The organism is Mesorhizobium sp. WSM3224 (genome assembly GCF_000427725.1).
Classification (GTDB): domain Bacteria; phylum Pseudomonadota; class Alphaproteobacteria; order Rhizobiales; family Rhizobiaceae; genus Mesorhizobium.
The window spans coordinates 57672-115342 of sequence record NZ_ATYO01000016.1 but is presented as its reverse complement, the minus strand read 5'-3'; the positions used below and the strand labels follow the sequence as shown (position 1 = coordinate 115342).

General features: G+C 59.3%; 50 protein-coding genes, 1 tRNA gene and 1 pseudogene (2 of these 52 cut by a window edge). 30 read left to right on the top strand and 22 right to left on the bottom strand.

Annotated features, from left to right (window positions below):
• Positions 1–1978, bottom strand: the 5' portion of a protein-coding gene (locus tag YU3_RS0122500) for a PAS domain S-box protein (RefSeq protein ID WP_027168350.1). Its footprint begins 1871 nt before the window's first position; only the first 1978 of its 3849 coding nucleotides appear in the window; it begins with the start codon at positions 1976–1978; its stop codon lies beyond the left edge, outside the window.
• Between the two features lie 258 nt (positions 1979–2236).
• On the opposite strand from YU3_RS0122500, the gene YU3_RS0122495 reads away from it, so the two are divergent.
• From YU3_RS0122495 to YU3_RS40735, 7 genes are all read left to right on the top strand, one after another.
• Positions 2237–2701 carry a phasin gene (locus YU3_RS0122495; RefSeq protein ID WP_027168349.1) on the top strand — a complete coding sequence of 155 codons (465 nt, stop codon included), beginning with the start codon at positions 2237–2239 and terminating at the stop codon, positions 2699–2701.
• Between the two features lie 342 nt (positions 2702–3043).
• Positions 3044–3120, top strand: a tRNA-His gene (locus tag YU3_RS0122490).
• Positions 3121–3248: 128 nt separating this feature from the next.
• Complete coding sequence (locus tag YU3_RS0122485) at positions 3249–4610, top strand: DUF6538 domain-containing protein (RefSeq protein ID WP_027168348.1); 1362 nt, start codon at positions 3249–3251, stop codon at positions 4608–4610.
• A gap of 559 nt (positions 4611–5169) precedes the next feature.
• Complete coding sequence (hemN, locus tag YU3_RS0122480; RefSeq protein WP_027168347.1) at positions 5170–6489, top strand: oxygen-independent coproporphyrinogen III oxidase; 1320 nt, start codon at positions 5170–5172, stop codon at positions 6487–6489.
• A 743-nt stretch (positions 6490–7232) separates the two neighbouring features.
• Positions 7233–7706 (top strand): hypothetical protein, encoded by a 474-nt coding sequence (locus YU3_RS0122470; protein ID WP_156913564.1) that lies wholly within the window; start codon positions 7233–7235, stop codon positions 7704–7706.
• The gene (locus YU3_RS0122465; RefSeq protein WP_027168345.1) at positions 7706–8116 is read left to right on the top strand and encodes a helix-turn-helix transcriptional regulator; all 411 of its coding nucleotides are present in this window, start codon (positions 7706–7708) and stop codon (positions 8114–8116) included. The genes YU3_RS0122470 and YU3_RS0122465 overlap by 1 nt, the downstream gene beginning before the upstream one ends.
• A 1-nt stretch (position 8117) precedes the next feature.
• Positions 8118–8636 (top strand): hypothetical protein, encoded by a 519-nt coding sequence (locus YU3_RS40735; RefSeq protein ID WP_027168344.1) that lies wholly within the window; start codon positions 8118–8120, stop codon positions 8634–8636.
• 338 nt (positions 8637–8974) lie between these two features.
• Here YU3_RS40735 and YU3_RS38755 read toward each other — a convergent pair whose 3' ends face one another.
• The 9 genes from YU3_RS38755 to YU3_RS0122415 all read right to left on the bottom strand — a co-directional run bounded on the left by YU3_RS38755 (position 8975) and on the right by YU3_RS0122415 (position 19410).
• Entirely contained in the window at positions 8975–9190 is a 216-nt protein-coding gene (locus YU3_RS38755; protein ID WP_027168343.1) for a hypothetical protein, read from the bottom strand.
• A gap of 225 nt (positions 9191–9415) precedes the next feature.
• Positions 9416–10438 (bottom strand): type 2 isopentenyl-diphosphate Delta-isomerase, encoded by a 1023-nt coding sequence (gene fni / locus YU3_RS0122450; protein ID WP_036259257.1) that lies wholly within the window; start codon positions 10436–10438, stop codon positions 9416–9418.
• Between the two features lie 115 nt (positions 10439–10553).
• Complete coding sequence (locus tag YU3_RS0122445) at positions 10554–11441, bottom strand: hypothetical protein (RefSeq protein WP_027168341.1); 888 nt, start codon at positions 11439–11441, stop codon at positions 10554–10556.
• Positions 11438–12988, bottom strand: coding sequence for a hypothetical protein (locus YU3_RS0122440; protein WP_027168340.1), 1551 nt, complete (start codon positions 12986–12988; stop codon positions 11438–11440). Before YU3_RS0122440 ends, YU3_RS0122445 begins: the two co-directional genes overlap by 4 nt.
• Before the next feature lie 207 nt (positions 12989–13195).
• Entirely contained in the window at positions 13196–14194 is a 999-nt protein-coding gene (locus tag YU3_RS0122435) for a polyprenyl synthetase family protein (RefSeq protein WP_027168339.1), read from the bottom strand.
• 154 nt (positions 14195–14348) lie between these two features.
• Positions 14349–15692 (bottom strand): cytochrome P450, encoded by a 1344-nt coding sequence (locus YU3_RS0122430; protein WP_027168338.1) that lies wholly within the window; start codon positions 15690–15692, stop codon positions 14349–14351.
• Complete coding sequence (locus tag YU3_RS0122425) at positions 15692–16528, bottom strand: SDR family oxidoreductase (protein WP_027168337.1); 837 nt, start codon at positions 16526–16528, stop codon at positions 15692–15694. The genes YU3_RS0122430 and YU3_RS0122425 overlap by 1 nt, the downstream gene beginning before the upstream one ends.
• Complete coding sequence (locus YU3_RS0122420; protein WP_027168336.1) at positions 16515–18113, bottom strand: cytochrome P450; 1599 nt, start codon at positions 18111–18113, stop codon at positions 16515–16517. The genes YU3_RS0122425 and YU3_RS0122420 overlap by 14 nt, the downstream gene beginning before the upstream one ends.
• A 94-nt stretch (positions 18114–18207) precedes the next feature.
• Positions 18208–19410, bottom strand: coding sequence for a cytochrome P450 (locus YU3_RS0122415; RefSeq protein WP_027168335.1), 1203 nt, complete (start codon positions 19408–19410; stop codon positions 18208–18210).
• 661 nt (positions 19411–20071) lie between these two features.
• Between YU3_RS0122415 and YU3_RS42265 the strand changes: the two genes are divergently transcribed.
• The 9 genes and pseudogenes from YU3_RS42265 (at position 20072) to YU3_RS0122345 (ending at position 29363) form a co-directional block, all read left to right on the top strand.
• Entirely contained in the window at positions 20072–20269 is a 198-nt protein-coding gene (locus YU3_RS42265) for a hypothetical protein (protein WP_027168334.1), read from the top strand.
• Complete coding sequence (locus YU3_RS37190) at positions 20200–20730, top strand: DUF1403 family protein (protein ID WP_348631183.1); 531 nt, start codon at positions 20200–20202, stop codon at positions 20728–20730. Before YU3_RS42265 ends, YU3_RS37190 begins: the two co-directional genes overlap by 70 nt.
• A 2-nt stretch (positions 20731–20732) precedes the next feature.
• Positions 20733–21442 (top strand): annotated as a pseudogene (locus YU3_RS37185) (SMC-Scp complex subunit ScpB).
• A gap of 98 nt (positions 21443–21540) precedes the next feature.
• The gene (locus tag YU3_RS37180) at positions 21541–23535 is read left to right on the top strand and encodes an ATP-binding protein (RefSeq protein ID WP_245273607.1); all 1995 of its coding nucleotides are present in this window, start codon (positions 21541–21543) and stop codon (positions 23533–23535) included.
• Positions 23483–24235 (top strand): hypothetical protein, encoded by a 753-nt coding sequence (locus tag YU3_RS40730; protein WP_156913563.1) that lies wholly within the window; start codon positions 23483–23485, stop codon positions 24233–24235. The genes YU3_RS37180 and YU3_RS40730 overlap by 53 nt, the downstream gene beginning before the upstream one ends.
• A gap of 206 nt (positions 24236–24441) precedes the next feature.
• Positions 24442–25263: a hypothetical protein gene (locus tag YU3_RS0122370; RefSeq protein WP_156913562.1), complete on the top strand. Its 822-nt coding sequence runs from the start codon at positions 24442–24444 to the stop codon at positions 25261–25263.
• Positions 25264–25895: 632 nt separating this feature from the next.
• Positions 25896–26372, top strand: a complete 477-nt coding sequence (locus YU3_RS0122355) for a hypothetical protein (RefSeq protein ID WP_156913561.1) — start codon at positions 25896–25898, stop codon at positions 26370–26372.
• 845 nt (positions 26373–27217) lie between these two features.
• Positions 27218–28960 (top strand): peroxidase family protein, encoded by a 1743-nt coding sequence (locus tag YU3_RS0122350; RefSeq protein WP_027168326.1) that lies wholly within the window; start codon positions 27218–27220, stop codon positions 28958–28960.
• A gap of 1 nt (position 28961) precedes the next feature.
• Positions 28962–29363, top strand: a complete 402-nt coding sequence (locus tag YU3_RS0122345) for a hypothetical protein (RefSeq protein ID WP_027168325.1) — start codon at positions 28962–28964, stop codon at positions 29361–29363.
• On the opposite strand, the gene YU3_RS0122340 is transcribed toward YU3_RS0122345, so the two are convergent.
• A complete protein-coding gene (locus YU3_RS0122340) occupies positions 29325–31391 on the bottom strand; it encodes a BTAD domain-containing putative transcriptional regulator (RefSeq protein WP_027168324.1) in 2067 nt (688 codons plus the stop codon). The two genes, YU3_RS0122345 and YU3_RS0122340, sit on opposite strands and share 39 nt — an antisense overlap.
• Before the next feature lie 26 nt (positions 31392–31417).
• Positions 31418–32731 (bottom strand): YcaO-like family protein, encoded by a 1314-nt coding sequence (locus tag YU3_RS0122335; protein WP_245273606.1) that lies wholly within the window; start codon positions 32729–32731, stop codon positions 31418–31420.
• A gap of 392 nt (positions 32732–33123) precedes the next feature.
• Between YU3_RS0122335 and YU3_RS0122330 the strand changes: the two genes are divergently transcribed.
• The 12 genes from YU3_RS0122330 (at position 33124) to YU3_RS39530 (ending at position 45259) form a co-directional block, all read left to right on the top strand.
• Positions 33124–34677 (top strand): heme peroxidase family protein, encoded by a 1554-nt coding sequence (locus YU3_RS0122330; RefSeq protein WP_036259205.1) that lies wholly within the window; start codon positions 33124–33126, stop codon positions 34675–34677.
• A 115-nt stretch (positions 34678–34792) separates the two neighbouring features.
• Positions 34793–35911: an alpha/beta fold hydrolase gene (locus YU3_RS0122325; protein ID WP_027168321.1), complete on the top strand. Its 1119-nt coding sequence runs from the start codon at positions 34793–34795 to the stop codon at positions 35909–35911.
• Between the two features lie 128 nt (positions 35912–36039).
• Positions 36040–36798 carry a hypothetical protein gene (locus tag YU3_RS0122320; RefSeq protein WP_027168320.1) on the top strand — a complete coding sequence of 253 codons (759 nt, stop codon included), beginning with the start codon at positions 36040–36042 and terminating at the stop codon, positions 36796–36798.
• 51 nt (positions 36799–36849) lie between these two features.
• Positions 36850–37650 carry a peptidoglycan-binding protein gene (locus YU3_RS0122315; RefSeq protein WP_051334040.1) on the top strand — a complete coding sequence of 267 codons (801 nt, stop codon included), beginning with the start codon at positions 36850–36852 and terminating at the stop codon, positions 37648–37650.
• Between the two features lie 113 nt (positions 37651–37763).
• Positions 37764–38633, top strand: coding sequence for a hypothetical protein (locus YU3_RS0122310; RefSeq protein ID WP_156913559.1), 870 nt, complete (start codon positions 37764–37766; stop codon positions 38631–38633).
• A 10-nt stretch (positions 38634–38643) separates the two neighbouring features.
• Positions 38644–38988, top strand: a complete 345-nt coding sequence (locus YU3_RS0122305; protein ID WP_198021697.1) for a hypothetical protein — start codon at positions 38644–38646, stop codon at positions 38986–38988.
• A gap of 100 nt (positions 38989–39088) precedes the next feature.
• Entirely contained in the window at positions 39089–39859 is a 771-nt protein-coding gene (locus tag YU3_RS37175) for an alkaline phosphatase family protein (protein WP_051334039.1), read from the top strand.
• Positions 39860–39998: 139 nt separating this feature from the next.
• On the top strand, positions 39999–40619 hold the full coding sequence (locus YU3_RS41780) for an AAA family ATPase (protein WP_027168316.1): 621 nt from the start codon (positions 39999–40001) through the stop codon (positions 40617–40619).
• Positions 40510–41064, top strand: a complete 555-nt coding sequence (locus tag YU3_RS39540) for an AAA family ATPase (protein WP_348631182.1) — start codon at positions 40510–40512, stop codon at positions 41062–41064. The genes YU3_RS41780 and YU3_RS39540 overlap by 110 nt, the downstream gene beginning before the upstream one ends.
• A gap of 1129 nt (positions 41065–42193) precedes the next feature.
• The gene (locus YU3_RS0122275) at positions 42194–42976 is read left to right on the top strand and encodes a class I SAM-dependent methyltransferase (RefSeq protein ID WP_084508222.1); all 783 of its coding nucleotides are present in this window, start codon (positions 42194–42196) and stop codon (positions 42974–42976) included.
• A gap of 36 nt (positions 42977–43012) precedes the next feature.
• On the top strand, positions 43013–44134 hold the full coding sequence (locus YU3_RS39535) for a PLP-dependent aminotransferase family protein (RefSeq protein WP_084508220.1): 1122 nt from the start codon (positions 43013–43015) through the stop codon (positions 44132–44134).
• Between the two features lie 48 nt (positions 44135–44182).
• Positions 44183–45259 carry an AbrB family transcriptional regulator gene (locus YU3_RS39530; protein WP_084508218.1) on the top strand — a complete coding sequence of 359 codons (1077 nt, stop codon included), beginning with the start codon at positions 44183–44185 and terminating at the stop codon, positions 45257–45259.
• Here the strand turns inward: YU3_RS39530 and YU3_RS40725 are convergent.
• The 6 genes from YU3_RS40725 to YU3_RS0122230 form a co-directional block, all read right to left on the bottom strand.
• Positions 45195–46574: a metallophosphoesterase gene (locus YU3_RS40725; RefSeq protein WP_156913557.1), complete on the bottom strand. Its 1380-nt coding sequence runs from the start codon at positions 46572–46574 to the stop codon at positions 45195–45197. The two genes, YU3_RS39530 and YU3_RS40725, sit on opposite strands and share 65 nt — an antisense overlap.
• Before the next feature lie 7 nt (positions 46575–46581).
• On the bottom strand, positions 46582–47721 hold the full coding sequence (locus YU3_RS39525; protein ID WP_084508216.1) for a PLP-dependent aminotransferase family protein: 1140 nt from the start codon (positions 47719–47721) through the stop codon (positions 46582–46584).
• A 760-nt stretch (positions 47722–48481) separates the two neighbouring features.
• Positions 48482–49744, bottom strand: coding sequence for an extracellular solute-binding protein (locus YU3_RS37155; protein WP_198021696.1), 1263 nt, complete (start codon positions 49742–49744; stop codon positions 48482–48484).
• Positions 49745–49761: 17 nt separating this feature from the next.
• A complete protein-coding gene (locus YU3_RS0122240) occupies positions 49762–50598 on the bottom strand; it encodes a carbohydrate ABC transporter permease (RefSeq protein WP_027168310.1) in 837 nt (278 codons plus the stop codon).
• Positions 50595–51515, bottom strand: a complete 921-nt coding sequence (locus YU3_RS0122235; RefSeq protein ID WP_348631181.1) for a sugar ABC transporter permease — start codon at positions 51513–51515, stop codon at positions 50595–50597. Before YU3_RS0122235 ends, YU3_RS0122240 begins: the two co-directional genes overlap by 4 nt.
• A complete protein-coding gene (locus YU3_RS0122230) occupies positions 51515–52675 on the bottom strand; it encodes an ABC transporter ATP-binding protein (protein WP_027168308.1) in 1161 nt (386 codons plus the stop codon). The genes YU3_RS0122235 and YU3_RS0122230 overlap by 1 nt, the downstream gene beginning before the upstream one ends.
• 104 nt (positions 52676–52779) lie before the next feature.
• Here YU3_RS0122230 and phnF point away from each other — a divergent pair, with 104 nt between their 5' ends.
• Both phnF and YU3_RS0122220 read left to right on the top strand, forming a co-directional pair.
• Positions 52780–53514, top strand: coding sequence for a phosphonate metabolism transcriptional regulator PhnF (gene phnF, locus YU3_RS0122225; protein ID WP_027168307.1), 735 nt, complete (start codon positions 52780–52782; stop codon positions 53512–53514).
• Between the two features lie 20 nt (positions 53515–53534).
• Complete coding sequence (locus YU3_RS0122220; protein ID WP_051334035.1) at positions 53535–54407, top strand: isocitrate lyase/phosphoenolpyruvate mutase family protein; 873 nt, start codon at positions 53535–53537, stop codon at positions 54405–54407.
• A 447-nt stretch (positions 54408–54854) separates the two neighbouring features.
• Here YU3_RS0122220 and YU3_RS37150 read toward each other — a convergent pair whose 3' ends face one another.
• The 4 genes in view from YU3_RS37150 to aepX are tightly spaced (at most 42 nt apart) and all read right to left on the bottom strand, a layout consistent with a single transcriptional unit that may run on beyond the window.
• Entirely contained in the window at positions 54855–55544 is a 690-nt protein-coding gene (locus tag YU3_RS37150; protein ID WP_084508212.1) for a CDP-alcohol phosphatidyltransferase family protein, read from the bottom strand.
• 27 nt (positions 55545–55571) lie between these two features.
• A complete protein-coding gene (locus tag YU3_RS0122210) occupies positions 55572–56348 on the bottom strand; it encodes a phosphocholine cytidylyltransferase family protein (RefSeq protein ID WP_027168305.1) in 777 nt (258 codons plus the stop codon).
• Positions 56349–56384: 36 nt separating this feature from the next.
• Positions 56385–57575 carry an aminotransferase class I/II-fold pyridoxal phosphate-dependent enzyme gene (locus YU3_RS0122205; protein ID WP_027168304.1) on the bottom strand — a complete coding sequence of 397 codons (1191 nt, stop codon included), beginning with the start codon at positions 57573–57575 and terminating at the stop codon, positions 56385–56387.
• Positions 57576–57617: 42 nt separating this feature from the next.
• On the bottom strand, positions 57618–57671 hold the 3' end of the coding sequence (gene aepX, locus YU3_RS0122200; RefSeq protein ID WP_051334043.1) for a phosphoenolpyruvate mutase. Its footprint extends 855 nt past the window's final position; 54 of the gene's 909 nt are visible here — the last part of the coding sequence; its start codon lies off the right edge, out of view; it ends in the stop codon at positions 57618–57620.

Below are 57671 nucleotides of genomic sequence, written 5' to 3'. Positions count from 1 at the left end.
CGGTGTCGCTCGTCTCGGCGGCCTCATTGATGCCGTCGAGCCGCGCCAGGTCTTCCTGGTCTTCAGCCTCGGTCTCCGCCTCCGCGGTCTCCGCATCGGCCTTCGCGTCAGCAGTTTCCGAGGCTTCCGGCGTGGCGCCTGGCTCGGCAGGGATGGAACTGTCCCTGCGCAGCCGCTCGCCGATCTCGCGGAAGGCGCTGCGCTCGAGGATCGACAAACCCCTCTGATTTGCTGGCGTGTCGCTTCCCGGCTGCTTGTCATTGGCTGGCTGGCGATGCTCGGCCAGCCTTATCACCTTGTCGGCGAAGCGCCGCTCCGGCTTCGGCTCTATGGCCAATGCCGGCACTTCACCCTGGAAGGGATCTTCGGGCTTTGTCTGTTCGGGTGACGTCTGCTCCGCTGCCGGCTGCTCGACGGATGGCTCGGCCCCGCCGGGGGCGGCCGTGGTTAGTGCGGCATTCGGCACCAGAGCCATGCCAAGCGCTTCGGGATCGATCACGGCGTCGGCGCTGCGCGCGACGCCGAAACCACGGAAACCCTCGAAGGCGCGGCTGCGGCCATAGACGGGCAGCGCCGCAAGGTCGACCGGGATCTTCAGGCCGGTTCCAGCCACCGGCCACAGCACCGAGCGGCCGGACCAGGTGTCGCGCCGTTCGAGCAGACCGGCGATCTCGCCCGAGGCATCGAGGCCGAAAGTGGTGGCGACGTCCTTGAAGCGGCGGCCGATCACATCGGCGGCCGGCTGGCCGACGATATCGGCGAATTCGGGCGACAGCGCGCTGAACTTGCCTTCGGCGTCGGTGCGCCAGACGAAGCGCAGCGGCGGCGCGGAGCGGTCGATGTCGCGGGGCGCAGCCGGCCGCGCCGGCGCGACGGGTTTGCCGGCATCCTGGCGCTGGCCTTCGGCTGCTCTCGGCCCATCCTTTGCCGGCGCTACCGGTTGAGCTTGCCCGGCATCGTCGTCGCCGGCGTTGAAGTACCAATGGTCGTGCTGGCCGGCGCCGGCTTCCGCGGCTTGTTGGCTGGACCCGGTGGCGCTCGCCTGATGCTTGCTTCGGGTAGGCTCCTGGTCGGTCCCGGCCCGGTTTTCCGCATCAGGCTGTGCACCGCCTTCAGGAGCCTCCGGGACCGGTTCAACCTGTTCGCCAGCCGGCACGGCCGGCGCGGGACTGTTGTCTTGGAAAGGCTCGGACTCGGGCTCGACGGCCGGGCTTTCACCCGACGGTCTGGCCGCAACGGTCTCCGGCGCCGCAACCTGCTGACCGTCGGGCTGATCGCCTTGGCCGGCGGCCGGCTGGTCGCCTTGGTCGTCGTCGAGTTGGTCCTCATCGATCACCACCAGCAGATGGCGCGTGTCGGTGAGCCGCGCAAAACCGGCCGGGTAGGAGGTTTTGGTACCCGGCACAAGTCGCTTGACGATGCGGTCGCCGCTGCTTGCGACATCCGCAACCAGGGCAGCCAGTGTTCGCGGCTCGATGCCGAGCGCCGCAAAGCCGTCCGAGGCCGCCTCGACATCGCCTTGCGCGTCGACGAAGGCGATGAAATGCCCTGCCTCGGTGAAACCGCCGATGGCGCGGCTGGCGATTTCGCCGGCGCTGCGCGAGCTTGTCTGCGCCGCCGGCAACGCCAGCATAATTGCCCTCTCGCCGTCCGGCATCGTCACAGCGCTGGCCAGGAAACCGACGGCGCGGCTCACCATGCCGGTGGCCAGTCTCACCGTGATGGCGCGGTCGCTGCCGATGTCGGGAAAGCCGCTGGTCGCCATGATCTGCCGCCGGGCAACCAGCGGCAGCCGCGCCGAGGCGCCGATAATGGCCTCGATATCCGGATAGCCGAACACCGATGCCCCTGGGCCGTTCGCCCAGATCACCTGTTCGAGGTCGGCCGACAATATGGCCAAAGCGTCGCCGGCGGCAAAGCGCTGGCGCACCGCGTCGAGGACGGCGACGTCGAGGAAGGAGTAGTTTTCAGGCGGCATGCGCTGGCCAACCCTCCGGAGCGGGCATTTCAGTTAACACTTTGTTAATAAAAGCCCGCGGCCCGAAGGTCCACAAGCCCTGGCTTGCAATGGTCGAAATCTCTGGGCTCTTGGTTAATGGCCATATGGCTGACGCGGGGGAAGATTTTATGGTGCAGTGCAACAAAGATATTGCAACGCACAAAAAATCCTTTATATTGCCATCATACATGAACGAGACGGCTTTCTGTCAAAGCCGCTATCCCGAAAGGTTGGAAAATGTCCAAGACCACTGCCAAGACTGCCGAGACCATCGAAAACGTCGAATTCCCGAGCTTCGACGCTTCCAAGGCCACCGACCAGATCCGCGCCTTCGCCGAGAAGGGCGTCGAGCAGTCGAAGGAAGCCTATGCCAAGCTGAAGACCGGCGCCGAGGAGACCCAGAAGGTTCTGGAGTCGACCTACGAGACCGCCAAGACCGTTTCCAGCGACGTTTCGCTCAAGGCGATCGCCGCGCTGCGCGCCAATGCCGAGGCCAGCTTCTCGCACCTCGAGGCCCTGGTCGGCGCCAAGACCCTTTCGGAAGTCGTCGAGCTGCAGACCGCTTTCCTGCGCAAGCGCGTCGAAATGGTCGTCGAGCAGGCCAAGGAGTTCCAGACCGTTGCCACCAAGGCGGTCGAGGATGTCTCCAAGCCGGTCAAGAGCGCCTTCGAGAAGGCGATGAAGGACGCCAAGGTCGCCTAATTTTCGCGCACAATTGTGCGCTGCATCAACACGTCGCATTTCGTCAGACAAATGATCGTGCGATAGTTTGAGCAACCAGATACCCGGGAATGGAACCTCCTCCCTCCGTTTCCGGGGTGACCAGCCAGCACCTCCTCCCGCTGGCTCGTAACAGGAAAAGGCCGGCACCTCCTCCCGCCGGCCTTTTCTTTTGCCTTGACGAAAGGCGGATGAGGAAACCAATCCTTTACCTTATCAAGGCCCTTGAATTAGAGTCCGATAGCCCGTATTTGACGCATCGCCGAACGACAGAGCGGATCACGGAGAATGAAGCTTTCACCTCGATCTAGCTCAGGCAGGCATGCCGTTGTAGCTCAGATGGTTAGAGCGCCGGATTGTGGATCCGGAGGTCGCTGGTTCGATCCCAGCCAACGGTACCATTGGCCTCTCAGCCAATTCTTTGAAATTATTGCTAAATTTTTGGTCTTGCGCGAGCGCAGTTGCACCAAATCGGCATTTTGTGCTACATATTGTGACACATTTTGTGACACAAATGGTACCTACGCTCATGGGAAGACGACGCGAAGAGCACGATCCCGACCGGTTCCTCCAGCTGCGCGGTGGTCGTTTTCACTACCGTCGCCGCGTGCCGAAAGAGGTCAAGGACTTGGCTGGTCAGGGAGAATCCATCCGCCGAGCGCTCACCACGACCGACAGGGCAAAGGCCCGTACGGTCCGCGACTTGTACGAGGCAGCCGACAATGCGTTGTGGGCATCCCTGATGATCGGCGGCAGTCCGCAGTTTGCACGAGTACGATACAAATCGGCGATCAAGCGCGCCGAATCTCTCGGTTTCGTCTACCGGCCTTTGGCCGAGATCCTAACAGCCGAGCCGCTGGAAACCATTTTGCAACGCGTCGAGAGCACGATCAGCGAGCCTCCGAAGTCTCCAACCTTGGACGCCGTGGGGGGCATGGTGCAGCGCCCGGACGACAAAATATCCGATGCTTTGAACCTATATTTCTCGGAGATCGCGCGGGACGAGTTACGGACCAAAAGTCCCGATCAGCGAAAGCGCTGGAAGGCCAAGCGGCAGATGAGTGTAGCGTTGTTCATCGAGTTGGTCGAAGACAAGCCAATGACTCTCATAACACGGGACGACGCCCGAAAAGTCCACAAGTACTGGCTGGACCGCGTTGCACCGGAGCAAGGTCCCGGCGACCGCTCGGCATCCACCGGCAACCGGAATATGGGTAATCTTCGCACACTCTACGCCGCCTATTTCCGTCACTTTGGCTTCCCCGAGCAAAAGAACCCGTTCGCCGACTTATCCTTCAGCGACAAATCCAAACGAAGCCGAGCTCCGTTCCCGACCGAATGGATCCGGGACAAAATTCTCGCTCCTGGTGGGTTGGCCAAGCTGAACGATCAGGCACGAGGCATCGTACTGGCGTTCGTGGAGACCGGTTGCCGACCAAGCGAGCTTGCCAACCTCCATGCCGACGTCATTCATCTCGACCACGAAGTTCCGCACATCTCGGTAGAGCCACGCGAGGATCCAGAAGACCCGCGCGAGATCAAGACTGAATCCTCCGTTCGCAAGGTCCCCCTGGTCGGCGTTGCGCTGGAAGTTTTCAAGAAGCACCCGGAGGGGTTTCCTCGCTACAAGGATCGCGAGGCTCAGCTGTCGGCAACCGTCAACAAACATTTCAAGAAACAAATGCTGTTTCCGACCAACAGGCACACAGTGTACTCACTTCGCCATTCGTTCGAGGACCGGATGAAGAATGCTAGATTCGACGAGGAACTGCGTCGCATGCTGATGGGCCACGCGATCCATCGGCCGAAGTATGGTGAGGGCGGTGATATGAAGATGTGGCGGGAAGAACTCATGAAGATCGCGCTGCCATTCGATCCTGCAATCGTATGACACGCTGGCGCACAAGGTTGAGCCGATCTTCCTTTGCCCGATGATCTTGAAGAGCCCCTTCCAGATGGTCGTAGAGCGGCAACCATGCCTCGCCCTGCTCGCCGCGGGCCACAATAATTTCGGCTACGCGATCGAGCGCACGCTCAATTCGCTCCGTTGTGATCGGCTGAGGTCTTGTGGAGTAAGGCTTCACTGCTCTTCAAGTCTCGAATTGAGCACGAATTCTTGCTGTAGACCGAACTTAGATCTCTTTGGAATGCTCAGCTTCCGCCGAGCCAGTAAACGGCGGTTGCGGCCTGCGAATAGGCCTGCCACTGTGGTCTGCGCCTTCGACGGAGATCGGAGTGTCCACATCGATGGGTGTATTGGGCTAAAGAGCCGCGGTCACTCCTCGAGGATATCAAGCTGAGGATCTGGGGTAGCGACTGCTCCACGGTCAGCGGCTAGCGCCGAGATCGGCATCAAATTTCCGGCTAAAGCGGACCGATTGACCTAGCGCAAAGACGCCGTGGAGCGCAGCGGTCAGGATAATGCTGATCTGAGGAAGGAACAGCGACCATTGCAGAGCTCAATCCTGACGAAATACGCCGAAGCTGGCCCGCCCTGGTACACGATTTATCCGGCTGCTCCGCAGTTCTCCACTGCGGTCGGCGCCGAGGCTTGTAAGGAATGGCTGAGGGACCTGCCGGCTGACGAGCCTGTGTCGCTCTATCTCCATATTCCGTTCTGCCGCTCAATGTGCTGGTATTGCGGGTTCCCCACCACCGGCACTCGCGGGGATGCCCCGATCCTCGATTATCTGACGGTTCTGCGTGAGGAGATCCGATTGGTCGCGGAGCAAGCACCACAAGCTCTGCCCGTGAGCGACGTGCACTTCGGCGGCGGAACGCCGACACTCATCGGACCTGCGGAGTTCCTCGCTTTAATGGAACTCCTGCGCCACCGTTTCGCGTTCACCAAGACGGCGATGCTCGCCATTGAGATCGACCCGCGCACCTTCAGGGCCGACATGGCAGAAGCCCTGGGGGGAGCCGGCGTGACCCGCGCGAGCCTCGGCGTGCAGAGCTTCGATCCTATTGTTCAAAAAGCGATCAATCGGCTCCAGAGTGAGGAGCAGACCGCAACTGTTGTCGAAAACCTGCGCCGCCACGGAGTGAGCCGCATCAATTTCGACCTTGTCTACGGCCTTCCCAATCAGACAGTGCACTCCTGCATCCAGACCGCGGCGGCGGCGGTCGCAATGCGCCCCGACCGGCTTGCGGTGTTCGGCTACTCGCACATTCCGTCGTTCCAGAAAAACCAGCGCCTGATCGACGAAGCGGCGCTGCCGGACATCGCTGCCCGCGCGGAACAGGCAGCGGCTGTAGCTGAGACGCTGGTTGCCGCCGGCTACCGTCAGATCGGGCTTGACCATTTCGCCTTGCCGGACGACCAACTCACGCTCGTGCATGAAGCTGGTGGCTTGCGGCGTAACTCCATGGGCTATTCGGCCGACACCCGCAAAACCCTGATAGGCTTCGGCGCGTCGGCCTTGGGCCGTCTCGGCGATGGTTATGTGCAGAACGAAGTTGCAACCAGCTCTTACAGCCGTCACATCAGAGCTGGCCGCCTGGCAACGTCAAAGGGCTGCCGTCTCACCGACGAAGACCGCGTCCGAGCCGCAATCATCGAGCGGCTGATGTGCGATTTGGAGGCCGACGTGCCGGCAATCTGTGCCGCCCTCGGATATGATCCGATCCCTATTCTCAATTCAGCTGGACGATTGGCGATGCTCGCCAACGACGGGATAGTAGACATCGAAAATGGTTGCATCCGCGTGAGGCAGGAGCACCGTTTTGTGGTTCGTGCTGTTGCTGCCTCATTCGACGCCTATTGTTAGGGCTATGCAATCCACCACGTCGTTTTGTTCGGAGGCGCGACAGTGGCGGTGGAATGGACGATCACGGTCGAGGGGAAGAACGAGTTCGGCCACTTTTGTCGTCGCGACGTTCGGATCGACAAGAGCTGGGGGCGCAGCTCGCAGCTCATGACCTATCAGTTCGAACCGCAGTGCGACCGTCAACTATGGAAACGCGGTCTTATGTAGCAAACGCACCAACTTCCTGCTCTCCCTTTTGGGTGGGGCCCATAGAATCCGGGGATGCCAAGAGTTGCCCCGATAGTCCGCTCCACCCGCTACCAGCACGCAATCAACACACTTGTCACCAAGCGTGCCGAGATCCGGCATGGTCCGCTTCACGGAGGGCTGATTTGGCTGGCGACCTCCAGCACATAGACGCGGTGCTGGTTCTGATTTAGGTTACAAGGGTGATCCATCCGACATCGTGCCGCGACGGCGCACGCCAAGCCGCTTCCGTAAGGGCGAGCTTTACCGGCTGATCTTGAAGCATGAGGCAGAAGGTAGCGCGTCAAACCGCGAAACGGCAACGCGCATTGCACGGGCAAAGGGATGGGATGCTGCGCTGGAGAAGCCGCTCATGAACAATATCAAGACGGCGAAGGGGTGGCGGGCGAGACGAAGCACGCTTGCAAAGGGGACCGCATTGCAAAATAGTTAGGCTGTTGCCGTTGCGCTACCCCCTTGATTCGTGTTTAGGCATAACTTAACTTTTGTAGAGAAATATGGATCGACGAAATCGCGATCGAGGCAAGAAGCGCACGCCGCCGGCAAGGCCGACAAAGCCGACCCGCGCAGTCGTGCCTGAAACAAGCGGCGGGATTCTGGTCGCTTGCGGAGATTATGCCGATGTGTGGCTGTTCGGTGAAGCCCGAGAGGAATATGAAGCCCTGCTGGCGCGAAAAGATGAGAAAAGTATCGTCTCCGCCACGCAACTTCCCCGCTATTTTGAAAGATACGCCTCAGATCAGCCGCTTGGCGACCAGATGTTTAAGCCGGTTGGGCGTTTTGGTCCGAAGGGGAACGAGGCGCAGGTTTATGAATTTAAGTCTTGGAAGTTCCGCATCTACGGCGTGGTCAAGCAATTCCGTGGGAAGCGGTGCTTTGTTGGAACGGCCTGTGATCCTTACAAAAAGCAGAACAAAGCCGACCAGACTAAACTGAAAAACGCGGCTGCGATAGCAGAGGAAATAAATTAATGAAAAAAGAGAGCAAAACCGCAATGGGTTTCATTGGCGTCGAAGAGAACGCATTGATGGACTTTCAGTTTGCTCTGTTGGATGCGATGAAAGAGAAGGGCATTTCGCAAGTTGAACTTGCCGGACGGCTCGGGGTAACCCGTGCGAGAGTCAGCCAGCTTCTTTCTTCGGAGGCGAATCCGACGATCAAATTGGTCGGCCGCGCCCTTTCGGTCCTCGACCTCAAGACCGACTATTGTCCGGTCAAAAAGTCGGAAATCAAGCGACCTGTTATGGCTGGGAAATCGGGGAGCGACCGAGGTTTTGCCATGATGGCATGCCAAGTTCGTGAAGCGACCCGCGCGTGGGGCAGGAGTACCGGCCCTGCGAACGAAAATTATGCCGAATGTCTCGAATACGTAGCAGCTTAGTATGGCGAACAAAGTTTCAGCCGTGGATGAGAAGGTCGCTCGGAAGCGTGATCGCCTCGAAAAATACGGGGACGTAGTTGAGCTAGCGCAGCTGAACGCAGTTCAGATGACGAGCGTGAAATTTAGCGTAAAACCTGAATTTTTTGCGGATGAAGACCACAGGAACCTTTCTTATACAATTGACAAAGGCACCAGGGAATATCTGCGAGACGATGAGGTCGGAATGGCCTTTCTGTCCTTGAAGGTTGAGGCCAAGAACGGTCGCAAACGAACCCTCTACTGTGAAGCAGAATATCTGGTCACCTACGGCAATTTGATTGATTTGAATGAGGAGGCCGTGGTGGCATTCCTGGATCGGGTTGCGCCGTTTGCTTGCTATCCCTATTTCCGCAGCCTTTTTGCCAATCTCGATTGGGCTGCAACCACGGGTTTGCCGCCACTCCCCGTGCATAAGGAACCTGCTAGACCGCGTGCTTCTAACTTGCAGTCCGCTGCCAATACCCCGCCCAAACGCGGCTGACAGGATGCGCACCGCCAAGGATGGCGAAGGCGTTGCCGCCATTTGACCGGCGACGGTGATCTTCAAGCCAAGCGGCATGGTTGGCGTACTGGTAGAGGTACTTGTGCGAGACGTGATGGTGCTGGCCGACGACCCGGCGGCGCAGGCGGCTGAAATAGCTTTCCACCATGTTGGTATGCGTGCCGTCGCTGTAGCTTCCGAGTGGTTGATGCGGTCGAAGCGTAATCGGCCTCCAGCACGTCCCAACGGGTTGCCTTCGTCCGCGAACAGCTTGGAGCCGGCCAGCATGCGGGCGCGGGCAATCTCGACGCCTTCGGCTTCACGATGACGAATGAACGTCAAGGCGCGGCCAGCGCGCTCACGCAGAGCGATGACGACGCGACGGCGGTCTGACGGTTTTCCTTCGTGCGACGGTCCTTGCGGTCCTCTACGCGGTTCATAGGGCGCACCACGCCGGGGAAGTACGCGCCGTCAATCTCGATCTCGCCTTCAAGCATTTCGTTCTTGGTTTCAGCAAACAGGGCTTCGCGCAGCTTGTGCGACGGCAGCGGCAATGGTCAAGAAGCAACAAATGCGTTAGTCGCTACACGGCGCCCATATGTCGATGCAAGTCCGCACCGCTGAACTGAACGGTAAGCTTCCCGATCGCATGCGAGCACCGTTACGACAGCCCGAGCCGAACGTGCCCCCCTTTGTTCAGCCCCAAACCTTCCCTCCTGCAGGCCGCCGCATAACCCGGAATGATTACCGGTCTCCGCCACGTGCGGGCGACGCCGGCATCAATGCGCCGAGGGCAACAAGCGCGCCTGACGTAACGCCGCCAGATCGGCCGAACCGGTGCAGAAGCAGGCGACTGCCAACTGGCGGATGACGATCTCGAAATGCTCGACAACCGCCTCGGTGGACACCGTCGCCGCGCGCAGCACGCCCGCCGCCTGCCCGGCGAGGTCAGCGCCCAGGCGGATGGCCTTGGCCACGTCGACGCCGTCGCGAATCCCGCCCGACGCGATCAGCTTCACCGTTGGCAGCGCCCGACGGACCGCCTGCACGCTGGCCGCGGTCGGAATTCCCCAATCGGCGAACGCCATAGCCACTGCACGGTCGGCGGCATCGCGGGCGCGCTCGGCCTCTACCGCGGCCCAACTGGTGCCGCCAGCGCCGGCGACATCGATCACCCCCACGCCCGCCTCGACGAGCGCACAGGCCACCGAGGCGGACAGGCCGGCCCCGACTTCCTTGGCCACGATCGGCACGCCCACACTGTGCGCGGCGCGAGCGATCTGCGCCATGACGCCGCGCCAGTCGCGGTCGCCCTCCGGCTGCCCCGCTTCCTGCAGCGGATTGAGATGGACGATGAGTCCGTCGGCCTCCAGCGCATCCACCGCCCGGCGCGCCAGGTCCAGGCCACTAGCCTCGCGCAGTTGCGCGGCGCCGATATTGGCCAGCAAGGGAATGTCTGGGGCCAGGCGGCGCAACGCGCGCGTCAGCCCCTGGGAGTTGCGGGATTGCAGGCTCACGCGCTGCGAACCGACGCACATGGCGATCCCCAGGGCTTGCGCTGCCTCGCTCAGATGCCGGTTGATGGCCTCGGCGCGTGGCATGCCGCCGGTCATGGAGCTGATCAGTAGCGGCGCGCGCATCGTCTTGCCCAGCAGCGAGGCGCGCAGATCGATCTGCATCAGGTCCAACTCGGGCAATGCGCAGTGTTCGAAACGGATGTACTCCCAGCCGGCGGCGACCGTGGCCGGCGCCGTTCGCCGATCCAGCACGATATCCAGATGGTCGTCCTTGCGCCGGCTCAGGGCGGTATCGCTCTTGCTCGCTTCATCCGTCGCATCGGGCGACGGCGTTGCGTCGGACCGGACCGACGGCAGCACGCGTACGCCGCCCCCTCCCGCGCGCTTAGGCCGGCGCACGCTAGCCACCCCCCGCAGCGTCGCTGCGGTAGCGGCTGGTCGAGGTCTGGTAGAACTGCGCGCGGATGACCGTCATGGCCTCGATCAACGGTCCCCACGGCCCGGGAAAGCGTTCTTCCGCCATCACCCGGTGCAGCATGCGCGTATGTCCGGCCAGCTCGTCGTTGAGGAATTCCACCGCAGGCATAGCCGGATAGCGCTGCAGCAGCAGCATCGCCGCGTTGTCGGCCTCGCCGGCCGACCTGTCCTTGTCGCGTCCATGCAGATCGTTCTGCAGGCGCCCTATCGCACAGATGAGCCGCAGGACCTGGCGAAACGCTGGGCGCACACGCAAGGTCGCCATATCCAGCCCCCACAGCAACGACAGGCAACAGAACACGTTCGCGTAGGCGATCGAATCGATGCCGTTGTGCAGGTACTCGGCGTAGGACCAGCGTTCCGCTCCTGCCGCCTGCGCGTGTCCTGCGCGCAGCGCCGCGCAGTAGCGCCGGGTATCGTCGAGAAGCTGAGCGTAGTCGCGACGATCGTATGCGAGCGCGGCTAGCGAAGCGCCCAGCACAGCGCAGCCCTCGAATCCGGGGAGCGCGCACGGCACGCCCTGTCCCAGCGCCTGCTCCACCGCGGCGAGCTGCTCCGGCGCGATCAGGCCACGGTCGTTGCAATCGTCAAGCCAGAACAGCAGCGCCAGTTCGCGATAGAACGCTATGATCAGCGTTTCGTCCTGCGGATCGCGGCCGGTGCGGGCGCTGGTGTCGCACAAGCCCGGGTGGATGCGCTGTAGGATGTACTGGCCGCCCCTGACCGCTTCCACGGCATGCTCGTCGGCGAACCCGGTCAGGGAATGCCCCCACTCCAGCACCTGCTGCAGCGCGCGTTCGGTCTGGATCATGGCGCCGCTCCTGCTCCCTCGGCCAGGACGTGCCGCCCCCAACCAAGCGCCAGCCACAACCCGGCGAGTTCGGCCACGCGCACGACCCGGGTGGGGCAATACAGTCCCTTGCCGATCCACAGCGGCCTCTGCGGCAATGCATGCGCCGCATGGTGGGCGAGCATCCACTTCAGCGCACGCGCCACCGCCTGCGCGATGCGCCGGCGCCCTGTCGGCTCTTCGCCTCCGTCCATCACGTGCAACGCGAACAGCGCATAGGCGGTTTCCTCGAATGTGGCCGCGCGACCCGCGCCCCAGCCGCCGTCCTCGCGCTGCGCCTGCAGCAGTGCCGCCAGCGCGCGCTCGTCGCGCCACTGGGGCTTGCCTTGCGCAAGCGCAGCGACCGCGTGCGCGGTGGGATATAGCCATGAAACGTGCCATTTTTCGTTGTCCCATATACCGTGCAGGTTGCGATTGGCCTCGACATAGGCGCTGGTGCCATCGGCGGGCCTTCCCAACAGTCGCAACGCATGCAGGGCATGGATGTTGGTCGACACCGAGGCATTGCGTTCGCCGGGGAAGGTGACGAACAGCTCGCCGATTTCGAAATGGCGCAACGCATCGACCGCCGGCTCGCGGCCTGCAAGGCGCAGGACGCACAACGCAACGGCAGTGTCGTCCGCGTCGGCCGCGAAGTGCAAAGCCGGGCCCAGACCGCGCACGCCCAGGCGGGCGTCGAGCCGCGCGACGATCACGCGCACCGCCTCGGCGAGCGCGGGATGCGCGAACAGCCCGGCCAGATGCAGGGTGTAGAGCGACCAGCATGGCTCGAACACGTTAATCGGCCAGACGTTGGGAACGACACCTTCGATGCCGCTGCGCGTCGCCCGCGATGCCGTCTGCAGATATGCGTCGGCGCGCTCGACCTGCGGCGTGCTCCCCTGCGTCACGGCGTGCGCACGCCACGCGGCGGTGGCCGCCGGACTGATGCCGATGCTGCCGTCGTCATCCGGGCATGCGCTGCTCGGCGACGTCCCCCAAGCTTCCCAGGAGTGCAGCAACGGATGGCCGCTTGGCAACGTCGCCACCGCTCCTAGCTTGGCCATACAGGCCTGCCGCAGCGGCAATAGCGCCGGGTGGCGCGGAAACGCCTCGCCGCCCGGCAAGGATGCGGCCTCGCCGCACAACTGCGGCAGGATCAGCTCCGCGCCGATCGGCGCGTCTTCCGGTACCGCATGCGCGTAGGGATCGGGCTGACGCTCGAGGAATCGGCTTGCAGCCTGGACTGCGTCGGCAGCGCCGGGAAGAGGATCGGCACGCTGCAATGCCAGCAACGCCGCCCACGTGGGTGCATGGCGGAACAGCGGGAAGTCCGCGCTTCCCCATCCGCCATCGGCCTGTTGCTGCGCGATGAGCCACGCGTATGCATCCTGCCGACCGGTGACGTTGCCGCGGAACTGCAGAGCTCGCGCCGTGTCGTAGACCGACGGACCGACGCTGCCGCCGTCGTTCATCTCGCTCAGCAGGTGGCGCAATTCGGAAAGGATCTGTTCGAGCAGCGCGTTCACGCGGGACGTTCCTTCTGCAGACGGTTGAGCAGGGTCGGGCAGACGCCGGTCCGCCGGATAGGCTTGCGGTGTAGCGCGCCGCTTGCGCCGCGGCCGTGCTGGCCACTGCTGCAATCTGGTGCCGCGGACTCGGACACAGTGCGAGATGCACCGCTGCCGCCGGCCGATCACAGCGGCCCAAGCGCGGCTCCCTGCGGACGGGCGCGCTCATGCAGATGGCGCGTGCTTGAACAGATAGGCGTTGGCCCGCTTCAGCATCTGCGCCAAACGTTCGGCACGCGGCCCCAGCGGGGCGATGGCCTCCCCGGCGTCGCGCAACAGATCCAGCGCGAACTGGCGCGCCGCCTGCGGCCCCATGATCGACGCGCAGGTCGGCTTCTGCGCCGCCGCGTCCTTGCCGGGGGTCTTTCCCAGCGTCGCGGTATCCGCTGTCGCGTCGAGAATGTCGTCGAGCACCTGCAACGCCAGGCCGAAACAGGCGCCGTAGCGATCGAGCGCACGATACAGCGCCGCGTGCGCGGCATCCTCCGCGATGGCGCATAGCGCACCCATGCGAACGGACGCGCCCACTAGCGCTCCGGTCTTCATCCGGTGCATCGCCACGATCCTGTCCAGTTCGACGTGCTTTCCGACCAGCGACAGATCCATCGCCTGCCCGCCTGCGGCACCCTCGGCGGACACCGCCTGCGCCAATTCGCGCACGAGCGCGATACGGTTTTCGCCCGGCGCATCCATGCTCGCCAGGGTCAGGAAGGCGTGCGCCTGCAGCGCATCGCCGACCAGGATCGCAGTGGCTTCGCCGAACTTTGCGTGCACGGTCGGAAGGCCGCGGCGAAGCACGTCGTCGTCCATCGCGGGCAGGTCGTCGTGGACCAGGGTACAGGCGTGCATCATCTCGATTGCGGCGCCGATGTCGTCGAGCATGTGGACCGGCGTGTCAGTCAATGCGCCAGCAGCCAGACAGAGCAAGGCGCGGGTGCGCTTCCCGCCATGCAAGGTGGCGTAGCGCATCGCCGCCACTAGCTCGGTCTCACCGTCGTCTTCGGCGCAGAGAAGACGCGCCAGCGCCTGTTCGACCCGCGTTGCGCCGTCCTTCATCCAGATCTCCGGCAGCAGCCCGTCGGATGCGCCGCGCGCCTGCGCGCCCAATCCTCCGAGGGCGGAAACGCCAGTTCTGTCGTCGTGTAGCGTGGAACCGGTCAGCATGTTGTTTATGTCCTTGTGCCTGACGGGAGATTGCCACGGCGTGTGGAGGGCCGCCGCGGTGTTGCCGGTGTCTCAGCGAGCGCGCGCGGCGAGTGCAGCAACGCCGCGCGTCGCCGGCGCCGCTGCCTCGCCACATAGGGGATGCCATGCCAGCTCATGAGAATCGGATGCGGATTGTCATGGACGGATGTGCGGTCGGGTAGTAGCGCCGGCCTTTTTCGACGTCACTCAGCAACCGCGGCCGCACCCCGGCCTTGTGCATGGTCAGCGCCAAGGCGATGCAGAACTGCACCATTTCCAGCCATACCAGGTGGTAGCCGATGCAGACGTGTGGGCCGGTACCGAACTGCAGCATGTCCACCGGCCGGATCGGCTCCGTGCGTTGCAGCCACCGCGCCAGGCGGAACTGATCAGGCGCCTCATGCAGCAGCGCCGAGGTCGAGAAATGCAGCAGCGGGATGCACAGATGGGTGCCCGCGGGAATGCGCCGTTGGCCGAGTTGCAATTCCTGCAGCGTGCGGCGCGGCAGGAGCGTGGTCGCCGGATGCATGCGCAGCGTCTCGCGGAACAGCGCCTCCGCGACCGGACACTGTGCCAGGTCCGCGTGCCGGGTCGGCACCGCGCCCACGCGTTGCGCCTCCTCGACCAGGGCGTCCCACAGCACAGGCTGCCGCGCCAGCTCAATCACGATCCAAGCCATTGTCGAGGCCGTGGTGTCGTGACCGCCAAGCAGCAGCAAGCGGATATTGGCGACGAGGACGTCATCGGAGAGCGCATCGTCGCTGCGATCGAAGGCGCTCACCATGTCGTTGATCAACCCGGTGCGCGCCGCATGCGCGCGCGCGTCGCGGATGAACTGGCGCAAGTGGGCGTCGATCCAGTCGCGGGCGGCGCGGCCCCGCCGCAAGCGCAGTCCGGGCAGGTCGACCCGGGGCGCGACGATCAACTGCAGCAGTTGCCGGTACTTGCGATACCATCCCGGAAGGTCTTGCGCCGGGATTCCCATGAGGCTGAAGATCAGCTTGAGCATCAGGTCGCCGGTTTCGCGCAGGATGGTTATGTCGCCGCGGTCGCGCCACGCCTGCACCCGCGCCCGGATGAGGGGCGCGAACAGGTCGCCGATGCCGGCCTGGGTCAGCCCCTTGGGCAGGAATGCCGCCTTGATCGGATCGCGCGCCTGCCGGTGCGCGCCGCCGTCCTGGGCAACCAACGTTCCGCCAAGCAATTCGGGCGCTATCTCTTCCATCAGCGCCGAGGACACGTCCTTGTGCCGGAGCAGTGCGAACGCATCCGGATCCAAGCAGGTCATCATGTGTCCGGCAGGGCCGAAATCCAGCCAGAAGTGGCTGCCCAGCGTCTGTTCCGCGCGCTGCAGCAGGCGCGGCAGGTCGCAGACGATGGCCGGAAGATGGCCGACCAGGGGAAAAGCGCCGGGCACGACCGGGATGTCGTACCGCAGCCGGTGTCCACGGTTCAGCGGGTTGAGCAGCATGTCCATCAGCAGCGCGCCGCTTCGGCGGTGTCGCCGGCAGCCCGCGCGGCGCGGATATTGCCACCGTCGGCGTAGGTCGGCACATGCGCCAGCATGCCGCCGTCGATGCACATGACCTGGCCGGTGATGAACGCAGCATCGTCGGAGAGCAGGAACGCCACTAGCGCGGCGACGTCCTCAGGGCGGCCGACGCGCGGCAGGAGCTGGTGCCGGCGCAGATGCCGTTGCATGCACTCGTCCAGCTTGGCGAGGAGACGCTCGGTCATGATGAGACCCGGCGCAACCGCATTGCAGCGGATCTGCGCATGACCGTACTGGGTAGCGAGCGAGGCCGAAAGCATGTTCATCGCCGCCTTTGACGCAGCATAGGACGTCTGCGCGGTGTCACCGCTGAGCCCCTGACACGACGACATGTTGACGATCGCGCCACCGCCGCGGGCGATCATCCGTGGGATGGCCTGGCGGCAGCAGAGCAGCGTGCCGCGCAGATTGGTCGCCATGGTCTGGTCCCAGACCGCCAGGTCCAGCTCGAGGATCGCGCCGTCGCGCGGGGTCAGATGCATGGCGCTCGCGTTGTTCACCAAAAGATCGACCCCACCGAAGTGCCGCTCCGTCGCCTCGAGCAGCGCTGCCACCGCTTGCGCATCGGCGATGTCCATGGCCAGGGCCAGCGCGTGGCCCGCTTCGGCGGCGATCTGCGCCGTGCAGGCGATGGCCGCCGAGCCATCAATGTCGGCCACCACCACTCTGCCGCCCTCGCGCGCGATGGCGAGGGCGCATGCCTTGCCAATGCCGGCGCCGGCGCCGGTCACCACGGCCACCTTGCCTTCAAACCGTCCCATCGTGTCCTTCTGGATTGCGTTGGTCTTTCGCGGCATGCCGCTCGGCCTCCACCGGAGAAGACGTAAGGTCGGCGCTGGCGCGCTCGTCATCGCCAGCGTTTTCAATGACCCGAATGGCGGCGACCGGGCACTGGCTGGCCGCGAGCCGCACGGTGGCGTGCAGCGCCTGCGGGACCGTCGCCACGCACACTTCGGCCACGCCATCCGGTTCGCGCTGGCGAAAGGTCCCCGGTAGCGTCAGCACGCACTGCCCAGTGGTTCCGCACAGATCCTGGTCGACCACAACGCGCATCTCAGCCCCACCTTGCGCACGCAGCCGCACTGGGAGCGCGCGGAACGTCCTAAGGAACGCGGAGGGCTCCCGGGTTGGCTGCTCGGCCAATGCCAGCGTGGGGAAACGCGCCTGGATCCGCGGCAGGCTCTCGGCCAACTGCACCCGGGCCAGTTGCGCACCGAGGCAGAAGTGGATGCCGTGGCCGAAGCTCAGCATGATCTTCCCGTCGATCGACATGCCAGGACTGGTGCCGTAGAACCGCGCGGGATCGAAGCGGTCGGGGTCGGCGAAGGCATCCGGGTCGCGATTGCCGGCCGCGATCAGCACGCGCACGTCCGCGTTCTTCGGGATCACCACGCCGCCCAGTTCGATGTCGCGCTGGGCGATACGCGGAATGGAGCTGAACATGGCGGGCGCGTCGCAGCGCAGGACTTCTTCGACGAATGCCTCCACCCCCGCGGCGTCTCCCTGCAGCCAGTGCCGCTGTTCGGGATACGCCAGCATCGCCAGGACCGCATGGTTGATGGTCGCAGCAGTGGTGGCGAAGCCGCCCAGCAGCATGCCCCATAGCATGCTGACCAACTCCGCATCCGACAGCATGTCGGCATCGTCGTCGTGTGCGCCGACCAGCATCGACACGATGTCGTGTCGGGGATCGGTGCGTTTGCGCTGCATGAGGTCGCCGAGGTAGGCTTGGGCCGTCGCGCTGGCCGCGTCCGCCGCGGCGAGCTGGGGATCGCTGGCGTGCGGGCTCAGGCCTTCCAGAATGGCACCGATGCCGGCGGCGAGCCCGAACATGTCGTCTTGGGGCATGCCGAGCAGTTCGGCGAAGACCAGCATGGGCAAGGCCAGCGCGAATTCCCGGTTCAGGTCCACCGCCTCCCCGCGTTCCAGCGCGGGCGCCATGCCGTCCAGGCGCGCAGCGATGATGCGCGCGATGCTCGGCCGCAGGTTGTCAATCTGGCGCATGGTGAAATCGCGCGAGATCAGCCGGCGCAGACGCGTATGCGTCGGTGCGTCCTTCATCGCTAGCGTGGACGCCAGCAGATTGAGCGACAGGCTGGTCGCCCCACGCGGGAAATAGCGCGCCAGTTCGCCCGGCGCCGGTCCTCGAAACGCATCGCCCGTGGCCTTGAGCGCCCAGGAAATGTCGGCGTGTCGGCTCAACAGAAAGAGGCCCGACGCGGAACGATGTACCGGATCGTGCTCGCGCAACCACCGCATGAACGGATACGGGTCGTGGATGCACGCGGGCGACGCCAGTTCGGCGAAGGCGTCCCGGCATGCTGCCGTGGTTTCTTGCACGTCCATCCTGGTTACCTGTTGGCTGGCTGATCTGACCGGCACGCGCCAGGCGCGCCGGCAAATTGCGGAGAAGATCGCGATCCCCGGCGGCGTCCGCGCATCACCAGAGCACCGGGAGCTCCTCGAACCCGCCCGTGATGATCTCCTTGCGCAACATCAGTTCTTCGGGTGCCACGGCCAGGCGCAGCGCGGGAAAGCGCTGGAAGATCGAACCGAACACCACCTTAAGTTCCAGCCTCGCCAGCGCCAGGCCGATGCAGTAATGCGGCCCGTAGGAGAACGTCAGGTGCGGGTTTTCGTCGCGTCCGATGTCGAAGATTTCCGGGTCGTCGAAATGGCGCGGATCGAACGACGTCGCCGGCAGGCCGACCAGCACTTTGCTCTCCGCGGGAATATGCACGCCCGCGATGGTCACGTCGGTCCTCGGATAGCGCATGATGCCGTCCCAGCCCGCGCCCGGCGGGTACATGCGCAGGATTTCCTCCACCGCCTTGTCCACCAGGGATGGATCGCCGATGAGGCGTTCGCGCTGTTGCGGATGGCCGAACATGGCCAGCAGGCCGAATTCGATCTGCGCGACCGTGCTCTCGTGCCCCGCCACCAGTATGCCCGCCGCTAGGCCGATCGCCTCTTCCTCGGACGCCTTCCCCTGGTCAACCGCGGCGAGCAAATCCGTGAGCAGGTTGTCGCCCGGATCCTGACGCTTGTCCCGCATCTTGTCGCGAATGTAGGCGCGCAGTTCTTCCCAAGCCAAGCGCGACGCGCTACGGGGGCCGCTTTCATGCTGGTGCGTCATCACCTCGTCGGACAGCCCGGCGAAAAAGGCGTGATCCTCATAGAGCACGCCAATCAGCATGCTGATGACCATGGCCGGAAGCGGAAAGGAGAGGTGGCGCCGCAGGTCGGCGGGTTGGGGCTGGGCCGCAAGCGTCTCGAACAACTGCGCGGCGATCGCCTCGACCTGCTGCGCGAGCAGCTTCACCCTGTCGTTGGTGAAGGCCAGCGCCACGATCGTGCGTAACCGGGCATGCTCGCCCCCCTCGTGCGAGACCAGCCACCCCGGCGAACCGAGAATCACCGAATCCGGGGTGAATGCCGCCGGCGGCATTCCCGCGGGCCGGAACACCGCATCGGACAGCACCGCCTTGGCCTCGTCGTAGCCCGTCACCCACCAGCCTTCGTGCCCAGATGGGAAGCGCACGCGGTGGATCGGACCGTTGGCGCGTAGCGCCAACATCTCGGGCGAGGGCTCGATATGATTGACGCGCCACATCGGCAGCGTCGGCAAGGCATGTTCGGACATTGGTGGCACTTCACTCTCTAAGCGATGGAGGGCGGAAGGTGACCGGCAGACGCTGCGGGCAGCGAAAGATGTCTGGTGACCGTAGGGGCTCGCAAAAGGGCTGGCAGGCTGGATCACGCCGATCGGCTCGGCACCCCAGCTCGCGAAAAGGCGTAAAATCGAGGGCGTGATGGAGGCAGAACACTATGAGGCGTGCTGTTAATTCCGGCGCACCGCGAGACAAACTTCCCCGGCGCTAGTGTCCACGCGATCCGCCGCCTGACCGGTCAGCACTTCGGCGACTACATTTTCGGCAAGAGTGATCATGGTACGATGTCTCCTTCGTTCCTGACGGGTTTGCGGATGACGCAGCATCTACCGTGCCAAACGGAGAACCATTCCAAACAATATGTTAGCACCGCGATCGCGGTGCCGATGTCCAACATCGTGTCGAACATCGGACAACGCGGAACACGTTCGGAGCGAATTGTGAATTCCTGCCGCGCTGGGTCTTGATCGCCTACTGCGCTCCATCAGCAGATCGCGCGACCGCCAGAGGGAATCGCGGAAGGTTGAAGCGACTGATATTGCAATTATCATTCGTTTCGTGCCGCCGACAGGATGTGCGTTTTGGCGCGAAACCGATGGCACAAAGCGCACGCGCGCTTTACCCTCCAGAACCATGATTCGCCTCGATCCCGCGACCGCCAGTCCCGCCGCGCCGCCGACCGTTCCGACCTGGGCGCTCGTCGGAGGTGCGGCGCTCAACGATGCCGACGCCGCCTTCCGTGCCGGCGCTGTCTTTGGCGCCTGGCGGCAACTGGCCGTGCAGCCGCCCGCCGCCAGCGCCGATCGGCTCCAAAAATCGTCGACCAGCTAGGCTTCCAATGGGACGGCGCGGCGCTCGCCGATCTCTGCACGGAGATCGAAAACGTAGCGCGGTCGCCACGGCCGGCACCATTCGCCGCTGCGGCGATCGCCGCCTACGTCGTCGCCCTGCGGCCTGATGCCGAGCTTTTCGCCTGGTGGCTTGCCGACTTGGTGCTGGCGCAAAGCCTGCGCTGGCCGGGGCCGTTGCCGCTGCTTATGGCGCAGGCATGCCGGCTGGCCGCCGAGCTGTCGCGCCGCGCAGAAAAGCTGCTGGCGGTGGCGCCGAAACTGCGCGCCAAGGGCGCCGGCGACGTAATCTTTCTGCTGCTCAACGAAGACGCCGTCTCGGGCTCGTTGACGACCAGAAATTTGTCGCGTTTCGCGGCGCGGCGCCTGTTCGACCGGCTGCAGCGATTGGATGCCGTGCGCGAGCTGTCGGGCCGCCCCAGCTTCCGGCTTTTTGGACTTTAGCGATGAGCGAATCGTCCGCCCGCCGCAAGCCGAACACCCAGCCGGCCTTGCTTGACACCGAACTCGATCACCTGCCGCTTGACCTGCGCTGGCGCGAGTGGATGAGCCGCGTCGAAGCGGTGATCTTTGCAGCCAGCGAGCCGGTGCCGCGCGAGGTGCTGGCGCGGGTGGTCGGCAAAAAACTGCAATCTTTACCTGATGATCGACGACTTCCGACGCCGAGCTCGCCGGCCGGCCCTATGAGCTGGTCGCGGTCGCCGGTGGCTGGCAGCACGGCACGAAAAAAGCCTTTGGCGACATCATCCACGCAGCATTCGGGACGGCTGCGGGGCAGGGGACAAAAAAACTGTCGCAGTCGAAGGCGCTCGTTCTGATGTGCATCGCCTATTTCCAGCCGATCACGCGTGGCGAGCGGTCGTCCTTCTTCGGCAAGGAGGTGTCGCGCGACCTGATCGGTGTGCTGCGCGCGCAGGAGCTGATCGCTTCGGGGCCGCGCAGCCCGTAGCCGGGCGCGCCTTGCACCTATGTGACGACCAAAAACTTCCTGTCGCAGTTTGGGCTCGACACGCTGCGCCAGCTGCCGGATTTTGAGGGGATGGAGGACGCCGGGCTGCCATCGAAAGAAAGGCTGCTGGCCGGCGACATCATGACCGAGTTTTTCGGTAGCCAAGGAGAAGCTGCCGAGACTGAGGACAAGAGGCCCGCCTTTTAATCAACCAAAAATGGGTCGGGGAAGCCTGAAAGGCTGTCATTGACAGCTGTCATTGACAGCCCCTCGGCTTATCTGCTTGGTGCTCTCAACTAGGGGGGATGATGTCGACGATTACGCTCAAGGCAAAGCACGACCATCTGGAGAAGGTCGCCAGCACCCGCGATCCGGTCAAGGCTATCGCCGAGTTCGTTTGGAATGCGCTGGACGCGGACGCGACGAACGTTTCAGTCGATTTCCCGCGAAATCCGCTTGGCGGCGTTCAGTCCATCGTCATTTCCGACAACGGGCTCGGGATATCGAGAGATCGCGCGGAGCATGATTTCGATAGTCTGGGTGAATCCTGGAAGCGTCAGACCCGGCAAACGAAGGTTCACGCGCGGGCCATTCATGGGAAGGAAGGGCAAGGTCGTCTAAAGTTCTTCTCGCTGGCCCAAAAGGCAAGCTGGAACACGGTTTATGAGAGCGATGGCACGCGCTTTTCCCTGTCGATCTCGGTCGATTCCAACAGACTCCATACAGGGACAGTATCGGAGCCCCTCGAAGTGGTGGCGAAGGAAACCGGTACCGTCGTCGAGCTTACAAATCTGAAAGAAGGCTTTGACTGGCTAACGGGGGAGGAGGCCCGGGCCGATTTCAATGCAACCTTTGCACCCTACGTGCTTCAGTACCCGGGTATCGAGATCCGCTACGATGGCATGCCGGTCGACCCCAAGGCATCTATCGAGCGGTCGCATGACTTCAAGACCAAGTCAGTTGTCGGCGCTACCCGCGTTATCAGCGACCTCTCTTTGAAGGTCATAGAATGGAAGTCGAAAGTTTCCGCCCGGCGAATCCACTTTGGTGGAGAAACCGGAGTGGTCCTGGGTACGCTTCCTGCAAATGTCACGGCGCCGGACTACTCGTTCTCCGTATATGCCTATTCGCCCTTCTTTCAGGAGGTCGCCAACGCCAACCTGCTTGAACTTGATGGCCTCGGCGATCCTGACTTCACCCGCGTGGTCGACTATATCCGCGATGAGGTCGGCGATTACTTCAGGGAGCGTGCTGCCGAAAAATCAAGCGAATTGATCCAGTCGTTGAAGGAAGCCGGCGTCTATCCCTATGAGGGCGATCCAAAAGATGAGATCGAGAGGCGTGAACGACAAGTGTTCGATATCGCCACCCATGCGGTCCAGTCCTATTCGCGCGACTTCAAGAAAGCCGAAAATGCTCTCAAGAAGATAGCCCTGGGCCTACTCAAGGAAGCCTTGGCACACAATCCGGAATCGGTAACGCGGATCCTGCGGGCGGTCTTCAACCTACCTAAGAGCAAACAGGACGACTTTTCCGACCTTCTGGAACGGACGCAACTGTCTCATATCATCTCGGCGTCGAGCCTGATTGCCGAGCGTGTCGTCACATTGCAGGTGCTTTGCCAGATGGTCTTCGACCCCAAGCATCGGTCGACCATCAAGGAGCGCGGCGAACTCGATGTTCTCGTCGGCGAGAACACCTGGATCTTTGGTGAAAATTTCCATTTCACGATGCAGGAATCGGGCCTGACGAAAATTATGTCGCGTGTTTCGGAGGAGCTCGGCCAAGCTCGGTCCCGGAACAGCAGGGGCCGTAAGCCCGATGGCAAGATTGGCCGCATCGATTCCTTTATGGGCAGGATGGTGCCCCATGCCCAACCCGGTCACCGCGAGTTTATCCTCATCGAGCTGAAACGACCGTCACTGAAAGTTACCCGCAAGGAACTGGATCAGCTCGAGGACTATGTCCGCGCTTTAGTCGAACAACCCGACTTTTCGACAACGTCCACCGTCTGGAATTTTTACCTGGTGACGACGGAATACGACGACTATGTGAAGGACCGGGTCACGCAGACGGCCAGACCAATTGGTCTCTTCCTCGACAAGGAGAACCACAGGGTCTGGGTGAGAACCTGGGCCGAAATCGTCCGAGATTGTGAGGGTCGGCTGAACTTCATTCAGGAGCGCCTACGGGTCGAGGTATCGGCAGAAGAAATCGAGCAGAAGATCGCGCTTCTGAAGACGTCCATTGTCAAAGCCGGCAAGGAAAAAATCGTTACCCAAGGCGATCCTGGCGAATGAATCCGGGGTTATTTGCCTGGCCTTCGTCTTTGCCAGCAGGGTGGTGAATGGCGTTAGGCGACTTGATCTGGAAGCAAGCCTTTGCGAAGCGGATCAAAATCGAGAGGCTTCCCCACGTTTTGAACTCCCCAATGATGGGGACAAGGCGCCCGTGGCCTATCTGCTCGTGCCAGACTTGCGGGCGGTGCGACAAATCGAATCACTACGGCGCATGTGGGTGGCAGGCCGGGTGTTGCCAAAGGGCCTGACGCCGTGGCGGGATGTCTTTGCTTGTCTTCGTGACCTTCGTGTTTGGGGGCCAGCCGACCGAGTCCAACCACTGGACGCGGATATTCTGGCTGAGGAGATCGAGGGCCTGGTGGATAACGAGCTCGTTCCTCTTGAGATCGAACTTGTGTTTCGCTCTTCTCCGGAGGCCGGGGCGATCAGTAAAGCTGCGGTAACGGCTCTGATCATTCAGAGCGGCGGCCTACGTATCGGCGGCTGCCGGCCGGGCCAACCACATTCGCAAGTTCTGGGCTCCAAGGTCTTGTTCCTTTACGGTGACAACGACATATTGCGCATTCGCATTTTCTGGAATATCGCGTTTTCGCGTGCGATTGCGCCTTCCATCCGGCTTACAGCGACCGGCGCAAAGTGCGGTGACTTGAACGCAGTCAGCAAGCCGAGGCGTGAGGAAAAAAGCGCCGCGTGTCTCTGATATTCAACTAGCACCAAGTAACCGCAGAGCTTTTCTTTTACTCACGAAGCCGGAGCGAGAAATGCAGGCGGCGTTTCGTACTCGAAACAGATGGCCGACCATCGCGGCCGCGTTTTGGCCGGTTTTCAGTCGTGTTGGATTTTCGTCTACTCAGCTGCAAGTATAGGCGCAGCTGGAATCATGCGGCCAGACAAATGGAGGAGGACATGGTGGGGGAAGTTAAGACGGAACCGGAAGAGGAAGAAGGCTCTAGTCTTCCGGGAGTTGCCGGTGCCTTGGTCAACGTCGCCAACAGCAAGCCTTTCACAGCACTGCTCGGCCCTGCCTTCGGCGTGCTGGGGGATTACTGGGGCGAGCGCATGAAGCAATGGGTCGACGCTAAACGTGCAAAGAACGTTGCTGAGCACGTCGAGAAGGTCAAAACCATCGAGCACATCGCAACCGAGATAATCGAACCGACAGAACGCCAGGCCGCCGCAATGCTCGATTGGGCGGAGGAGGCTCAGAAGATCGATCCAGAACGCGAAGACGATCTAGCTGCCCTTTGGCAGGGGATTTTGGGGCGGATCTACAACGACGAGGATACCGAAGAGCTGGTCGCCACATTGAAGCAGATGAACAGGGGGGACGCCAAAGCCCTCCTTGAAATGTCGACCGAGTGGTTCCCGGGCGAGACTCTTGACCCCATACGATCGGCAAGGTTTCAGAGACTTGGTTTGCTTGTTCTCTTCGATTGGCGCCCTGAGGTTCGTGATAGGCTACCCAGCTCAATTTTGTTCGTCGTAGCGGCCGTCATGGCGGGCTTCGTCATTCCACCTTTCCTAACGGTACAGATCGGCGAAGGAGGCGCATCAGGAATGAGTAGGCTGATCGCAGCATTGAGCGTGCCGTTGGCAGTCACCTTAGCGCTTGCGTCCGCAATGGCCTTTTTTGGACCGATAATGAGACGTATCAGCAACGTCCGGCTGTCACGCCTTGGGCAACAGTTGCTAGAGAGTGGCAGTCGGTACTACCAACCCGAACGTTAAGTAGGGCCTGGGGCGCTGCCCACCGCACTGCAAGCTGCCTTCCGCCCAGCTTCACTACGTTGCAGCCGGTTCCCCGCGAAGGAGCTTGCAGCTTGACACCCGCTGTTCGCCACGAGGCCGGTTGCATGGCTGACATCCGTAGGTAGTGTGCTGAGAGTTCTGCAAATTCGCTGAGAGAGGGCGGTTATGGCCGGCTGGTGATTGTTCACGTCACGTGATTCCCGCGAAGGAACGCCACCATGACCAAGGCTGAGAGTAAGACCGCCAGCGCTGCCGTCAAAGACATTCTGCTTTCGAACCCGGATGGGTTGCGCGAAGTGATCCGTGGATAGTGGTTACGATAATCATTGCCGGGGTTGCGGTTAAGGTGATGAATCGCCAGCCTTCCTTTTGGATCTTCGGATCGGCAGTGGCAAGCATTACCATCCTTTTGGCAAACGCGTTTCTCGTTCTCGAACGTGCGCCACTCGGGCAGAAGCCTCGACCGCCCTCGCCCCCACTGGTCCTGTCGACCTGTGAGCAATTTCAACTCCTTAATCTACCGCCCTTTCCGGACAAAATTCCTGCCCCTTCTGCGATCGCTAATATCGACTGGGGCCCAGAATTCAGAAGAGATATCACGGTGGGAATGATTGCCAGGCATCTCCAGTCCGATTTGGTCGATCGGCTATTTCTCCAAATCTTTTTTTCGACTTGATTGCGGTTTTGCCATCGTGACTCAGATGGAACACATAAATGATGACGGCAGTCCCGCAACCGATCGATGCAACACTGCGGTTGCTATCCATCTCGATTCTTTCTCTTTAGTTGCCTATCTCCGGGCCTTGATCACCATGCCGCGGGGACGGTTTCGGGTGATTGTTTTTTTCGTGGACGGTAGGTTTGTGCCGCCCAGTGAATCGACAGCCAACATGTCCATGACGCAAGCGTGGATACGGGAGGGTGCCCCAGACATGGTTGATCTGCCGGAGATATCCTACTTTCCAGTGTTTAGAACATTTGCTTACGTCTACGAGTTCCAGAAAACCCCGGGAATCGCCGTCTTCGTTGCTGACAGCCATCTGCTCGGCGCCGAGCATCTCGCACGAGCCGGACTCAGACTCCAATGATCTAGCAGGAGGAGGCGAATGAACAAGTTGATATCCCTAGAACAAGTCAGATGGAACCTTGCCATAATATGGTTCGTCGGTTCAGGGTTTTTGGTGCTTGTTCTCATTGCGCAGTCTTTTGGAGGAGCTTACGCACTCAAACTCAAGCTGCTTGGAGTTGGGCGCTCCCGAACTTTCTGCCCACCTTGGCACTGATCCTCAGTGTATTCGCAAAAGAGGCTTTGGAGGATTATGAAGCCAAGCAGCCCGTGGTGCGTCTCACGTATTTCAAGCTTTCGCGCGGAGTGTCTTGTTTCTATATGACTGTATTGATTCTTACTGTATTGGTTAAACCATTCCTTCCCGATCAAATAGGAGGAGAGGCGCCTTCTCGAGTTGCGGCATTGTAAGTCTCTGACCTGTGGATTGGCCCATTGCAGAGCATGGTGGTCTATGCGCTTGGAGTTTTGTTCTTTCTCAAACAGGGGGAGCCGCACCAATGCCTACGCCGGAGGTCCCCAATGATATTGCAAAGGGGTCGGAACCCAAGAAAAACTAGCCGAGGGGGTCAGTGCATTTACCTAGACGTTAGCCTTCAGAAGGTTGTCCCTTCCTTTGGCTATCTCATGATTATCTGTGTCTTCTATACAGAATGCCTTCTTTCCGCGAAATCTCAGGCCTGCAGCAACTTGAAGAACCGGGATGCGGAACACGCTGACGGGCCCTTGCCTCTCTAGCCCGCCCGACATTAAGTGGTCGCTGACACGCGGCGAACGAACTGCGTGGCGGCGCCGCGAAATCAGTAGCATTTCACGCTGGCTTCACGGCGGGTATGAAAGAAGAGCCCGAGGGTTGGGGAGAAAAGCATGAATGCTCATCGCGGGACCGACACCGCCGGGCCGACTCTGACGGGCGGACTTCAAAGCATCGCCGGCGCTATCGATCCGCGGCAGGTCCAGTTCCGCAACTTTGGCTCTGCGGGCGGCGCGGAAATAGCTAAGCTCTATCATGGCCTGGAGACGCCTTGGGTCACTCAGTGCCTGCTTGCCAAGCTGCTGCGCCGAATGAGCGCGCCACCGGCCGCAGGTGCCGACACAACCAACGAACATATTCCAGCCGGGTATACCTATCTCGCCCAATTGGCCGCACACGACATCATCCGCAATTCCTCGCTCAATCCTCTGCTTGCCGCCAACGAGACGGGTCGTCGCAACGAGCGCGAGCAGGCACTCCTGCTCGACGTGCTTTACGGCGAAGGACCATCATCGAATCCCAGTTTGTATGCCTTGCCGAAGGTTGGCGACGTCGTCAGGTCGATAATGCGGACCGGGCCGATGGCACCGCCTTCGCCGAGTGCCATGGCGATGCCCGCGGGCGCCTGTCCCTTTACCTTGCGCGACTTGCCGCGATTCCAACCGGCCGATCTTAGCGACGGTTTCGAAAATGGACGAACGGATGTCTTGGTCGGAGATCAGCGCAGCGACGACAATGCCAACATTGCGCAGATGACGGCACTTTTCCTACACCTGCACAATGCAGTGGCGGCCGCACTTAGCGCGAGTGGACTGCCTAGACAGGACATTGAACTACCGGCCGGTGCATTTCTTTTCGACCGGGCACGGCGCGTGACGACGGCGGTTTACCGCAGCGTACTGCAAAATGACCTGCTGCCGCGCCTCATCGCCAAGCCAATATGGGACCTCTACCAGGCAAGTGGATTCAGGCCGCTGGTCGACATGCAGCCGCAGGGCGTCCCCATCGAGTTTTCCCACGCGGCATTTCGCCTGGGCCACGCCATGATCAGGCTTTCTTATGTGTTTAACGACCAACATCCAGAAGGGGAGGGGCTAGAGAATGTGCTACTCAATCGCTCCTCATCGCGTCCGCACAAGTTCCCGGTCTCTGAACATTGGGTCGCCGACTGGTCGCATTTCTTCGAAATTGCGGGGTCCACACCGCAGTTCAGTCGACGTATCGGGCCGACCGTCAACGAAGTTCTGCTCAGCGCGTACACCATGCCGATCCTTAGCGTTGGCCCCGATTCCAAAGCACTCGACGCCACTGCGGCGGGTCTGCTCAATGAAGTCGACAGGGGGGCTCTGCCTGATCCAAATGCTTCCGGACTTTTGTTCAGCGATTTGGTACGAGGCACAATTGGCGGCCTTCTCAGGCTTGATGCCTTGATCGAAAAGCTGCCGCAGGCCGTGCTTGCAACCGCACCGCTGCTCAGCGAGGCGAAAAAACGGAGCCAGGCGATTCAATCGTGGCTCCAAGGTTCGACCGTTACCTTCACAGCGGCTGAGTTGGCTGAATTGGCCGAAAATCCTCCGCTGTTGTTCTGGTTGCTGTTTGAGGCCGCGATCGAGCAGAGCGGGCTCTGTTTCGGTACTACGGGGTCGGTAATTGTCGGCGATGTCTTCATGGCAAGGTTTGCCGCCTCGCGCGCCACAGTCGAAGACGACCCGATCACGCAGGACCTCGTTTCCCGGCTGTTTCCCGCAGGCATTCCGCGAACGATGCCCGATCTAATCCTGTTCGTCGCCAATACACTCAATTTGAGCAATGCTTGGCCCCGCTTTATCAGCCCGTCCACAACTCCTGGAGCTTAACATGGCCGACCCTGTCGACAATTTGGACGCCTTTCCCGAACCGATCCAAACCCTTAACTTCGAGGCAACCGGCCGCAAGGTGGTGCAATGGGCACAGGATCCGAGCACCCGCCCGCGCGACTTGGCCGAGTTCAAGGCGCAACTGGATGGACTCGTCGTCGTGCCCGAGCGCTACAAGGAAATTCAGATTGTTCAGGGATACGACCACGTGTTCTTCCTGCGATTGCCGCCTAATAACCAGGTGACGCAATCGCAAAAGAAGCTCCAGACCGAACAAGGCGGCATGGGCGACTACGGCATTCCCGAATTCTATTTCGATGCCATTCTCGAAAAGGTGCCGTTCAACCGCGACAGCTTCTTTTATTCACGCATCGCCGACTACACCATTCGGGGCTGCCGATAGAGCATCCCCCGGCAACAGAACATGGCTGATGACAATGCCGGCCCCGGCCAGCCCTCGGCGCAGTGTCTCGAGCGCCTCTGGACTGGAGATCGGAAAGCTGTCCAAGAGCCACGTGCCGACGTTGCTTGGCTCTGGAGGCGCATACCCAAACCACTCTGTCTTCAGGTGTGCCAAAAATCGGTCGGCTTCTTCGTGCGCGGCCCTCTCGTCCCCCAGCAGGGCGAGAGCCGCAGCCTTCCAGCCGCCGATATAGGACACGCTGTCGGCGGCACGCTCGGCCGCTTCGACGCAACCGGCATAGTCGCCAAGCAGGAACCGCACGCCTGCCTGATAACTCCATTGCAGCCGCGAAACGCCGAGCCCGGTCTGCAACGCCAAATTCGCTATGCGGTGGGCGTTCTCGCGATCATCGCAATAAGCAAGTCCTAGAGACGCAGAGACCAGTGTCCAAGGGTCATTGCTATTGAGTTCGCAGGCCAGAAGGAAGCTGATGGCCGCCTGCTGCGGGATGCCATTCATGGCGTACGACCACGCCAGATGCAGCTGGCTTCGAGAGTCTATCGGATCGATCTTGGTCGCTTGCTTGGCAAACCTCAGCGCTTCCGCATGGCGTTCGCGCCGACGGCCGATGCCAGGGAAAATCAGATGCCGCGAATTGATGATGCCGGCCAAGCCGGCGTGAGCGGCAGCGAACTGTGGCGACTCTGCAATGATTGATCTGAACAGCGCCTCGGCCCGTTCCTCTGACTCGGGGCGCCACTGAAAGATCAGTTCCTGCGCTCTCAGCCAGCGGTCGAACTGCTCCAGCGACAGGTCCGGGATGCTGGCGATCTGAACCAGCCGTTCTGACGACATGCTTACACCCAGCGCGACCGAGATGCGGCGGATGAGTCTCTGTTGGGTCTGGTACCACTGGCTGTTCTCGATGACGAATTGCTCGCTCCAGATGTAGCGCCCGGACGCGAGCTGTTTGAGCGTCATACTGACGCGCAATGTCGGCCCGTCAAGAAACGTGGTTGCCTCGATGCAATAGGCATTCTCAGTGAGGCGGGGCGGATGCCCCTCCCATTCCATCACCGCCCAGTCGCGGAATCGCACCAACGAGGCCACCAGTTCACTGCGGAAAATACGCACCGCGTTGCGCGCGCGGACGGAACCGCTCACCAATTCAAATTCCCGCACGAACAGCAGCACGCCGGCGGTGGACTCTTGCAGCCGTGGCGCCTGCGACCCGAATGCCTCAGCGGCGATTGCGGTTCCAGACTTCCTGTCCGTGCAGCCGACCGTGCCGAGCTTGATGTCACTGACCAGCGCCTGCGTGGCGGCAGAAGGTTCGCTGTCGAACTCTGTTTCAAGCAGGTCCCAAAGGCCCTTATAGGCCCTCAGGGCGGTTGCCTGGTCGCCCATGCGAGCCGACGCTTCCATAACTGCCCGGCACCCGATCTCGTTCGTCGGATCGAGATTAAGCAGGGCTTGTCCGGCTCGCTTCAGCGCTTGCCAGTCTGCCGCGGCTTTGGCCATCGCTTCCAGATATGCGATGAATTCATCCTGAAGACATTGCCGCTGGACGAGAACCCAATTCCGAAACGAAGGGTCGATGTCGTCCAGACCATTGAGAAAGCTTTCGGCGACACGTTGCCTCTCCAGAAGGACGGGTGGAATCCGGCCAGTATTCAGATCGTGCCTGATCTCACTCACATCCACCGTGACGAGCGACTGCTTCAGCGTCACGTTGAGCCGGTCTCCAAAGAAGACCCCTTCGACTTCGGCCAGGCAGGCCTTGAGATCGACTACGGTCTGCCTGAGCGAGGCCCTTGCCCGCTCTTCGTCCGATTCACTCCAGAGCAAGCCGCAGATACGCTCGCGTGTCTCAAAGCCATGAGGACTCATTGCTAGATACGCAAGGACGGCGCGAGACTTACGGTTTCGCAACGCGATGTCCCGTCCAAATTGGCTCAGCGCGACTTTGTCAAGTGTCGTGACGCTGATCTGCGGCGCAGTCCTCGTTGGGGATTTGTACTCGATCATCTTTGTCCGCAGCTCTCCGCCTCAATCTAGATGAGATCGGCGCGGCCGCTCGGGCCGGCCTGATCAATCAGGGAACGAAGCCGGCGTGACTGGAACGGCGACGGGAAGGGCTGAAGCCCGGGAATGAAGACTTTGGCGACGGGAATGTCAAACATTGGCGTTGTCAGATCGGCAGCATATATGCGGTATTGCTTTTTAAGCATTTCGCCAACCAAGGATACGAAATTCGAGCCCTTCTCATCATTTTTATTCGCCAGTAGTCCGCTGGACAGTTGTGAGACGAGATCAGTGTCGGCGGCGCTCAACATCACGGAGCGCTCCGCCTGCAGGCGCTCGCTCTCGCCCAGCCTCTCATCACCTTGTTCCCTGCGCTTCATTGCTGTCACGTCGAGAGCTAATTCCATCTGGCACATTTCGAGCAGCGCGGCTCTCAGGGCGTCGCCCGCGTCGAGCCTGCAAGCCAGGCCAACTGCCTGGTTGCGCCCATCTGCGTCAAAGGATATCGCCGCGACTACAGGCGCCGGAAACTCGGCCGATATGTGGAGAAACTGTGTGCACCTCCCGAGCCTTGCCTGCCTGATGCGGGCAAGCAGATCGAGCACGCCCGCGCTGGCAAGCGCTTCCAGTCCAATCAACTGGCCGCCGCGTCTGCTGCGCCACCAAGCGGCTGCCGCATCGCGCTCGATCGCCTCCAAAAGCGCCGAGGTCAGGGCGGCCTGGTGGGTGATCCCTGCGGCGCATCCGCAACTGGTTGCCCAAGCGCCTCGGCTTGCGCTGCGGATGAAAAGTGTCTCAGGCAAATAGCCCTGCCGGCCGTCGTCGATGCGGCGGGCGGGCACCCACCGGGCACTTTCGTCGAAGCCGGATTGCACACGGAAGTCGTCCAGGTGTTCAGCTAGGCGAGCGTCCTCCCAACGACTTACACCGTTTGGCATATCCGCGCGGGTCCTCGTCCCGTGTGGTACTTGCCATTCGCTATGATATTCGACGCCTTCGCCGATGCACGCTTCGAATGCTCGCGCAGGCGTGAGACCGACACCACTGAAGCTGGCGGAGGTGGACAAGACCGAATCTCCCCAGTTGCGCTGTACCTGCGCCCCAAAGAAGTACAGCCCTGGCGCGTGGCGTGCATGCAAGCGAAACAGATTGCCGAAGCTTGCGGCAGCGGACAGTAACCTTTGGCGGTTGTCTGCCTCCACCTGCCCTGGATTTGCATCATCCAAGTCGAGATAGCCGAGCGAGCTGAGCAGCCCGCGTGCCATTGCGGCCTGCTCAGGCGCCAAATCTTGCGGGTGTGAAAAAAATCGCACTGCCAGTTCAAATGCATTAACGGCTGTCAATCCACGATCCTCGCTGTAAAGAATCCGTTCCCCTATTGTCTGCCACTTTTGCCTAACAAGACTGATGGGGCCAACAAAACATTGCGTGGAATGCGATCCGAGTAGCGCAAAGCCACAAGAGCCAAAGGTCGCCGTCATCTCACGCTGGTTTCACGCTAGCTGGTCTAATGGTCAATTCCGAAAGGCCATCTCGGAGCTGGACCTTCCAAAACGGGTCGATCGGAGACGACTGAAGATCGGCGCGAACGCGTATCCTCCCGGAGCGCCGCCGCGGGGCCATGACCGGAGCGGGCCGGTTTGTGCCTCGCGGCCCGCTGGGAAGGGCGAAGGCGGGTTCTTCGACACAAAGCCATTCTGCAATCAGGCAACCGACAAGACAGGGAGATCCAAAAATGGGAACGCATGGCACCCCGCCCCGGGGCATTGATGCGACACGATCGCCCCTGTTCGAAGGCCGCTTCGGCCGTATGTTCCGGAATCTGGCGCCCGCAACGTTCGGGGAAAACGATGCACAGAACCGGCGCAACCTCAAGGCACTCGGCTCGGCCATGTCTGCTGGCATTGACGAACCGAAAGATGGGCTCGATGCCGAGGAAAGTGGCATACCTGCGCTCTATACCTATTTTGGACAGTTCGTGGATCACGACATCACCTTCGACCCAGTCAGCACCCTACGCAAATCGCTCGACCCGGATGGCCTGGTGGATTTCCGCACGCCGAGCTTCAACCTGGACAACGTCTATGGTCGCGGCCCGGCCGACCAGCCATACATGTACACAAGCGAGGGCCGATTCAGGCATGGGGAGCCATTGACGGGAGCGGGCGGTCACTCTGGTCACGATCTGGCCCGCGTCGGCGGACGAGCCATCATCGGCGACCCGCGCAACGACGAGAACAGTCTCGTGTCGCAGCTACAGGGGCTGATGCTCGAGATGCACAACCGGATGGTTGACGACAATCCGGGTCTGGACTTTGAAGCCATTCAACAGCTTGTCCGTTTCCACTATCAATATGTTGTCGTGAACGATTTTCTGCCCCGGATTGTTTCGGGGCCCGTCCTCCACGCCCTCAGGACCGACGGCCACTTTGATCAAAAGCTCTTGCGGTATTTCCACTGGCGTAACCTGCCGTTCATGCCGGTGGAGTTTTCGGTCGCTGCCTACAGACTTGGCCATTCGATGGTTAGGCCCGGCTATCGGCTGAACAACGACAAACTGCTGCCGATCTTCCCGCGAGCTGACGAACCGCGCGAAGAAGCTCTCACCGGGTTTCAGACGATGAGACCAGGGCGCGCGCTGGATTGGGGCCGATTTATTGACGTTGACGTGCGTGCCGGTGGAACAGATTCCAACACGAGCGACCCGGCAAACAAGCGTCGCCTGCAATTTGCCTATAGAATCGACACGTCCCTGGTAGGCTTCCTGCACGACTTGCCGAAAACCGTGGCGGGTGATCCGCCGGCCTCGCTCGGTGAGCGCAACCTCCTGCGGGGCTGGCTGCTCGGCCTGCCGTCCGGCCAGAGCATTGCGCGCGCCATGCGCATCGAGCCGTTGACCGACGAAGCCATCCTTATCGGCAAGGCAGTGGACGCTCCAGAGGATGGAGATGTCGTCGGCCCCATCATAGAGGCGGTCAACGCCCGCGGTGGGGACGGCAACGCCTTTGCCGGCAACTGTCCGCTTTGGACCTATGTTCTTGCCGAGGCGGCGGCAAACAGGACCGACGTTCCAATTCCGGTGACAGGGGGCGGCACGCGCTCGACGCCGCAGCTTGGACCAGTTGGCGGCCGGATCGTGGCGGAGGTCTTCCTTGGATTGCTGTTTGGCGACGGCAGATCCTACCTGTCGCTCGATCCTTTGTGGAAGCCCGTGAGCGGGGTGGGCTTCAGACTCAAGGATCTGGTCTCATACGGGCTCGGCATGGGCCCACCGTTGCACTACCGGTAGGAACCCGCTCGGCGGCGGGACAAGTGACCGCCGCTCTTCGGGTACCAATGTCTAAGCCATGGCTGTTCGCGTTCCCCTCAGGCCCAGTCCAAAGATGTAATTGCAGAGGCAAGACATGTCGGTCAAAGTCTATTTCGCGACCAATCGCCAGCCCTATACCGCCCCGGGCAGCAGCAGAATCACCAGGTTCGAAGACGATCTCGGGCCGGTTGGTGGCCTTAACGTCCGTTATGGCAGCGCCGACGTCGACGTTGATCTTGATGCGCGCACGAACACGATCGTCGCCGGATCCCTACAGGTGGCGGACGAGCAGCTCATTCCTCCTGAAGGCGGCGAGCCGCAGTTGGGCAGCACCACGATCTTCGACGCATTGCGGAACGACATGAGAACGTCCCGGCGGCCGACGATCGCCTTCATCCATGGGTTCAGCAACAGCTTCACCGACGCGATCGAGCGCGCTGGTTGGATTTCAGCCTTTTACGGTCTGGACGCCAACATGTTCGTGTTTACATGGCCGTCACGTGGTTCGCCTCTCGGCTTTCCTCTGCCTTACGCCGACTACGCGCATGACAGGAAAACCGCACTTGCATCGGGTCCCGCCGTTGCCCGCACGATCCGGCGCCTGCATGACTATGTGGATTTGCTCGGCGATAATTCGGCATGCGACCAAAGCATCCATCTGCTGTGCCACAGCATGGGCAACTACGTCCTTCGCAACGCCTTGCAGGCGCTCATGCGGCTGCCCAACCCGTCGGTAGCCATCCAGCCAGACGACGCTGTCTCGGACATGGTGCCGCTCCCGCAGCATCTGCCCGACCCTTCGGTGCTAAGGCGAACATTCGACAAGATCGTGCTCGCTGCGGCCGACGAGGATGCCGACGCCTTTGATGATCCAGCAAAATTCAAATTCCTGCCCAGGCTCGGTCAGTCGGTTTCCGTATACCACTCATTGAAGGACTGGGTCCTGAACACTCTGAGCGACAGGACGAAATTCAATGGCCCGCGGCTGGGGAGCGACGGCCCCGACAATATGGCAACCATCAGCGACAAGGTTTCCGCCATCGATTGCTCGGATGTGACCTCGTTCAACAAGGATCCGGAAGAACACCAATACTACCGCGTTTTCCCGGTGGTTCGAAACGACATCGTCCAGGTACTTAAGGGGGTTCCACAAAACAAAGTTAGGAACCGGACTGCCGTTTCGCACGGGCGCTATCGCATCAAGCCGGTATGAATGGTCGGACGGCGACGTCGGGAGCCTTGGCATCTGCAAACGCCAGAGGTCTGCCAGCTCAGATTGCATACATCAACAACCCGAGCGGCGCCTGGATGAAAGGACCGCTAATATTAGAGGAGTGTCCAATGGCTTTGAGCAGAAAAGTACTCTGGATTGTCAACATGGATACGCTGGCCATCGAGAACCAGTTTGGCCAGCATGCCCGCGCCGCCGGCATCAACACGCTCTGCATCCGTACATCCACCAACCGCCTTCCAGAGTCCATTGCCGCGCTGAGCAGCCAAGGCTTTGACGTTTATGCATGGCGATGGCCCTCCGCTAATGCTCATGCCGCGATGGCGGAGGCCAGCAAGGTCGCTACGCTTCTAATCCCTGCTGGCCTGAAGGGCTACATCGTGGATCCGGAGTCAGACAGTCCGGGTGCCAGCAATGATTGGAACCGCGCGGGTTTGGCGAATCTTGCGCAGTCATTTTGTGCAACAATCAAGGATGCCGCGCCTGCCGGTTTCCGGTTCGGCACGACGTCGGGATGCATTTATCCGGCGTCGACCGGAAAGCCTCAAATCCCCTGGTCGGAATTTTTTGCGGCGAGCGATGCGCTCTTTCCGCAAACCTACTGGAGGTGGACCGCAAGCAGCGGGCGACGGCAAAACATCAATGGAGGGACACCTGCCAAAGCAACTGCGCGGGGAATGGGTGCATGGACATCGCCGGCTCAGGGCAAGGCGATCATCCCGATGGCTGGGGAGATCGATGTCGTTACGCCGGCCGAAATCGCGGACTATGGCAGGGAGCTTAACAGCCGTGCCATCACCGAGGGTCATTTCTATGCCGACAGCCCGAGGGTATCGCCAGCTGTTCTTGCGGCGATCAGTGCACTGTGACCGGCGGGCGTATGGCCGCCAATTTGGATGACGCGACACAGGAGACTGACTATGGCCACTCCAAGAAAACTTGATCCCGGTGCCTATCTGCCAGGCAGTCTCGGCACCGAACTCAATCTGGCCGCACCTATCGGACCGGGCAGTGCCAAGAAGCAGGTAAAATGGGTTCAGGAGCGTCTCTATCTGGCTGGATTTGGGCTCCGCATCGATGGTGATTTCGGCCCGGCCACCCAACAGCAGCTCAAGAACTTCCAACAAGCCAAGGGTCTGCAGGCAACAAGCCTCTATGCGCAGGCAGAGCATGACCTGCTCACTTTGCCGTTCGTCGACGCACTGAACCCAATACAAGCCGCAGGACGCACAATTGGTGATCTCACCGTGGCCGTCGCCCGCCAGCACGTCGCGCAACACCCCGTCGAGGTTGGTGGACCCAACAGCGGACCCTGGGTTCGAATGTATATGGATGGGGAGGAGGGGCCCGAATGGCTCTGGTGCGCCGGGTTCAGCTTCTTCATGCTGCAGCAGGCCTGCTACTTGCTCAACCAACCTCTCCCAATGAAGCGGTCTGTTAGCGTGGACACGGTTGTAGACAGAGCCAAGGCTTCGGGAACCTTCCTGACGGAAAAAGAGAGCAAAACCGCGGATGGGCGCGCCAGGATCGACCCCGGCAGCTTTTTCCTCGTCCGTGCAAGCTCCACGCATTGGTCCCATATGGGCATTGTCTCCGCAAGCGGAGACGCGACTTTCAAAACCTGCGAAGGCAACTCCAACGACGATGGCAGCTCGAACGGCTATGAGGCGCTAGAACGGGTTCGGAATTACACCGGAAAGGACTTCGTGGTGTGGCGATGACAACAGAAAGGTGCAGTCCGCCTGCATTAACAATGGCTCGCTATTAGACTTCAGAGATTGTTATTCCTAACGGCGGTCGCAGAAAGCGATATTCAGACAAAGGGGGACCTTCGGTGACAATTGACGGACTCAAAACGACAGGCGACCCTGGATCTATGCTGGCAGGTGAACAGCAGCAATCTCTCCGAAATGATCTGGTCGATGGACACAGTCCATCGACAGAGCCCAACAGTTCTATTGAAGTTGATAAGGGGGTGCCCACAAACGGAAAAGCACCAGATCAAGGCATCGATCCGAATGTGAAACCTCCTGGGATGGCAATCGTCTCTCAGATTACTCCTTCCGGCCCGCCAGTTGCCAACGCCGTCGAACTTTTGCGAACCAGGGAGGACTTTCGTTTTAAGGTCGACACCGTAAGGTGGTTTGGCATACTTTGTGCCGCAGTAATAATTGGAATGATTGGGTTGGGTTTCATCTACCTTGATAAAATCGTCAATGTCGCGAAGGCGTATGAGTCACAGATGGACTTCAGCAAAGTTTTATCGTCATCTACACCAGATAACACTACCGTTGTACTCGGCCTTGAGCACGACGGTCTTAGCATGCGCAACAAGCGAGCTATTTCGGCACTATACATGCGGGCATACACCCAATTTCTGGCGATAATCGCGGGAACCATAATCGCGTTGCTCGGCGCGGTATTTGTTCTGGCACGAGTTGACAGCGTATCCACGACAAACGACGCGAGTTGGGGGAGTTTCAGATGGGCCCTGTCCTCAAGCTCGCCTGGGGTGATTATTGCGCTCCTTGGTGCGACGCTGATCGGTGGAGTTGTATACCTGAGCAGCGATGCAATCCAAGTCAATGACGCTCCTGTATTCCTAAATCACGGAGTGCCTGACTTATCGACAGCGAGCTCATCCATGTTGGAGTCTCCAGACTTCCAGAAGCATATGGAAGAGCGTTTGAAAGATCTCAGATAGGAGGATGGCGGTGAGAAGAGCAATATTCATAGTCAGCAGCGTGATCGTGAGCGCCAGCCATGTTCAAGCTGATCCTCTCGAGGACGCATATCGGCGAGGTTTCGAGGATGGCTACGCTGCCAGAGGTCAGCTGGTGCCAGGACCGGTTCCTGGAACTACCATGAAGCGCATTGACCTTGATGGCCTTGCTTTCAAAACCACTATAATGCCGAAAAGTGGGACGAACTTCGACATTGGGTCCGACAGCACTGTTGCAATTGTACCGAAAAATGCGCTCGGGGAATTCAAACAGAAACTCGGGACCGATTTTCTTGCCAATAAGAATATCATTATTGACACGCCGTCGGCGCAATAGGGGACGCTCGCTCAGGCGCGCCTTGCTTCGTGATGCCGCGGCGTCGAGAGGGGGAAGAGTGTGTCGGCAAAGTCGTAATCTTCTGCAACAGTTCTCCGTGATGCTGGTCCTGGCTGTCGGCATTGTCTTGGACCAAGGCGCGGTCGCGTCGGCCGGCGCGCCGCCGAAGTACGATCACATTGTAGTCGTCGTCATGGAGAACCATTCCTTCGATCAGATCGTGCAGCCGGGCGCGGCTCCCTATCTACAGAAACTAGCGGAGGACGGCGCGCTGTTCTATAATTCGCATGGGGTCGCTCATCCTAGCCAACCCAACTACTTGGCGCTGTTCAGTGGTTCGACCTACGGGATACGTGACGATGGCTTTCACGAAATCGCCGCGCCTAACCTTGCCGCCCGACTTCACGCTGCCGGCAAAGCTTTCTCGGGCTACGCCGAGGCGGGATCTCCGCGCAAGCACAATCCATGGGAATCCTTCACCGATGCCAAGGGGACCGGAAAATCGCTGACAGAATTTCCGCGTGACTTTGCACGGTTGTCGGCGGTTAGCTTCGTCATCCCCAACCTGGCCAACGACATGCATGACGGCACCGTAGCGCAGGGCGATTCTTGGCTGAAGGCCCATCTGGGCACCTATGCTAACTGGTCGCGCGGTCACAACAGCTTATTGATTATTACCTTTGATGAGGACAATTATGGTCTTGAGAACCGCATATTCACGGTGTTCTACGGCGCCGGTATTAAGCCCGGCCGTTATGCTGAGAAAGTCGACCACTACACATTGCTGAGAACGATCGAGGATATCGAGAGCGCGGCGCCTCTGGGCGCCACAGTCGTCAAAACGGCGATCAGTAGCATCTGGCAAAAGTAGTAGACTTTGGGGCCGCCATGTCGGTCATGTTCAAGCCTAGCCAGACCGAGCGTGACGCCTGGATCAAGCTGATCGGAGCCGTCAATTCAGCATTGAAATAGAAGCTTCCGGCCCTGCCGGCCTTTAGGAACGTCTGCGTATGATCTGGCCATTTGTTACAAAACAGACGGAACCCGCAAAGGCGGCCGAGCAGGTGTGCGACACATGGGTGGAGAAGCTGGAGCTTGATCTTTCGGCTTCCACCGTCGGAGATTTGGGAAGTGTTGCCGATCCTACTTTGGAACTCGCCCAGTCCATGGTGGCCAATGCGGGCTCAGAAGCATTTCGGTCCGAAGCACGAGAATTCGTTTTGAAGACGATCGCGGACCTGCCGCCAGATGCCCGCGGTTTCGCGGGCAAGGATGAATCGGGGCTCGAACAGTTTCTTGACGATTTGCTTGCACGCGGCGGCGACCTGGTCACGGCAAGGCTCAAGGCCAGGTGCAGCGCAATGAGACTGCGGCGCCTTGAATTGGCCCGCTACGGCAAGTTTACCGATAAGGCGATCGATTTCGGAGAGGAGCCGGTTTCCGGTCCCGATCTGCATATCGTTTTCGGGCTGAATGAGGCCGGAAAATCGACCGCGCTCTCCGCCTACCTAGATCTGCTCTTTGGCATTGAAGAGCGCAGCCGCTACAGTTTCCTGCACGAATATAGCTCCATGCGCATCGGCGGGCCGCTCGAATTCGAGGACGCACGCTTGCCGTTTCCCGCATCGTAGCAACTCACTGCACGACGCCGAAGGCCGGCCGCTGAGCGAGATTGCCATTTCGGCTCACCTTGCCGGGTTGTCCCGCGATGCCTACAGTAGCATGTTCTCGCTAGATGACGAGACGCTCGAAGCAGGAGGCAAGGCGATCCTTGAATTGCGCGGTGATCTCGGCAAGCTTCTCTTCACCGCCAGCGCAGGGCTCGGGCATGCCAGCGATGTGCTGGCCGCACTTGAGACGGAGGCAGACAAGCTTCACCGAAAACAGGCCCAAACCACCGAAATCGCTCTGCTGAAGAAGCGGTTCGCGGAACTCAAGTCACGCAAGGAGACGATCAACACCCTGGCCTCGACATTCGAGGCACTCGAGGCGGAACGGGTGGAAGCCCAGGATCAGTATGATCGCAGCCTCGCTGAACGCTCGGTGTTGTCGGCTCGTCTACCGTGCCCGCCATGACGGTGAACTCTGCTATGCGCTATTCACCGATCGGCCGATGCGATTGCAGAGGCGGCACGCGAGGTCGATCTCGATCAGGACTGGTTCTGGCGAGTCGACGAACGCTATGGGGTTGGCCTGGCTCGATAGCGCTACCCATGTTACTAGGTCCACGGCGAGCAGTCGCCTTACAGCGTGTAAGAGAGCGGTCTCGTCATGGACGCGGGTCAGCTCCTTTCGATGCCGCATCTCGCCTCGTTCGCTGTTCCTGCGGCCGGGCGTTGCCTCCCCATGCTGAATGTGTGCAGCAGCGGATCGGCGCAGACAATGGACTGAATGGCAAGTATCGAGTTGGCGCTGCGACTACGAGCTTGCCCGTACCGCTCTCTACGAAGCGGCGCACTCGCTACTATGGGCGGCCAGAAGTGGTCGAGTCGGCGCGCCTGGGCATGATGTCGCCAGGCTCGCGGTATGGCGCCAGATTGCAGTTGCTCGCAACTCGCGCACCTCCCGCATTGTGTGGGGGAGTGATGCGACAGAATTCCGCCACGGGAACCCCGGCCCATATCGGCACGAATTGAGCAACGGACAGATTAAGAAGGAGCTTCGCCCACAAGGATGATGTTGGATCGTCCCCGCCGAGACGATGGGCAAGATTGTCGAACAGACGTTCGATTTGGCATGAGACGCGACCGTCGTCGTTCGAGGTTCCCTGTTCACGTGTCAGCCGTGTCCGATTGAAGACATCTATGTTCGAAACCCGATACACTGAGGCGCAAGTAGTCCGCCCAGCGCAGCACGAAACACGTGTCTTCTCCTTTCGCGCGCAGCGTCTTCGGTGGCACGCCAATTGCGTGGAACACGATGAAGAATCGGGAGCAAACTTGCGCTGATGCTGCGGACTATTTCGGTTGCGACGTTTTGCCTGCCACTGCCGGGATCACGACCGCGTGGAAATCCGGATCGACCGCTCCGCCTAGCCCTTTGTCCTTCAGATCAAATCCAATCCGGCGTCCGGTATGCGCGCCGCGTATGACCCGTACTTTCAATTTTCAGCACAGCTGCGTCTGCCGTGTTCTCACAAATTATCGGATGATTGTGACAAATCACCGCGCGATTGTGCTTGAAAGATGCTAAGAGACGGAGAGTAATGATGAGCAAAATAGTAGTTAATCCGGCAGTAAAATGGGGTGATTTTACACCCAATGCGACAGAATATGGTAGACGGCCACCGTATTCAAATGTTGTGCTTTCATCTCTCGTTAGGACGGTGCGCGCTCGGTTTGAGACGGTTGTGCTCGCGGAACTCGGAGCCGGTACCGGGAACCTCTTACGATCTTTCAAGGAGGAAGATATCACCGGCTTCGCGATCGAGCCTAACAAGGAAATGCGAGCCGTGGCACGCGATCTGTCCAGTTGTGACAAACGTTTCGAATGGCGCGTGGGTACAGCAGAAGAATCGGGCCTGCCATCGGCGTCTGTCAACTGGGTACTATTGGGAAACGCCTATCAATTCGTTGATCCTCAAACAATGTTCAAAGAGGCAAAGCGAATTCTCGTTGCTGGCGGGTTCCTTACAATCATTTGGAATCTCAGGCACTTCAGGAGAGACCCCTTGCAACGATCCATTGAGCAGATGGTCAATGGTTTGGTAGGGCATCTGAAACGTACAGGTCTTTCGGTCACCGAAATTATGGAAAGCATGAATACAGGCGGGAATTTCAACGAGTTCATCTACACAGAGGCTAGTCACAAACAGATTCTTTCCTCCGACCGATTTCTCGCAACTTGGAAGGCTGGACATGATGTTCCGAGCCAAGTTTCAGCTGAGATGTGGGACCATATCATAAGCCATACAGCGCGTATGATCCCTGATCAAATGGAAATCGAGACAATTTGGCTTACACGGGCCTGGACGTTCTTCTTAGCGTAACAACGAGGAAACGGCCATGTTTCGGACAGATTACGCATGAATCCGTCAGATTCCTATCCTCCAATCGATCTTTCACGAGCCATACCGCCAACGCCTCCTGAACTCGAGGAGGCGCTGGCAAGTACTATCACAAAACTGGCATTGTCTGGCTGCATCTCAAGCTCGCTGAGGCGGAACCGTGTCGGAGGGACAGAAGCAGACAGGGCGGCCGCCGCGAAATGGCTTGGACGACGAATTGGTCATGAACCCGAGGCCGGAAGGATAATTATCGCCAACGGCACGCAGAGCCTTCTCGGCCTTCTCTTTTACGAGATATTGACCGCCGGCGAAGTGTTGCTTGCGGAAGCCCTTACTTACCCAGTTTTGTGTCCGCTTGCAAAGCGCTTCGGCGTTCATGTTGAACCAGTTGCCATCGACACCGAGGGAATTCTACCAGAGGCGTTGGAAACCGCGTGCAGGCGGCACCGACCGAAGGCTCTGTTCTGCAACCCGACTGTTCATAATCCGACGACTGCCACGATGGGCGGCGAGCGGCGAAAGGCTGTTGTGGAATTGGCGCGTCAGTACAATCTGATGATATTCGAGGACGATGTCCTCGGGTCAATGCATGGGAATATACCTCGTCCTCTGGCGACGATTGGACCCGACATCGTTTGGTATATCCAGAGCCTGTCTAAGTGCGTCTCGCTTGGTCTGAAGATTGCGTACATGGTTACACCAACCCGTGGGGACGCTGAAGCCCTCGTGGCATCAGTGGCCAATCATTCTTTTTGGTTTCCCTCGGCGATGTCAGCTGAAATCGCAACGGCCTTAGTGAACGATGGGGCGGTTGCACGCACCGCCGCAGCAATAGCCGAGCAAGCGCACCATCGTCAGAAAATCGCACGAAAGGCCTTCGACGGAGTACCGTTTGCCGCCCAAAGGGGAGGTCTGCATATTTGGGTACCACTAACGCTGCCAAGGGAGAGTATTGATTTCGTCGAAGCCGCGAACAGGGAAGGCGTATCAATTCGGCCGGCTGACATGTTTGTCGTAAAGGGCAAGGACAGGGACAGGTCATTTCATATGCCGGGTGTGCGAATTGCGCTCACGACCCCCGACACGGACGACCTCCTTGAAACGGGTTTGCTGCGACTGAAGAGGCTGCTCCGCCCCTAGTTCTACCCTAATCGCTGCCCGTCAAACCCCATATCGCAAGGAATTCCAATGACAATTCAATCAGGACGATGGCGCCTAAGGAGACTCCTCACGACCTGGCGCGATGGATGTCGAATTGCGGAGGGAATCCTTGTAGCAGTCTTCGGTGGGCTAGCGTTTAGCTGGGTCGGCCTTCCCGCGCCGTGGCTGACTGGAGGAATTTTCTTCGCGGCGGCCGCTGCGCTAGTTTCGCCGGTGGCAAGTCCACCGAATTGGCTTAATGGTGCTTCCATGATGGTCCTTGGCGTCTCCGTGGGATCTAGGATTACCGGCGAAAGCCTTGCTAACGCGTTGTCCTGGCCAGCTAGCCTGTTTGCCATGAGTGTGACCGTGGTTGGGATGTTTGCAGGTTCGTATTGTCTTCTGCGCTGTGTGTTCCGTTGGGATGCTGCGTCGGCATTTTGGGCATCCCCACCAGGGGCCGTTGGTCTCGCGCTTTCGATGGCATCTCAAACAGACGCGGATCTCGTAAAGGTCTCCATGGTTCAACTCACACGGGTCATTGCCACCATGATCCTTTTGCCGGTAACTTTAGGCGAATCGAGCTTGTCGCAAGCATTTCCCCCGATTGGGTCACTGTGGCTCACCACGGTTCTTCTCGCCGGCTGCTATTGCGTGGGGTTTACTGCGGAAAAGGTAGGAATCCCTGCGGGAATGCTGATCGGTGGAATTGCAGGAAGCGCCATACTTCTTTGGAGCGGGTTCTTTGTGAGTGCTTCCCCAAACATAATGATAACGCCAGCATGTGTAGTTATATCGGCAAGCGTAGGCTCGCGCTTTTCCGGTGTTCAACCCAATGGAATTAAGCGGCTCGTACTTCCGTCAATCGCATCAATGCTGGTAGCTGTCTCCGTCGGATTTTCTGGTGGTTTAGTCGTAACACAGATCTCCGGACTTCCTTTGCAGCAGGTCTTGATAGCCTATGCGCCGGGCGGGTTGGATGCCTTGATCGCGGCGTCCATCTTGTTAGGCGCGGACTCGCTTTTTGTCGCGGCGCATCAGATCGCAAGGTTTGTTTTGCTCAGTGTCTTCCTGCCCATCGCAGGCCGGATTCACGAACGGACGACTCGCATCGACGTAGAATAGAACTGACGCCATCACATAGGTTGGCTCCGGCCCGCCGCCAATAAAGCTCACGCCCCACGATCGTCGATAAGACGTCTGTCGCCGCCCCTCCCACTGTCGAGAGAGAGACAAGATCACCGTCTCTAATTCTCTTCCGACAAAAGGACCATATTGTGGACCGAGTCTGCGGCCTGGGTCCAAGCAGTGCGTTAACGCGCTGGCATTCGTCCAGCCCAATATCCGTAGAAACGATACTGTGATCGCTATACGGAACCAACTGAAGTATATCTAAACTCGTCACCCTACCTTTTCCGAGAAAGGCAAATGCACCATCTGAAACTGGCTGGCTGTAGGTGGAATATGCCGCTGATAGATCAGAATCGGATACTGATGAAACGGCTTGGGCCAAGAAGAGTGAAAGAGACGATCCGACGTTAGCCTGAGAAGACAACGCGGTCGGAAGAAGACCTAAATAGCTATTCTCGGCGATGTCTATTATTTCGGCTCCATGCCCATCCCAGCGCTGAGATGGCGCGGTCGCTTCACCAATTTCACGAAAATACGTGTGGATCGAGTTGTCATGATCGATATCCACGACACCAACTTCACATCCCATTGGCCATGGCTGAACGATTGGAGTGCCATCGATCTCACCTCTAAATCTCCCAAGCGTGTGCCCCGCTAGAATGACGTCAACCGCCTTTGCCCAGGGCTGACATCTTTGAACCAAACGGTCGAGCTCGACTGCAAATTGCCGATCTTGATCGAATTTCCAATCGATCCCGTCATGAACCGCCGCTACGACAATCCTGGCGCCTTGACTTCGAAGCCCGCGAGCCAATGCGACGACATCTACGGCGTTCTCGATCTCGCCTTGACATGGCATATGGCGATCAGGGGTGATGCTCCATGAGCGCATCGACGCCAAGTCATGGTGCGTGAGACCAATCACGCCCACATCTCCTCCGGAGGTCTGAATAATGGTCGTCGGGGGCAGGCCAATGCCGGCGTTTGCACCAAGAACCGGAAAATTTAGTGTGTGAAGGCTCTCGCGGAAAAATGGAACACCGAAGTCCAATTCGTGATTTCCAATCACAGACACGTCGACGCCGAGTTCAGATGCTGCTGCAACCCCGCCTCGGCCGAATGTTGGAAGAGATAATGGTCCCCCTTGCACCAGGTCGCCGGTATCGATCCAAACAGTGGGGACCTGTTTGCGCATCGAGTCTACCGTCGCTCGAAGCTGATATCCGCCGCCACGCGAACCGGTAGTAGTTTTAAGTGGCGCAAAACATCCAAAAAAATCATGTGTTGTAACAATCCGCAGCGCAACCATTACCTGCCTATAAGCTGCTAGCAATTAGGTGAAGTCCATGTTCAACTTCGTCACGGCTTGTGGGGCTACTCAGCGAGACTCGGATGGCGTTCGTACAATTCGCCAACGGGTCGACGGCAAAGGCGTCGGAAGAGCGAACAAGGACGTTGTTGCCCGCCAGTTTTCTGGCAAATTCGTTCTGATCGAAACGTTGGGGCAACAGCAACCACGCATGCAGCCCACCATGTTGGATGGACATGTCGTGACCAGAAAGGACGGCCTCTGCCAGCTGCTGCCGCCAGACAGCTTCACGGGATATATCCTGACGAATCTGTTCAGCCACACCTGATGTGATCCAGCTATTGACGATCGTAGTTGCGATCGGGGACGGGAACCAATGAGACAAGCGCCTTGCCTCTCCAACCACAACCTCCATGTCACGTTCGCTCGGCCCCACTACGTAGGCTATTCGTAACCCGTGAGCCAAGCCCTTCGTCAGACCTGCGACATACCACGTGATGTCCGGGGCGATCCTCGCAAGTGGCTCAGGAGCGTCCGGATGAAGGCAGCCAAGTGGTTCGTCTTCCAGGATCGTCACCGAATACCGGCGAGCAATCTCTACAATGATCTTTCGTCGTGCTTTCGACATCACGGTCGCGGTTGGGTTGTGGACTGTCGGATTACAGTATAAAGCCTTTGGCCGCCGCGTCTTGCAGGTGTATTCGAAAAACGATGGCTCGATGCCGTCCCGGTCGAGTTCAAGACCAGCAATTCGAATATGAGCGCGCTTTGCAAGTTGCGCGAGGACACCATAAGAAAGCGCCTCGGCGGCCAGCAAACCTCCCTGGCCAATAATCGCTTCGAAGAGGAGAAGAAGCGCGCTCTGCGTCCCATTGGTGACGAGTAGCCGCTCCGGTGTAATAGGCTCTGGCAGTCTCGATTGAAGCCATATCCTGGCAGCGGCACGGTCAGTCAGCGACCCGCCGGCAATACTGTTTCTCGACGTTAAACCGATCGAGTCTATGAGGGAAAGCTCTGTAAGTGTTGCCTGCAGTGACCGCGCAAAAATCTCTGGCAAAGGTGGAATCGATCGCGAAAAGTCGATAATTTGCTGCGGGCCCGGCAAGCGCGGGCGAGGAAAGTCTGAATTGTCCGATATTTGTACCATTAGCCTACCTCGCCACCGCGTGCTCTCGCCAAGACTTCGATCGCAAGGGCAGGATCATTTACAATAAGAGCGTCGGCGTTTGCTAACGCGAGCTCACGAATGTGATGTGGCCCAGCATCTCCAATCTGCCGTTCGCAGCCTCCGCAGGTTACCATTACTTGCATACCTGCACGCTGAAACCCAGATATCTTGCTAGGATTGACGTCTCGCTCGTGAAGCCGAATCCAATGACCCGGCATTTGATCGGTAAAGCTCCCAAGAGCTGCATCATCATTTATCATGGCAACCTGGAGAATGTGTGGATGAGATTGCCGGATGACCTCGAATGACGAAACCGAATGAACACCGACAATAAAGCGACCAGACGCATTCGCGATGTCTGGCACGGATAGGACTGTGAGTATGTCCGCCAAACTCGTCTCCTTGATATCAAGGAGAATAGGCAGCCCCGCCTTACAAGCCTCAGACAGTGTTGGAGCCGTCGGAATAAACTCCTTTGCGGTCGTGTAATCAAGTCTCCCAATTGCCCGCCGGCCCCCACCCGGGAGCAAGATCGTACTATCGTGTCTGCATATCGGGACACGATCGTGCGTAAGCACAATGTCCATTTCGACAGCGTCCGCCCCCGCATCAGTTGCCGCGTAAAAGGCGGCAACTGTATTGTCCGGAGCATAGGTGGACGCCCCACGATGAGCAATAATCAGCGGGCGGGTCCGCCGATCGGCCGGTCGTCGCCAGATGTCGAATATATCTGCCATCTTTACTTCAGCAGTGCGCCGACGTCTTTCTTCATGGAAGCGAGAGCCTCTTCCGGTTGGCGATTCAAAGTTAAAACCGCCTGCAGATACCTCTTGATGATGTCAGTTATCTTGACGGAATTATCACCCGGGAAAGCGTACCATTCCGTCAGACGCGATAGCTCAGCAATCGCTGCCCTTTGGTTCGGACGCGCCTCCTGTTGATTTCCCAGTCGATTTGGATCTTGCAGGGCAGTCTTGTTGACGGACAGAAGCCCGGTATTATTGCCCATAATCGTCTGGGCGTCGGCGCCAACAGCGAACTTTATGAACTCCCATGCCGCCTTCTTCGTCTGCTCGTTTCGAGCGGTGATCATCAGAACAGTCCCCGCTGCGGGAATCCGACCTTCTGGGCCTCCCAGGGGTAGAGGCGCTGCCCGAAGGGAGAATTTGCCCGCGGCCTGCTTTTCGAGAGCGGGCAAGGCACCACTCGAGGTGATCAATACGCCCATTGATCCCGCTGCAAATGCCTGGCGGGCCTGGTCTCTGGTCATGTCGGCACGAGCCTGGCCAGCCTGCCCGAAGGCCTGGAGAATCTTGAACGCCTCCTGGCCTTGCGCATCATCGAACTCGATCTGCTTGCCGTCCGGGCTCATCATGCGTCCACCCAGCGTCGCGACCAATGCCTTGTAAGTCCAATTGCCAGTATTGTCGTATTCCATGAAGCCCCCCAAACTTCCTTCGAGAGCGCTAATTTTCGTGATCAGTTCAATCGTCTCAGGCCATGTTGTAGGGAATTGCTCTGGGCTTCCTCCAGCCTTTGCCACAAGATCCGCATTATAGACTACGATCGGGACCGATACCCCAAATGGGATGCCGTAGAGGGTATCATCGACTGTTCCAACGCCCGTCGCGCCGGCAATCAAATCGAGATTAGTTAGAGCCTGCATGTTTGCGCCGACCGTCTCAAGTTTGACAGCAATCTTTCGACCAATCAGCGGTCGCATCACATTCGGGCTGATGAAAAGCACGTCAGGAAGTTCTCCAGTCATGGCAGATCGAAGGGTATTCTGCAGCAGCTCCTCATCCTCTCGAACAGGGGGGAGCAAATCCACCTTTATGTCAGGGTGCCGTTTCTGAAATTCCTCCGTTATTTTCTTATACGTCGCCTGATAAATCGAAGGGGCCGCGGAGATGCGAAGCGACACATCTTCCGTTCTCGCTTCCCCATAACAACAACCATAAATTGCTGCAGTAAGCGCGGCAATAATTGCTATCGATCTCACAATGATATCTCCTTTGGTTATTTGATTGCGCCATCGGTTAAACCGCGAACAAACGCGCGCTGTGCTATTAGAAACGTTAGAATGAGCGGAGATACAATGATCACCGCCGCAGCCATAAGCGGCCCATAATCGGTGCCCGCCTCTACATTGGCGAAAGCCATCATTCCGAGCGGTGGGGGCATTAGTTGCTCTGAACTTACTGCGATACTTGGCCAGAACAAATCGTTCCAGCGACTGACGATTGTTAATATCGATAGAGCGGCGACTGCAGGCGAAGCCATCGGTAGTAAGATTCGCCATATGATGGACAGGTCGGAAAGCCCATCTAAGCGCGCGGCATGAATAACGTCCTCAGGAACAGATTTGAAACATTGCCGCAAAAGAAATATGGCGAATGGCGAAACGATAAACGGTAATATAAGGCCGAAGTAGGAATCGAGCAGTCCAACCTTGTAAGCAATAATAAACAATGGCAGTGCGAGAACTTGATGCGGGATCAATAGGCTTATGAGCACTAGGCCAAAAAGAAAATCGCGCCCCATGAAATCCAGCTTTGCGAGGGCGTACGCCGCTGGCGCCGAAATCACAATCTGGAGCACGACGATGGAGAAACATACGATCACCCCGTTCACCATGTAAGTCAGTAATGGTGCGGAGGACAGCGCAGCTGAATAGTTGTCAACCGCGCCCCAATGCGTCGGCAACAGCGAAAACGAGCTCTGGAAAATCTCGCTTGCTGGTTTCATAGATAGACTTACCATCCAAACGAACGGGAGTAAAATAAACGCGCTTGTTACAAGAAGGAAGACATGCCGGACTGCAGCTGCAGGTTTGGAACAGGGTCGATAGGTCATGTATAATGAATCCTCCGCTCAAATAGACGGGCTTGAAAAAGCGTCAGTCCGACGATTATTACGAGAAAGACTACCGTTATCGCTGCGCCGTATCCGGTATTGAGATACCTAAAACTCTCGCGATACAAGGAGTAGAGCAGCATGTCGGACGATCGACCGGGGCCGCCTTGTGTTAGTATCTGAACTGTATCAAAGGCTTCGAAGGCCCGCACGGCAACGGTAATCAAGATGAACATTGAAACCGGCCCAAGCAACGGCAGCGTGACGGTCGTCAGCCGATCGAACCAGCTATCGGCACCATCGATTTCCGCCGCATCATAGAGCTCCTGGGGGATAGCTTTCAGACCTGCGAGAAAGAGGATCATAGCAAAACCGAGATTTTGCCATATCCCAATTGCGGCCAGCACGGGCAGGACAGTTCGCTCGTCCCTCAGCCAGTTCTCAGTCGGCAGATGGAGTGCCGTTAATATCTGATTTATCAGCCCGATTGTCGGATGGAGAAGTGCCTCCCAGGCAAGAGCCATAGCCGCTAAGGTTGCCATAAATGGAAGAAAGTGAATTGCTCGGTAAAAGGTGCGCAAGCTGCTGCCGGCCTCGATTGCGATAGCAATTGTCAGGCCGATGAAAAAAGTACTAGGAACAACGATCAGCACGTAGCTTAATGTATTCCAAAGAGAGGTTCTAAAATCGTGATCAAAAAACAACGATAAAAAATTTTGACCTCCAATAAATGATAGATCGTCAGCGCCAAACTGCCAATTCGTCATGGAAATGAAGACGACGCTCGCCGCCGGCAACAGAAAAAGGGCTAGCAACAACAACGCCGCAGGAAGAGAAAGGAGATAACCGGCCCAGGAAATCGGTTTTCGAACTTGTTCAATCTGGAAGCGTAGGATCACTTTCCGCAGCGCGATCACTATGCACTCCTGCGGTTCGCGCTGATCGCGGTCGGAATTCTCACGCGGGCTCCAGCCTGGTCGAAAACCAAAACCGCGTTTGGGGAGAATTTGAGATGCAGGGCTTCACCATGACGAATGCGCGTGGCGCGGTGCGGTGGCATTCGAGCGACTATCCGATCGGACGCGCCGTCGACATCCAGGTAAACATAAAGGTCCGAGCCAAGATGCTCCGTAAACTTCACGCGCCCGTTGATTGTGTTCGGGCCGGGGCGGTCATTAACGGACAGAAAGGCCTCGGGGCGAATACCGAGCGTCAGATGAGTGCCAACATCACCCGCGTCAATAGAAATCGACGTACCCGCAACATGGACTTTGCCGCGAACTCGAACTGTCCCATCGAGCATGTTTATCTTGGGAGAGCCGATAAATTCTGCGACGCGGCGATCGAAGGGGTCGTCGTAGATTTGAGCGGGGGTGGCGATTTGCAGAATTTCGCCGTCAAACATTATGGCAATGCGGTCTGCCATGGTCATAGCTTCCGTCTGATCGTGCGTCACATAGACAAACGTCGCTCCAAGTCTGCGATGCATGTCCTTTATTTCCGTCCGCATCTGCATACGTAGTTTTGCATCCAGATTCGAGAGGGGCTCGTCCATCAGGAAGACGGTCGGCTGGCGGACCATGGCGCGTGCGAGCGCGACACGTTGACGTTGTCCGCCGGAGAGCTGTCCAGGCTTTCGTGACAGCTGCTTTTCGATTCCGACTGAGTGTGCAACGGAGCGAACCTCACCTTCAATTTGCCGGGTGACTGCCTTGGAACCAGGAAAAAAGTGCCCAAATACCGGTATTCGTTGCCAAACGGTGTGCCAGCGCATCCTCAAGGGAAGTGCAATGTTCTCGGAAACGGTCATGTGCGGGTAAAGCGCATATGACTGAAACACCATTGCAACATCGCGTCTCTTAGGACGTAGCGCGTCGATCATGCGCCCACCGATCGCGATGCAACCGCTATCTTGCATTTCCAAGCCGGCGATGATGCGCAGTAACGTTGACTTCCCGCATCCGGAAGGACCTAAAAGGGTTAAAAACTCTCCAGGCGAGGCACTGACCGAGACTCCCTTCAGTATCGTCGTATCCCCGAATCGCTTCGAAACGTTTTCGATATCCAACTGAGACATTGTTCATCCGTGGGTAGCTAGCTTTTCGTTCTAGACTGCTACTACCATTTAATATATGAAATGGATGTGACAGTGAACAACCACCGGATTTTGTGGGACTTGGAATGCTCGAAACGACTGGACATTTGTGGCAGCAGATCGAAGCGACATTGACGAATGAGATTGAGCGGGGCGTTTTGCCGGCGAACGCGCGGCTTCCCTCAAGTGTTGAGCTCGCCGCGCGCTTTGGCGTCAATCGCCACACGGTTTTGCGAGCGCTCACCGATTTGCAGGCAAAGGGGCTGGTTAGAATTGAACGTGGCCGTGGCGCCTATGCAGTTGTAAATTCCATGGAGTTCAATCTTGGGCCTCAACGATGGTTCGAGGAAAACCTCAGTGACAACAAGCGCAGACCATTGCGAACGGTGATCGCTGTCGCGGAGCTTCCCGCTCCCGCGGAGATCGCCGCGGCCCTGCAGATCGAACCAGATGCTTCGCTTGCAAGGGTGACGCTCCTTGGCGAAGGAAGTGGAGTACCCCTTACCTATGGCTACCATTACTTTCCGTTGGAAAGGTTGCGTGGAATTGCCGATGCCTTTCGGTCGTTTGGCAATTCCCCGACAGAATCCTTGTCTTTCACCACGATCTTTCGATCGGTCGGCGTGCAAGAGTTCAGAAGGCGCACTATCAGAGTTCGCTCGACCGCACCTGCTCCTGACCAAGCGCATTTCCTCGGCATCTCGCCGAGCATGCCCGTCCTTAGGACGGAGATCACTAACGTAGACCAAGACGGTGTGCCGATCGTCCACGCTTTCACTTTCTTTGCGAGCGATCGAATTGAACTTCGGATGGACTTATAAACACGATAGGGGGTGATGAGATGCAATGCCGCGTCAACCTGCGAGCCAAGCTGGCGGGCGGCCGGCTTCTGCACATTATGGCGACCCACAGCCCTCTTTCGGCGATCCTTGCCGAGGAAGCCGGGTTCGATGGCATCTGGGCTTCTGGTTTCGAGCTTTCGGCGCTTTACGGCCTGGCGGACATGAGCCTGATATCGATGACTCAACATCTCGACATGCTGCGGGCGATCGCGGGTCGTTCCTTACTGCCAATCGTAGCTGATATCGATACGGGGTATGGCAATGCAATTAACGTCATCCATTCCGTTTCCGAATACGAGCGGGCCGGCGCCAGCGCTATCGTTATCGAAGACAAGACTTTTCCGAAGGTCACGAGCCTGGTTGCAGGCGGGCGGCAAGAATTGCTGCGTGTTGAAGAATTCCAAGGCAAGATCGAGGCCGCTGTCGCCACAAGGCAGGACCCGGATTTCCTCGTCATCGCCCGGACCGAAGCTCTGATTGCTGGGCTTGGCGAAAGAGAGGCCCTGAGCCGGGCTCACGCCTATGTGAACGCCGGAGCGGATATGATCCTGATTCATTCCAAAAGAAAGGATCCATCCGAAATCGAGAGCTTTTCCCGGGCATGGAAAAGATCGGTGCCGCTGGTGATCGTGCCGAACACCTATCCGGATTTCGACGCGGAGCGCGTCAGGGCGCTTGGCAATATCCGCATGATGATCTACGGAAATTATGGCATCCGGGCTGCCGCGACCGCGATGAAGGAGATCTTCCGGCGGATCATAGCCGACGGCGGCGTCCAGAACGTTCACAGAGACATCCTCCCGGTCGAAGATATCTTCCGGCTCCAGGACATGGAAAAGACGAAGGAAGCAGAACAGCGCTTCCTGAGATAGCGCGGGAGTTGAGATTTCGCGGAAACATTGAGGGGTCTTTCAAAGCCAGCTGTTCGCTTAAGCGACGGCTTTCAGACCACGTGGGTTCTCTGATCGCGGTTGCACGTCGCCTTTACTCACGCGCACGTAGTCGATCGGCACTTATTGCCTTCAGCGTACGATAGTTCGCCTCGTAAAGCTTTGCTTTTCATAATCCTCTTTCATTGCGACGCACGTACTACTACCAACTCGTCACTTTCTTTGCACCGCCTGATGTGCGAGCGGCGATGTGCGGGTACCCACATCGCGGTCCATCGCTCGCTAGACTAAGGTACCACCCCATGGCATTGGCAGTTCGTCGAGGTCGACGAGTGCCCCCGCAGCGGCATTCATTGCGTCAATCACCCCGGGAGCGGGATTACTCGGGCCGCAGTTTGTCCGCACCCCCCTGCGCAGGTTGATGATGGCTCAACGCCGAATGAGCGGTATTGTCGCCCGGCTTGTGACATCGGGGCATATTCGGTTTTTTGTGACCGTGCTGGCAAAGTCATGAATATACCCCCTCTGCAGGAGGATGGCCGAGGCAAAGATCGCGGAAACCGTTATTGCTACGTACATCGCCCGATTGGGCGACGGAACGCGCACCGAAGCGAGATGGGCAATGCTCAGAAGGATGAACACCACATTGACGATTGAGACAAATAGCACTGGGTGAAATAAGGGCTGGGCGAGAACGAGGGCCGCCAACAACGGAATGTCGTAGGACAGCGGCACCCCGGTGAAGCGCCCGTCTTCAGATTTGCCGAAGTTCGCGAAATAGCTCAACCGGATCGCACCAGCGAGAAGAAGTGAGGTTGAGGTGAACAGGGACAGTAACGAGACACTGCTCAGTTGCAGGACAAATACGGCGGGAAGAACCGCTCCATAGATGATGTCGGCAAAGCTATCGAGGCTCTTGCCCACCTTCGCCGTATCCGGATGCCGGTTCGGCGCGCGACCGGCCACGACTCCGTCCAAGTGGTCCGCAAGGACAGCCCACAACGCTACCGCGACTGCCAACTCAACCTGGCCCTTCAGCGCGAGATACAATGACACCGACGAGCACAACAAACCGGCTGTGGTGATTGCGTTTGCAAGATCAGCAAGATAGCGGAGCATTGTCCATCCTCCCAGCGCGAGCTGCTATTACGCCATGTCGCGGGCGGTGATGAACATCGCTTCCGCGATGCGCAGATCCGCTTCGTTATCGATTTCGTACCATTTGAGACCGTCACATCTGGCAGCCGCGATCTGCAGCCCTTCTTGCCGCACGAGGTTCGAGAGGATTTCTTCGATGTATGATTTGACGGCGCCGGTGGCGATGACGGCGTTGAGATACGGAACGATCGTCCGGCGCAGATCTTCCCCGGAAAAGCGGATCAGGTTCATCATTTTGAAGAGAACGGGCGAACCATCGTTGAGATTCGCTGCCGTCTGCTTCATCCGTATCTCGGCAATATAGCCATTGTTCGTCAGGACAACCGCGGAACCTTCCATAACTGTGCTGAACGGAGCGACGGCCGCGACATTGTCCGCATTGCTCAGTGTCAGGGAGCGGAGCGCATCTGGTTCGAAAAACACGTCGCCTTCGAGCAGATAAATATCCCCCGCCAAAAGCGCATCGCGCGCCAGCCACAGCGAGTAGGCGCTGCCCGTCCGATCGAAGACGTCGGATTCAACATAATCGATGTCGAGATCGCCGAAGCGCCGCCCGCAGGAATATCGGATCGCGTCTTTTCGATAACCGACGACGATCGTTACCTCCCGCACGCCGACAGCCTCGAGGTTCTGCAATGCGTTGTGCAAGATGGGCGTGGTATTGACTTCAACCAGCGGCTTCGGCCGCAAATCGGTGAGCGGACGTAGACGCGAGCCAAACCCGGCGGCAAGAATGACCGCCTTTCTCGGAGCAATTGCAGTCATGGGTCTCGATCCTCTGTGGTTGATGCGACGAGTTCTTCAGTTCCAGGCATTAAGAACCCGGACTACCCGTTCGAGCCCCGCCTGGAGTAGCTCCGGCGGAATTCCATATGAGAACCGGAGGCCGTTGGGATCGCCGAATGCCGTGCCCGACACTCCGGCTACGCCGGCCTGTGATAGGAGTACGGATACGATGTCGTCGGACGTCTCGGCATGACCGTTCTCGAGTGTCGGCCGCAAAACGCCGGAGAGATCGAGGTAGAAATAAAATCCACCCTGTGCCTCAGGTATCGGCACGCACCGCAGTTGGGAGAGGGCAGCAAGCCCCGCTTGCCGCGCCGCCGTCAGTTGCTCCCTGAGCTGGGCTTCAAAGGCGCCGTCGCCCTCAAGGAGGTGGTGCAACACAGCGTGCTGGGCGATGACATTCGGGTTCGATGTCGTGTGCGACTGCAGCGCCCTGACAGCCAAGATCAGTTCCTTCGGCGCCGCGAGGTACCCGACGCGCCAGCCGGTGAGGGCCAGGCTCTTGGAAAAGGAATTGACGATCACCGTCCGGGCCCGAACCTCCGGGACCAGCGACACGAGCGGATGATGCCGATGACAATCATAGGTGAAGGGCTCGTAGCATTCATCGAAGATGATCCAAAGGTCCCGCTCCACCGCCAACCGACCGATGCCCATAAGGGTCTCTGCGTCACAGACGGCCCCGCTGGGGTTGCCGGGCGTGTTGACGACGATGGCCCGGGTGAGCGGCGTGATGACGCGTTGGATATCGTCGATCCGTGGGACATAGCCGTTTTCTCGCGTGTCGATATGGACAGGCGTGCCGCCGGCGATCTGGATCTGCGCCGGGAATGTCGTCCAGTAGGGTGCGGGAATGATGACCTGGTCGCCGGGATTGATCAGCGTCATGGCCACATTGAAGAGAGCCTGCTTGGCGCCACTCGTCACAGCGATCTCTTCGGCCGGCCAGGTCTGCCCGGTCTCGGCTGATACCTTCCGCGCCAGCGCTTCGCGCAACCCCATCAAACCGATCGTGTCGGTATAGCGGTTCAGCCCTTGTCGAATGGCCTCAATCGCTCCATCTCGGATGGTCGGTGCCAGATCGCTCCAGATCTCGCCGGCTGTGAGATCAACAATCTCCATCCCTGCATCGGCAGCGGCTTTCGCTGCGGCGCGGGCGGCTGCGGTTCCCGACGATTTGAACAAGTGTGTCCGTTGCGCCAGCATGCGCGTCTCCATCCAACTATTTCGAGAGACCGTTTGCCGCTACTATCCCTTGCCGTTCTCGGCCCGCGGAAGGTATTTCTCTTCTGCCGCTAAGAG

Excerpts from the sequence above, each read along its gene's own strand:
- YU3_RS0122445 (WP_027168341.1), bottom strand. The coding sequence starts at position 11,441 with ATGATCCAGACCGAACGCGCGCTGCAGCAGGTGCTGGAGTGGGGGCAT.
- YU3_RS42265 (WP_027168334.1), top strand. The coding sequence starts at position 20,072 with ATGATTCGCCTCGATCCCGCGACCGCCAGTCCCGCCGCGCCGCCGACC.
- YU3_RS0122470 (WP_156913564.1), top strand. The coding sequence starts at position 7,233 with ATGGATCGACGAAATCGCGATCGAGGCAAGAAGCGCACGCCGCCGGCA.
- YU3_RS0122415 (WP_027168335.1), bottom strand. The coding sequence starts at position 19,410 with ATGTCCGAACATGCCTTGCCGACGCTGCCGATGTGGCGCGTCAATCAT.
- YU3_RS0122330 (WP_036259205.1), top strand. The coding sequence starts at position 33,124 with ATGGGAACGCATGGCACCCCGCCCCGGGGCATTGATGCGACACGATCG.
- YU3_RS39530 (WP_084508218.1), top strand. The coding sequence starts at position 44,183 with ATGACAATTCAATCAGGACGATGGCGCCTAAGGAGACTCCTCACGACC.
- YU3_RS0122240 (WP_027168310.1), bottom strand. The coding sequence starts at position 50,598 with ATGACCTATCGACCCTGTTCCAAACCTGCAGCTGCAGTCCGGCATGTC.
- YU3_RS0122420 (WP_027168336.1), bottom strand. The coding sequence starts at position 18,113 with ATGGACGTGCAAGAAACCACGGCAGCATGCCGGGACGCCTTCGCCGAA.
- YU3_RS0122275 (WP_084508222.1), top strand. The coding sequence starts at position 42,194 with ATGATGAGCAAAATAGTAGTTAATCCGGCAGTAAAATGGGGTGATTTT.
- YU3_RS0122340 (WP_027168324.1), bottom strand. The coding sequence starts at position 31,391 with ATGATCGAGTACAAATCCCCAACGAGGACTGCGCCGCAGATCAGCGTC.
- YU3_RS0122350 (WP_027168326.1), top strand. The coding sequence starts at position 27,218 with ATGAATGCTCATCGCGGGACCGACACCGCCGGGCCGACTCTGACGGGC.
- YU3_RS0122425 (WP_027168337.1), bottom strand. The coding sequence starts at position 16,528 with ATGGGACGGTTTGAAGGCAAGGTGGCCGTGGTGACCGGCGCCGGCGCC.
- YU3_RS0122220 (WP_051334035.1), top strand. The coding sequence starts at position 53,535 with ATGCAATGCCGCGTCAACCTGCGAGCCAAGCTGGCGGGCGGCCGGCTT.
- YU3_RS0122465 (WP_027168345.1), top strand. The coding sequence starts at position 7,706 with ATGAAAAAAGAGAGCAAAACCGCAATGGGTTTCATTGGCGTCGAAGAG.
- phnF (WP_027168307.1), top strand. The coding sequence starts at position 52,780 with ATGCTCGAAACGACTGGACATTTGTGGCAGCAGATCGAAGCGACATTG.
- YU3_RS0122205 (WP_027168304.1), bottom strand. The coding sequence starts at position 57,575 with ATGCTGGCGCAACGGACACACTTGTTCAAATCGTCGGGAACCGCAGCC.
- YU3_RS0122230 (WP_027168308.1), bottom strand. The coding sequence starts at position 52,675 with ATGTCTCAGTTGGATATCGAAAACGTTTCGAAGCGATTCGGGGATACG.
- YU3_RS41780 (WP_027168316.1), top strand. The coding sequence starts at position 39,999 with ATGATCTGGCCATTTGTTACAAAACAGACGGAACCCGCAAAGGCGGCC.
- YU3_RS0122210 (WP_027168305.1), bottom strand. The coding sequence starts at position 56,348 with ATGACTGCAATTGCTCCGAGAAAGGCGGTCATTCTTGCCGCCGGGTTT.
- YU3_RS0122370 (WP_156913562.1), top strand. The coding sequence starts at position 24,442 with ATGGTGGGGGAAGTTAAGACGGAACCGGAAGAGGAAGAAGGCTCTAGT.
- YU3_RS0122325 (WP_027168321.1), top strand. The coding sequence starts at position 34,793 with ATGTCGGTCAAAGTCTATTTCGCGACCAATCGCCAGCCCTATACCGCC.
- YU3_RS0122495 (WP_027168349.1), top strand. The coding sequence starts at position 2,237 with ATGTCCAAGACCACTGCCAAGACTGCCGAGACCATCGAAAACGTCGAA.
- YU3_RS0122435 (WP_027168339.1), bottom strand. The coding sequence starts at position 14,194 with ATGCTGACCGGTTCCACGCTACACGACGACAGAACTGGCGTTTCCGCC.
- YU3_RS0122315 (WP_051334040.1), top strand. The coding sequence starts at position 36,850 with ATGGCCACTCCAAGAAAACTTGATCCCGGTGCCTATCTGCCAGGCAGT.
- YU3_RS0122345 (WP_027168325.1), top strand. The coding sequence starts at position 28,962 with ATGGCCGACCCTGTCGACAATTTGGACGCCTTTCCCGAACCGATCCAA.
- YU3_RS37150 (WP_084508212.1), bottom strand. The coding sequence starts at position 55,544 with ATGCTCCGCTATCTTGCTGATCTTGCAAACGCAATCACCACAGCCGGT.
- YU3_RS37180 (WP_245273607.1), top strand. The coding sequence starts at position 21,541 with ATGATGTCGACGATTACGCTCAAGGCAAAGCACGACCATCTGGAGAAG.
- YU3_RS0122485 (WP_027168348.1), top strand. The coding sequence starts at position 3,249 with ATGGGAAGACGACGCGAAGAGCACGATCCCGACCGGTTCCTCCAGCTG.
- YU3_RS40735 (WP_027168344.1), top strand. The coding sequence starts at position 8,118 with ATGGCGAACAAAGTTTCAGCCGTGGATGAGAAGGTCGCTCGGAAGCGT.
- YU3_RS0122430 (WP_027168338.1), bottom strand. The coding sequence starts at position 15,692 with ATGGACATGCTGCTCAACCCGCTGAACCGTGGACACCGGCTGCGGTAC.
- YU3_RS0122320 (WP_027168320.1), top strand. The coding sequence starts at position 36,040 with ATGGCTTTGAGCAGAAAAGTACTCTGGATTGTCAACATGGATACGCTG.
- YU3_RS39525 (WP_084508216.1), bottom strand. The coding sequence starts at position 47,721 with ATGGTACAAATATCGGACAATTCAGACTTTCCTCGCCCGCGCTTGCCG.
- YU3_RS39535 (WP_084508220.1), top strand. The coding sequence starts at position 43,013 with ATGAATCCGTCAGATTCCTATCCTCCAATCGATCTTTCACGAGCCATA.
- YU3_RS40725 (WP_156913557.1), bottom strand. The coding sequence starts at position 46,574 with ATGGTTGCGCTGCGGATTGTTACAACACATGATTTTTTTGGATGTTTT.
- YU3_RS37175 (WP_051334039.1), top strand. The coding sequence starts at position 39,089 with ATGCTGGTCCTGGCTGTCGGCATTGTCTTGGACCAAGGCGCGGTCGCG.